Origin of the sequence: Bacillus capparidis, assembly GCF_017832095.1 — a bacterium.
GTDB lineage: Bacteria > Bacillota > Bacilli > Bacillales > Bacillaceae > Bacillus > Bacillus gobiensis.
This window is the reverse complement of record NZ_JAFDST010000006.1, coordinates 173,015-230,685: the sequence shown is the minus strand read 5'-3', so window position 1 is coordinate 230,685 and position 57,671 is coordinate 173,015. Positions and strand designations below refer to the sequence as shown.

Sequence of the window (57,671 nt, the reverse complement as noted above, 5' to 3'; positions counted from 1 at the left end):
AAAAAGAGAGCAGGTGAAGATTAGTGAATAAGTTGGATCAAGATTACTCTATTAAAGAGGCACTTTTATTTAGCCAAAAAATGGCCCAGCTTAGCAAAGCACTCTGGAAATCGATTGAAAAGGATTGGCAGCAATGGATTAAACCATTCGAGCTCAATATCAATGAACATCATATTCTCTGGATTGCTTATCAGCTAAAGGGTGCTTCCATTTCAGAAATCGCAAAATTCGGAGTAATGCATGTATCCACAGCGTTTAACTTTTCAAAAAAGCTGGAAGAAAGAGGATATCTGCAATTTTCTAAAAAAAATAATGACAAGCGGAATACGTATATCCAGCTGACAGAAAAAGGCGAAGAAGTTTTCTTAAAGCTGCTGGAAGAATACGACCCATCACATAACGCAGTTTTCAAAGGTGCACAGCCGCTGCAACAGCTTTATGGAAAGTTCCCCGAAATTATTGAAATGATGTGTATCATTCGTAATATTTACGGGGACGACTTTATGGAGATCTTTGAGACATCCTTCAGCAATATCGAAACAGAATTTACGACAGATTCAGGAAAATTGAAAAAGAAAAAAGTTGAAGAAACACCGGACTTTGAAGAAACTCTCGAGCCGATTAACTAATCAAATTTTTTTATGATGGAAATGAATTCATCCATGAGTGACACAAATAACCCTTGATCTCGCAGGGCATAGATTGTCTCATGAACATTTAACTTTTCATTTAACTGTCCTGCAAAAAGCGCAAGGAGCTTTTCAAAGCTCATATAGCCTTGCGTTTTTTGTATGTCCAAGTCCTGTTCCAGTTCCGAGCAGACTCTTTTAATCTCCAATACTTCTTCTTCTGAGAGCCCCGTCCTTATCACAAGTGCATGAAAAGGATGCTTGCTCATGTCAGCGTTTTCCATAAGCAATGTGATGTAATATTCTAATCGTGAAATCCTTTCCTCCATAAAACCATCCCATTTAACTAAGAGTATTAGTTCTATTTTAGCTTATCTTAGCCAAAGTGGAAAGCAGCCGCTTCACTAAGTGTCCAATTTCGTCTGAAAAATACAGCTTTATTTAGTCTATTTTCTATCTTTTTTAATAAATATTTGATAATGTAGTATGGAGAAGAAAAGAGAGGGGGATCTCCCATAATCATTTTCTATTTCATGGTTTTTTCTGTATTTATTCTATACTATATAAATAAGCTCACCAATGCGTTGTGCCTGGTCAGAGAGATTCCTGAAGACCGCCAGGACAAGGTATTTAGATGGATTAACGTGCTTATTTTAATATTGCTGATCTCTTCCTTTGTGGAGATTTCTCTTGCTTTAAATTAAACTAAAAACAACAGAAAATGAAAAAAGAGCAGCAGAACGAATCCAAACGTTCTCTGCTCTTTTTTTCGTTTTTATGCATATCCATGAAGCAAAAAAACGCCGCCCTATGAAAAGGGCGGCCGTTTTTTAGCACAAGTATGCTGCACCAACGATAATCAACAAAATAAAAAGCACCACGATTAATGCAAATCCGCTTGAATATCCTCCACTCATAATATAGCCTCCTTTTTTTGTTCAATATATTTGTATGATGGGTAAAAATAATTGACTAGACGGATATCACTATTACAAATCTTTTTCTCAAGTGTCACAATATGTTATGATACAATACGTAGGCAAATACGTATGATTAGGAGTGTTTGAATTAAATGAAAAAGATTACAGCTGCGGCAATTACCGCAACTAGCTTGCTAGTCCTTAGCGCATGCAACAGCGGCGATTCTGAAGTTATTGCACAGTCAGATGCCGGAAATGTGACAAAAGATGAATTTTACTCGAATCTAAAAAGTGCAGCAGGATCACAGATCCTCACTATGATGGTTCAAGAAAAAGTACTGGATGAAAAATATGATGTAACTGATGAAGAAATAGATGCGAAATTAGAAGAGTACCGCAAGGGACAAATGGGTGCCCAGATTGAACAAATGATCCAGCAGCAAGGGGAAGACTATGTCAAGCAGCAAGTCAAATTCGAGCTGCTGACAACAAAAGCTGCTGAAGATCAAGCAAAAGTAACGGATGACGAAGTAAAAAAATATTATGACAGCCTGGAAGGACAAATCCGCGCCAGCCATATTTTAGTTACGGATGAGAACAAAGCTAAAGAAGTTGAGAAAAAACTAAAAGACGGCGAAAAATTTGAAGATTTAGCGAAGGAATACTCAACAGACGGCACTGCTCAACAAGGCGGAGACTTGGGCTTTTTCGCAAAAGATGGACAAATGGTTAAAGAATTCAGCGACGCCGCTTATAAATTAAAAGTCGGTGAAGTAAGCGCGCCTGTTAAAACACAATACGGCTATCATATCATCAAAAAGACAGCAGAACGCGGCAAGTATGAGGATATGAAGAAAGAGCTTACGGAAGATGTTAAAAAGCAAAAGACAGCTGACCAGGCAACTGTTCAGGGAATCGTCGATAAAATGGTTCAAGATGCCAAGGTTGATGTAAAGGACAAGGATTTAAAAGAAACATTTAACAAAGATGCTGCTCCACAGGCACCGCAGGCACCACAGGGATCATAATAAATCAGTGAGTTAGTACAGAATAAAAAGCGTTGGCCTCTTTTGATAGGCCAACGCTTTTTATGTATATCTTTAATCTTTTTTCAATTCGATTCTGCGCTCTTTTTCTTTTTTGATTCGTTCCATAAAGATTTGCCCTTCTTTTTCAATAAAGGATTGATCAATCTGTTCCTCTTCCTTAGTTGTCGTAATGACCTTGTAAAGGCAGAAAATAATCCCAATAATGCATAAGTACACCCACCAAGGCAATAGTAGCAAGGTTCTCCCTCCCAGCTATATATCGTTTATTACAACGTTATGCTGGTAAAAGACAAGTTATGCTACTATTTATGAAACGCAGGCTTGTAGAACATCCTGTTATCAAGCGCAAATACCCGTTCGGTATATTCTCCCGGCTTTACTCTTTCTAATGCACGGTCCATCATATTCATTTTGGCATCCAAATTATCAATGTAATGCAGAATTTCAGCTTCTTTTATCATTGGCGGCTTAGGGCTTCCCCACTCGGCTTTTCCATGGTGGCTTAAGATGAGATGCTGAAGAATCAAGACCTCTTCAGCGTCTATTTCCAATTCCTCTGCCGCTTTGGAAATCTCTGTTACCATAATCGAGATGTGGCCTAAAAGATTCCCTTCTACTGTGTATGCAGTAGAGATTGGACCGGAAAGCTCCTTGACCTTCCCAAGATCATGAAGAATGACCCCTGCATAGAGCAAGTCCTTATCCAAGCTCGGATAAAGCTCCGCAACGGACTTTGCCAGCTTCAGCATAGAAACAACGTGGTACGCTAGCCCTGATACAAATTCGTGATGATTTTTCGTTGCGGCCGGATAGTCGAAAAATTCAGTGCCGTATTTTTTAAGCAGATACCTAGTGATCCGCTGTATATTTGGGTTATTCATTTCAAAAATATATTGGGTTACGATGTCAGACATTTCCTGTTTTGGAAGCGGCGCAGTTTCCAGAAAGTCTTCCGGCTTCATCGTTTCCGTAGGCTCAACCGGTCTGATGTTTCTTAGCTTCAGCTGGTTTCTTCCCCGATAATGATGAATATCTCCGGTTACCTTTACAATCGTCTGCGGACCGTATGTAGTTTCATCATTTGGCTTGGCATCCCAAAGCTTTGCTTCAATATCTCCGGATTGGTCCTGCAGCATCAGAGTTAAAAAAGGCTTGCCATTGCTTGCAATCCCTTTCGCTGACGATTTAATCAGCAGATATGAATCAAACTGCTCTCCTACGTCATGCAGTAATATTCCTTTTACCATGTTCCCAGCTCCCTCTAAATTATACATTTTAGTATATCATATTTGATTTTCCGGCAGGATTTTCCGCTTTACGAAAGCGACGTTACCTCCCCAGTTGAAAAGGTTTCTTTAATATGTCCATGACAGGTAAACAACAGGACTTGCTGATCCGTATCCACCCATTTTTCGATGACCGATGTCACTTTTAGCAGTCTTTGCTTGTCAAAATGAACAAAGCTGTCATCCATTAAAAACGGCATACGCAGTCCATTTACGTGAGAAAGAGCCAATGAAAAGCGGATTGCTGTATACAGCTGCTCACACGTGGCCTGCGACAGCTCGTGGGCATAAAAGATAAGCCCATCCTTTCTCCTCACCATAAGCGTTTGATCCACTTCGGAAAAATACAATTCTACATATCTTCCGTCCGTTAATGGATCGATTAGCTCTTCGGCTTTTCTCAAAAGCGAAGGAAGGCGCACCTTTTGATGATAATCAATCCTTCGGCGAATGACTTCTCTGGCAAGCTGGATAGCTCCCCATTTTTTCGCCAGCTCTTTGCTTTCATTCCTTTGTAACGTCACTTTATGCGCCAGCTCTGATTCCATACCGGATTTCTCGATTTCTTGCTGTTTCATTTGAAGATATGCAATACGTTCTTGGATCTTTTTCAGGTTAGCCCGTCCTTCTTTTAACTGTTGATTTATATCTGCAGCTTTAGCCTCAAGCTCATCGACGCTGTAATGTGCTGCGAGCTCTCGTACGCGATCATCAATGAATATCAGCTCCTGTGTCAAGCGGCTATGCTCTTGTTTGATTTTTTCTCGCCTGTCGTGAGCTTTGGCATATGATCTAAATTCCTGTTCATTCGTTACCTCGATGTTTTGAAAAAGATGCTCTATTTGGGTTTTAAAATAATTCATCTCTTTTTGCAAGCTTTCGGTTTGATCACGAGCATGCTGCAGTGAAAGTGCTGCTTCTTCTCTTTTTTTATTGGCTTGCTTTTGCTCTTGAAGACCTTTTTTCAGCCTGTAAATCTGTTCTGCAACATTCCCATATCCTTTTTCCTCCTGCAATTGAGCAAGCTGCTCTTCAAATGAACGAATAAGGCGCTCAAGATCTTTTTTATCCGTTTCTAATTTTTTAATTTGCTGCAATTGATCATTAAGCTGTTTCATCAAGGAGTAGGCATCAAGCAGATAAACAGGATCTATTGAAAGCTTGAGTGATTTTAAATAGCCGCGCACACCCTCTTCAACGGGGCGCATCCTGGTTTCCCATTCTTCAAATCCTGTGATGACTCTTTCATAAGCGGCTTCTCTTTGCACAAGCGCATGATTTTCGGCCATTAGCCTCTGTTTAGTATGGTCGTCGAGCCACAGCTCTTCTTTTAAGGTTTGGACCGCCTCCCAGTCTCTTTTAGAGGGCGGCTGTTCCTTTTTCATGTCAGCCAGCTGTTTTTCCATCATTGCCACAACCGCTGAAGCTCTGGGGGATTTCCATCCGAAATACAGCAAAACAATTGCTGCCGGGAGTAAGCAGATTGCGGCAAGACGCTGTTCCATAACATAGCAAACAACAGAAGCGGCGATACAAAATACAGCCAAAGCCGAAAATATGGCAATATGTCTTTTTTTTCGGCCTTTCTCCTCCAAGCGTAATGCAGCAAGCTGCTTTTCCGCTTCATCTCTTTTCGCAGCGGAGTTTACTTTTGAATTTTGTTTTTGTTCCAGGTCATAAAGCGCCTCTTCTTTTTGCTTGCGCAGCTCGTCGTTTAATATAGACTCCTTTGTAAAAGCATATGATTTTTCTGCTTCGTCTAAATCCGCTCTTGCCAGATTAAATTGCTCGTCCAGTTCTTTTTTCTTTTGCTGCAGCTGAAGATAGGCTTGAACCTCTTCTTTGAGCTTCCATTCATATTCATAGGTACAATCAACGATTGCTACATCTTCTTCAGTTGTTCCATTTAGCTTTTGGAGTCCGCTAAAAAATTCGCTTCGATAACGCTCGGTTTGCTGCTCAATCGCTGTTAGTCTCTCCAAATGAGATTCATAGATTGGATGAGATGACAAGAGCTGGGCAACCTCTTCTTCCTTCTTAAGAAGCTCGCTTTGACCTGATAATTCATCGATTTTTGCTTGCAGCTTTTTCTCCGAATCGCGTATTGCTGCAAGCTGGGCCGCTTTGGGATGAAGATGTGATTCATATTTTTCCAAAAGGTGCAGCCCGTCCTCAGGAAAAAATTCGTAACGCCTGCTTTTTTCGCTTTCAATCTCTCGACGAAGTTTGGCTTCATCTTCTAATTTAGGCTTCATTTGAATACTTCGGTTGATTTGGTCCATTTCCGTCTGCAGAGTTTGCAACTTTTCTTCACATTGCAGTAGCTCATTATTGCTTTTCTGCTGGTTTTCAATGATCGATTGGTATTCTTGTGACTGGCTTTTTGCTTTTTTATGTTCGAAAACCGTTTTTTTCAGTTCCTCGAGTGAACGGTTCAATTCAGGTTTACGCCCGTTTGGCTTAAACAAGGCATCCTGCTGTTTTTTCAAATGACTGTCTATATTCGCAATCGCGTCTGATCCGAATAAGCTTGAGAAAAATAAAAATTGGCCGATTTTTTCTCGATTCAGCTTATGCACCTCCTGCAAGCCAAACACGTCAAATGAGTAGATCGATTTAAACAGAGAGCGATCCATATGATGCAAAAGCTTGTCCAAAAAGTCCCCGTTTTCCACCCTTCCATCTTGGAGCAGGACCCGGACGTCTTCATTTTTAATACCGGTTCGTTCAATTTTGACTTCGCCCAGCTCCTCATGATCGATCACCAGCATTCCGCCATAAGTACCACCGCGTTTCGGCTTATACTGGCTCTGCTTCTTAAATCCGAATAACATATCCTCGATGAAATTCATCAGCGTTGTTTTTCCCGATTCATTGATTCCGTAAATAATTTGAATCCGCGAAGAAGAAAAACGAAACGTCTTGTTGATAAATTTTCCATATCCATATATGTGCAGCGACGCGATCTTCAAGCTCGTCCACCTCCGCTCCTTTCAAACGCGGCAAACTGATCGGCCAGTAACACCTTTGCCTCTGCTTTCATTTCCATCAAGTCCGCTTCATTCAATTGAGAAGCGTACCTACGATAGAAGGGATTGCTTTCCAGTGAAGAAAACATTCCATCTTCCAATTGAATGTGATCCATTTCCTCTGTAAGCTCCTTCAGCAAGCCTTCTTCAGTGTGTGCAGTTTGCCTGTTCATATGATCTTCGATACCGAGAAGCCAAACGAAGGATTCCTCTTCTTCCTCCTGCTCACGAAATACGTCAACGATTTCCTCAAACGTTCCTTCCCGGGCTTCCCGCATAAATTCAGGTACGGCACCAGTTAGAGAAAGCCTAACACATACTGCCCGGTCTTTATGTCTTATCGAGTCGAATTTTTCTTCGATCCTGCCGTGCAGCTCTGTGACACTGTTTGTATCCGAAACGTCAACATGGAGTTTCAGCCACAATACGTCTGCAACCGGGATGAATTCATAGGATGCCTCGTGCTCTGTCAGCCTAACAACATAACAGCCTTTTTCGCCTGTTTCTTTCTGGTGCCGTGCTTGTAAATTGCCGGCATAAATCGCGGCAGGATGCTCAGCTGAAATTACCTGCCTCTTATGTATATGCCCCAGTGCCCAGTAATCCATATCAGCTTGAATGAGGTCATTCAAAAGAAAAGGGCTGTAAGGATTGTGCTCTTTTTCCCCTGCATACGTACCGTGAAGCATGGCAATATGGTATTTTGCATCTGTACTCCGCTTAAAATCTGCCGCTTGATTGTCAAATTGCTCTCTCTTCTTATAGCTGCTGCCATAGATACTCGCGAGCCGGTTTGTTCCCCGGTAATATGATTTTTCTTCAACAGCTTCTGCTGAAAACACATGAACATTTTCCGGCCATTCGACCGGCGTCCATTCACCGCTTAAATGATCATGATTTCCGTAAATGACATAAACATGAATTCCCGCTGTTTCAAGCCGGATAAATTGATTTCTTAAGAAAAATTGCGCCTTTAAGCTCCGGTTCGCTTCGTCAAACAGATCCCCCGATAGCAAAAGAAAATCGATCTTTTTCGCAATGCAGATATCAATTAAGTTGATTACGCTCTTAAAGGTGCTTTCTTTCAAACGCTTAAAAATCGTTTCCGGAAGCTGGCTCACTCCAAGAAACGGACTGTCCAAATGCAAATCAGCAGCATGGATAAACGTTAGATCACTCAAAATTCATACTCCTCTGCTGTAATATACCTAATATTTTACCATTCTTGAAATACGAATGCACGTTCTGGAAATAACAAAAACAGCTGCGTTTTGCAGCTGTCGAACTATAACATTTTCAATCAATTGAAAAAGAATAGGTTTTAATAATTAATTAAGAAGGAAAGCCCCAAAAGAACATAGAATTTAGTAAAAAACATAAAATCTCAATACGGAGCTGAAAGCATGGTTAAGAGTAGTAGCATTAGAGTTCGCTAGGAGAGAGGTGACGACATGGAATTTATTATTTGGAACAATTCAACTTGTCATGTTTATTTTAATCGTATTATTGATTAGTGGCTATCTCCACTATTTTGTCCCAATATTTAATTTGAAGTTAGTTCTTATCATTAGTTTAATTGGAGTTGTTTACTGTCTTTTCACAAGAAATTATCCTGTCATATGGATGATTTTGTTTATAGCAGCTATTTCATCACTTGCAATCGTCTTTGCAAGGTATATTAGAAATACGAATAATAAAATGGATGATCAGATTTAAAGAAATGTTCAAATCTCAGAATATAACGTTTTTTATGGCGACTTAAATGTCGAGGTTCCTAAGTCATCTCACTCTCCAAATTCTGAAGGTAAAAGATCTATATCATCTGATACTTTGGTAATCTTCGGTTGCACCATAGAATTATCTACTCCATCTTCGAAACCATCATTTGCAACAACAGGATCTTCTACATCACTACGGCCATCTTCCCAACCAATTTTATCCCCTATTGGATCAAGATCCTGGTCTTCAGCCTCAACAATGTCACTACTAACTCCTGTTGCAAAAAATCCCGTGATAATTAATGCGCTTAAAATCAGCCATTTTTTCATCAGCTACTTCACCTCTCTTTCTTAAAATTCCCATTCTAAACTTTCAATAAAATGAACTGAATCATCACTACCTATTTTATTGCACAACATCACCTTCCATAATAATACATTATTGATTAATAAGAACGAATATTTGTCTCCTCCTGACTCATATTCCTGTCACACAGACTCATCACCATATACATATTTTATCCCTTCCCTTTGGCCGTTTTTACACCTTGCAAATTAGGCAATATTCCATCAGTCAAAAAAAACGAGTATTCATCCATCTTGCTTCATGAAGAATACTCACTCTTTTTAACACTTAATTTTTATTTGATTTACTCTTTAGACAAATGAAGCGCCCTTCTAATATCCTTTAACGGACTCGATTTTCCATAAATCAGTACTCCGCCTTTGTATACTCGCGCTCCAATTACAGCTAATGCGGCGATCGTGGCAAGCAGAATCCCGATGCATAAGGCAACTTCCCAAAAAGGAACATTAAGCATTCCGACTCTTAAAAACATGATCATCGGCGCAAAAAACGGGATGAATGAAGTAATCGTAATAAATGGTGCATCCGGTGTGCTCAGCCCGAAAATAGCGATCATAAAGCCTGCAATAACTAAAAAGGTCATCGGCGCTACCGTTTGCTGCACGTCCTCAATTCTGCTCACGATACTGCCGAGAAAAGCTGCCAGCGTCGCATATAGAAAATATCCGAGCAAGAAAAAGACGATGGCATAAATCACAGTAGAGATTTGAATATTTGAAAAATCAAAAAAGCCGCTGACAGGAGATAAGCTGTCATTTGCATTTCTCATAAACGAAGCATAGCCAATCAATCCAAAAATCAGAAATTGAGTGACGCCGACTAAAGCAACTCCGAAAAGCTTGGCAAACATTTGCTGCACTGGGGAGACACTCGAAATAAGAATTTCCATAACACGTGATGATTTTTCAGTAGCGACCTCCGTCGCAATCATGGAAGCATACATCAATACTGAAATATAAATAACGAAGAGAATGATATAAACCAGTCCTCTTGCCTGATTAAGCTCTTCTTCGGATTTTGCCGTTTCCTCCAAAGCGACTCTTTCAATAGAAGCAGGTTCAAACAAGGAATTCAGCTCTTCCTGGCTGAGGTTCAGCTGTGCGGTCTGCAGAGCCATATTCGTTTGCTGCAAGGCCTGCTCGAATTTTGATGCTAATTCTGAATCTGAAAAATCCATCGCTTTTAATGTCCCTGTTAATTTTTCACCTTCAGCTCCGGAAAGAATAAAAACCCCATCCGATTTTTCATCTTTCACTTCTTTTTCCGCTTGCGTCTCATCATCCACTTTCGTAACGGTAATGTCACGGTCTGCTTGCTTAAGCTGGGTAGAAAAAAGCTCGAAGTATTGGTCTGTCTCATCGACGACAGCGACCTCTTTTTCTTTGTCATCGGAGTTGAAAGCTGAAATGATTGAGTTCATATTCGTAAATCCTACTAAAAAAAGGACCGTAACCATGGTTGAGATTAAAAAAGATTTTGATAGAATTTTAGATTTATAAGTATGAAAAAGCATAATCATAAATCTATTCATAAGAAGCACCCGCCTTTTCGATAAAGATGTCATTCAAGGAAGGCTCTTCAAGCTCAAACTTTCGCAGAAATCCTCTTCCTGAAAGCTTGGAAAAAATATTTTGCGAAATTTCTTCATTTTCTACCTGCAGCTTAATGCCTTCCATCGTTTCCTTCCACTTGACGACGCCAGAATGATTTTTCAAAAAGTCCAAATCGTAGTCAGCATGAATCGTTACATTTTTCTTGCCAAAGGCTCGTTTGATTTGGCGAAGCTCCCCTTGCACAACGGGCTTCCCTCTTTGAAGAATGCAAAGGTGCTGGCAAAGCTCTTCAACATGCTCCATCCTGTGGCTTGAAAAAATGATCGATGTCCCCTCTTCTTTTAAGGAAGTGACTGCGTCCTTCAACAATTCAACATTTACAGGATCCAAGCCGCTGAAGGGTTCATCTAGAATCAGCAGCTTCGGCTTATGAAGGATGGAAGTGATAAATTGTATTTTTTGCTGGTTTCCTTTTGAGAGTTCTTCTACTTTTTTATCAGCGTATTCCACAATATTAAAGCGCTCAAGCCACCTGGAGAGTTCCATTTCTGCTTCTTTCTTGTTCATCCCTTTAAGTCTGCCCAGATAGACTAGCTGTTCCTTTACTTTCAGCTTTGGATACAGCCCCCGCTCCTCGGGCAAATAGCCGATGGAGTGGCTGACGCTATAATCGATCGGCTTATCTTTCCATGTAATCTTACCTTCAGTAGGCTGCAAGAGACCTAAAATCATTCGAAACGTTGTCGTTTTCCCCGCTCCGTTCGCACCCAGAAGCCCAAACATTTCTTGCTCAGGAATATCCAATTCTAAATGATCTACGGCTGTATGCTTACCAAACCGCTTCGTAACTTGACTTATTTTCAGCATGCAACTTCTCCTCTCCTTACTAGTTCATACGACAAAACAAATGAAAAGATTCGAAAAATAGAAGAAGCGCTAATGCCGGCCATTACAAAACGGTTCTGCTGCAGAGCTTGCCTCAGCAGCTGACATTGAATCGCCATTCGTTTTACCCTCCAAATTGTTTATGTGTTTATATCTATATACACAGTAATACATTCTTGTGCATTATTCAAGACTTTTTTTGAAATCAAATTTTTTTATCAGGATATAGAAATATATGTAGTCTTCCTAAAAATCAGGAATAAAGGATAGTTAATCAAGTTAGGATTCATAATTAATTAAAAGAGACGGAGCATTCTGAAAATTATCGCTCCGCCTTCATAACGAGTAAGTAAGTGTTTAAATAAAGTTGAAATCAATCTATGCCCTCCAGAAAAATCGTTCGTTTTTCTTCAGAGCTTTTTTGCATCTGTTCAATGAGCCAGATGGTTTTGTATGCTTGATCGGCTGTCACTATCGGTTTTTTATTCTCTTTGATTGCTTGGTAAATGTCATCATAATAAGAGGTGTAATTTCCATAAACGTTTTGAATCTTTCCTTTGATGGCCATACCGTTCCATTCGGTTTCAATCTGTCCCCACTGATCGCTTTCAATGGCTTTTTTGTACGCAGGAGAATCAGGAAATTCACCCGAATCAAGCAGCTCCTCTTGCGGATCAATGCCGTATTTTTTATAGCTTCCCTTTGTTCCATGAAGCACGAATCGCGGCCCAAGCGTCTTAACGATCATGCTCGATTTTAGTGTAGCGGTATGAGTTCTATAATGAAGGCGAATATCAAAGAAATCATCAACTTCAGCCTTCTCTCTCTGACTTTTTATCTCTGCTGTCAACGAATGCGGCAAGCCAAATAAATCTATCGTCTGGTCGATTAGATGGGCGCCCAAATCATATAAGACGCCAGAGCCCGGAAGGTTTTTTTCCCTCCACTGGTCTGCCTGTAATGGTTGAAACCGGTCAAAGTGGGATTCAAAATCGACTAAATCTCCCAACATTTTATTCTTCACGATGTGTTTAACAGTTAAAAAATCTCCATCCCATCTTCTGTTTTGATAAACAGAAAGAATTTTCCCTTTCTTGTCAGCCAATCTGCCGAGTTCTTTCGCTTCCTGAGACGTAACGGTAAACGGCTTTTCAATCACAACATGCTTGCCTGCTTCCAGGGCTTGTTTTGCAAATTCATAATGAGTGGTATTTGGAGAAGTAATAACCACCAGATCAAGCATTTCGTCTGTAAGCAGCTCATCAATTGAACGTACGATATCCACATAAGGATACCTTTTTACAGACTCTTCCTTGTTTCTTTCCACAACTTTTGTAAGATTAAATTTTGGATGAGTATGTAGAAACGGAGCGTGGAAAACTCTTCCTGATAATCCATAAGCAACAATGGCCGCATTAATCATCATTTCACCCTCTTTTTTATCGTTTTTACTTCTATATTCCCTATTTTATAGGTTATCACACATGATGAAATCTGTTCCGACCATTAAATTATAAGATCATATGATACTGAAAAAGTCTTTTTAATTGAAAGATTATCTATCTTTAGTATATAGTTGATATAGTTAGGAAAGGAGGGAAGAATGGAAAAAATGTTTTTGAGAGCGTTTTTATGTGTATTATTTGCTATTTCTCCTTATGCGCAGTATATAACTGCCTCAGAAGATTTAAGCATTGAGGAACAAATTTCTCCTCATATGGAAGGAAATGCTTCCCACACTGCAGCAAAGCCCCCAGCCATTAAAATAGCTGGTGTCTCTCTTCGTGATGGGCGTCCTCTCAATCTATCCGGCCCAGAACAGCCTCGGGAAGAAGTAATGGTACATTTGACAGAGCGTTGCTTCCTTGATCGAAAATGTGCCACCCCAATAAAATACCAATCAAATTACCTCGCTGCTTTCAATCCGTCATTTAAAGAAATTACCTGAAATAACGTATAGAGCAGCACTAATTAGCAGATATTTTTATCATAATGGAGTGATGAGGTTGAATATTAAAGAAAGCGATCTTCCAGGAATAGGAAAAAAGTTTGAATTTGTAACTAAAAACCAAGAAAAAATGACGGTTATCATTCATGATGACGGACGAAGAGAAATCTACCGGATGGATGAAAATGATCCAGATGAAATCATTTCAAGTATTTCATTAAATGACAATGAAGCCAGACAAATCGCAGCTATTCTCGGGGGGATGGTCTATAAGCCACAGGCTCTCGAGTCGATTGAAATGGCTTTTAATGACTTAATTATTGAGTGGTATAAGATCGAAAAATCGGCTAAGGCAATAGGACGTACACTGGGAGAGCTGGACGTCAGGCAAAATTATGACGTCACTGTCATTGCAATTATTAAAAAGAATCAAGACAAACTGCTGAACCCGGGAGCTGACAGCATTATTGAAGAAGGCGATACACTTGTCCTTTCCGGAGAAAGAAAATCGTTAAAGCTGATGACACATGATTTTCTTAGAGCGGGAGAGTGATAAATTATGGATCATCTAGTGTTCGAAATCGGTACCGCTTTAGTCTTAATAGCTATCGCTGCAGCTATCGCCAGCAGAATTAAATTTTCAATTATTCCTTTTTTAATTATTTTAGGAATGATTGTGGGTCCCCATGCTCCTAAGCTTGGGATCATTGATTTACGATTTATCGAAAGCGCAGAGATTATTGACTTTTTCGGCAGAATGGGAGTCCTGTTTCTTTTATTTTATCTCGGACTGGAGTTTTCTGTCAAAAAGCTGATCAAGTCAGGCAGATCGATTGCAGTCGGTGGATCAATATATATTTTGATCAACTTCAGCCTGGGGATCTTTTACGGGTTTATTATGAAGTTTGAGTTTTTAGAAATACTCATTGTAGCCGGAATTATTACAATCTCCTCAAGTGCGATTGTAGCAAAAGTGCTTGTCGACCTAAAGCGTACGGCAAATCCGGAAACCGAGCTTATTCTCGGTATCATCATGTTTGAAGATATCTTTTTAGCGGTTTATTTATCCGTCGTATCAGGATTGGTGCTGGGCGATGCCACCTCGGTCGGCAGTGCACTGATCTCGATTCTTACTGCATTAGGGTACATGCTGCTGTTCTTTATCATTGCCAGAAAGCTTCCTTGGCTCTTAAACAAAATTTTTGATATTCGTTCCAACGAAGTGTTTATTATTTCAATTTTTGCCGCGCTGTTTTTTATTGCCGGTTTTTCAGAAACAATCCACGTCGCAGAGGCAATCGGTGCATTATTATTAGGACTCGTTTTCTCTGAAACAGAGCATTCCGATCGAATCGAGCAACTCGTTGTTCCTTTCCGCGACTTTTTCGGAGCAATGTTCTTTTTCAGCTTTGGCTTAAGCATCGACCCGTTCACATTAGGAGATGCAATCTGGCTCGCTCTGGGTGCAGTTGTTTTAACTTTGCTCGGAAACTTTACAGCAGGTATGATTGCCGGAAGACGGGCAGGACTTTCTCATCGGGCATCGTCAAACATTGGCTTGACAATTGTGTCCCGAGGTGAATTTTCCATAATTGTAGCCGGTCTCGGCATAAGCGGCGGTTTATCAAGCATTTTAACCCCTTTTGCCGCCCTTTATGTTTTAATTCTGGCGATTTTAGGACCTTTACTGACAAAAGAGTCGAGAAAAATCTATACTCTGCTTAACAAAGTGTTTAAATGGAAAAAAGAGGGAGAAAAACAAAAAGCGTAGTAGATGTATGATCTGGGTTTGTGAAAAACCGCACGAGAGTCATGTGAGCTCTCTCGTGCGGCTTTTGTTATCTTTTTTTCACGATATATTTTTTCATGAAGTTATCGCTGTGCTGCTTGCGAAAATGCTCTTTGATCATATAGGCGACCCCTTGATCATCGTTTGTACGGGTCACCCAATCCGCCTTCTGCTTCACAGAGTTTGGCGAATTCCCCATCGCAACACCCAATCCGGCCAGTTCAATCATTGCAAGATCATCGACTCCATATCCGATCGCGACCACATCTTCTATACTCAAGTCTAAATCCGATATTAATAGGCTAAGGGCATTTTCCTTACTTACCCCTTTTTCGACTACGATCATCTTATCCTCTGATACTTCTCGAAGGATTACATTTGAAAATGATTTTTCGATGATAGATCGGATTTCATTCTTATTCTCAGGTGAAGGATAAATCTCGATCACAGGCGCACGTACTGGTTCATCAATTAGCATATCGCTCAACGATTCAACAAATTGAACAGGATAAAAAATAGGATCTGACGGGTGAATCAAAGTTTTCCCAATTAACGAACTGTTAATCGCCTTTTTGTTTCCAATTGAAAAATTTTCATGCAAAATTCGAATGTTTGCATTATAGCTTTCAACGATTTGGGTGATTGCAAAGGTATTTTCTTCTGATATTCTTTTTTCAAACCAAGGCTTATCGACTTTGTCTGCAATGAATGCGCCGCTATGAGCTATAATTCTTGAAGAGAGCTTAAGTGCTTTGGCTATTTTCTGTGCAGAACGAAAATGCCGATTCGTAACAAGTGTGACATACACGCCTTTATTCACTACATATTCTATCGCTTCTTTCGTTGCCGGATGGAGGCGTCCGTTGGAACGAAGCAGCGTACCGTCAATATTTAAAGCTAACATGCGAGTTGACACAGCTGAAATCCCCCTTCTAAAGATGACTGTTCTCCTATAGAGAATATGTCCTTATTACGAGGTTTAGAACAGCCTGTTTGCGCAAAATAAAAAGCCCAAAATTTTTGGACTTTTATCTTTCGGAATACAACCATATGGCATTTCTCCCATTTTCCCCCTGTGTGATCCCGAACACACTTATATGAAAGAATCTATTCAATATCCCCTTTATTTCACAGTAAAACTTAAACTACAAATATACCAAACTGATTGTATTCCGAAAAAAATTAAAATGTAAGCATTTTCATAAATATTATCTCAGCTTCATACGGAAAATACAAGCAGTTTTTTTAAATAAAATTATTTTTTATTAACAAGCTATTGTAGTGAGCTTGACTAAAGATCCGTAATTTAGACTGGGTTTTTAGTTTTTCCTGCAATTCCGTTATTTCTCACTTATTCCGATAAGTTATAATATTTTGTGTGAAAATGAGGAGGCCTTTGAAGAATGAGGATGAAAGTAATTGTCACAGGAATATTTGCTTTAATCACAATAAGTCTTTGTACTGGAATTGCTCAGGCACAATCTCTTGGAACGTATGGTGATTACTCCCGCATGTTCGAAAAGAGCGCGGGACAATTCTGGTCCGGCAATTGGCGTAATCAGTGGGCATGGGAGCCCCAAGGCGGTGGGGTATCTTATATTAAGTGGGGAGACCCTGATCAATGGCCGCCGGCAAACTATGAAAAATTTGAGAAAAGTGATGACGGAAAGTGGATTTTACTTGATGGATTTGGCAGTAATACAAGTTTTCTTAAACAGCGTGTGACGAAAGAACAGATCGGGGATGTCAGCTGCCGGAATATGAAGCCCCTTCAGAAGGTTGAAGGAGGAAAACAGCATTACGTGAAATGGGATATTCAGTCTGAACCCTTTTGTCTTGAAGCATGGGGGCAAATCATCAACCCGAACGCTCCCGATGTCGATTTTTATCACAAGCAGGTCTGGTTCGGACCGTCCGGCCCTTGGTGTGATAATATGTATCACCAGGACAAAACCTGTAATAAACAGTATGAGGTGTGGAAGGACAACAACGACAATGGGAAGATCGGGGGACCGATGGAGTTGAGGATCGAAAGAGACAACATTTTTGCCAAAGGCATGGGTCCCGCTTATATCATCCACAATTATTTTCCCAACAATGGCTGGCATGCCGATATGAGGTATTCCTGGACCTGGTAAAATAGAAGTCATAGGATTATTCGAAGTATTTACATTTCTTACTGTTGTCGCTCCGATTTTCCAAAAAAAGCCGACCCGAAAAATTTTCGGGTCAGCTATTTACGATCAATTACTGTTCAGTACTTCCGTATAATTCTTCCAGCGGCTTCATAATGATTTTGTTAAGCTCTTGGATCATCATGCTCATGCGCTGCTCTGATTCCATCAGCTTGGAAATTTTGTCATGCTGCTGTACAAGAGCAACTGATTTTTGCGCTTGTTCGACTTCCTCTTGGGTAATTTCCTCGCCTTGCATTTGTTTTTGCTGCAGCTTTAATTGAATGTCGCGAAAATTTTCAAACATGCTCTTCGAAGAAGGATCACCATTCACTTCATCATAAAGTTTTTTTAATTCCGCATATTCATTACTTTGGCGCAACGCTTTTTCAAGATCATAGGCCACGTCATAATAATTGTTTGTCATTTAGAAAAACTCCTTTCTTAGTAAAAAGACTCCCCTCACTATAACAGACTTCAGCCGATTTAAACATAGTATACGAATACCCAAACAGAAGGTGAATGCCAGACACGCCTCCATAGCCAGGATTAAAAAAGCATGACAAAGAGAGCTTGAATGGCTCCAATGATTCCTCCGAGAAATCCTCCTAAATAGGTTATCATCTTAAATTCTTTTTTTGAAATGGAAAGAACCATTTCCTCTAATCGTTCTACCGGGAAATCCTCCACTTGTTCTTTTACAATTTCTTCAAGCTTCATGCGCCTAAATAAATCGTCCATATGATTATTAAGTGCGTTAACACACCAATCAAAAGCAGCCGGAAGATAGGTTTGTGTAATGTCTTCTTTAAAAGGCTTAACAGCTTCTCCAATCCTTTTTTCCAATATAGGTTTAGTAGAAAATCTCTTCATTATCTTCTGCTTCGTCGTTTTAATCATCGTTTCTGCTTCCCACGTCTGATTTATTTCCTCGAACGTATACTCTCTTAGCTTCGCCCACTCGTTCCTCAGCAAATCCGTTAGCAGCTGCCTCGTTTCTGTATTGTTTAGAAATTTGATTAATTCAGGGCGAATTCGATCCACTAAGCTGCTGTTGCCAAGAAACATTTGAATCATGCTGCCGAGCTTGCCCCGCTCCTTGAAAAAATCATCGATCATCCTCTCCAGCCTGTCTCTTCCTTCTTCGCTTTCAAAGTAACCGATGCTCACTTTTAATATGTAGTCAGACACAACCGGGATTCCGCTTGTCAGCTTTTGATGCGTTTCTTCCGGCAGCATATTTTTGATGGGTTCATTTTGATGGTTTTGCAAAAATTCATCCAGTTTTTCGTCTGTCCAGTTGTTGAGCCAGGAATCAATTTTTTCATGAGTATTTTTTATTCCTATTTTCCCTAAAACCTCATTGATCTTCATAGAAGATTGGCTTGTCTCTTCTATAAACACTTCAATCCATTTGATGACATTGCTCTTAAAGAGCTCAGAATTTAATCTTTTCTTCAAACCCTCAGGGGTCAGCAAATGATTGACGACCGTTAATCCCATTTGCTTAGCCAAATCATCCCGTCTTTTCGGAATAAGTCCCGGGGTAAACGGCAGCCGTTTTCCGAATAAATAAATCGGCCTGTACGGGCGAAATAGCATTTTTATTGCTAAATGGTTGGTAACAGCGCCTATTGCGGCACCTATCACGATCATAAATATAAATGTTCCAAGTACACCCACTGTGTTCATTTGCCTCCTATTTTCACCTGTAATCTTCTTGCTACATAAGCTATGTTAGGAAAATGCCTATAGACCATTATAGCGTCTAACCAGAAGCCTTAGCAAATGAGGGAAATGCTGTGGATTATTCAAAACTGACACTTGAATCAAGTACCCTGTCCCCTGCCGAAACGATTGAAATCAGCCAGGATGCTGCCGAATATTTAAAGGCTGGCGACAGTCCGGACGATATAATAATTTCCTGTGGCAGGAATAAGGCCAAAGCCAGAGTCGTAATAATGAATGAAGAAGGTATGCATGCACGAATGTCTGCTGATCTTTTTTCTACCTTGTGTTTACCTGTGGATTTTCCGGTGGCTCTGCATATCAAAAAGAAGGCAGATGAATGGACTGTCGGGCCAGTCATTTGCCTGTTGACGGAAATCCAGGAAACCGAGCCCAAATTCGGCTCCGTTCAAGCCTTTTGCAGGCTGCTTGCCTTGGAATTTCAAAAAAAGCATGCAATATTCTATGTAAGTTCGATCAAAGACTTTTGTACTGAAACGGCTACAGGTTATTTTTACAGCTCAGGTGATTGGCATAAGCAACCCGCCCCGCTTCCTGACATGATCCACAACCGGATCCATATTAGAAAAAATGAACAATCAGAAGTTTTTCAATCCATAAAACGAGGGTTGAGAACCGAACAAATTCCAATCTTCAATGACCATTATCTCGATAAATGGTTAACTCACCAGCTGTTGCAATCCTTTCCTCATCTTCATCCCTATCTGCCAGAAACGATGCTGTTTGCAGAAAAAAATCAGTTGAAGGATTACCTGATAGCTAAAAATGAACTATTCTTAAAACCGGTTCACGGCAGCCAAGGCAAACGAATATTTAAATTAGACCGTCATGAAGGGACCGTGAAAGTCAATTACTCTTCCTCCAAATCCGGGAAGACAATCGAATATTCAGACTTTGAGGAAATGTACAATGAAATAAAAAAGCTGATAACCAAAGAGCCTTACCTTATACAACAGGCCATTCCACTGCTTTGTTATTATGGAAAGCCTATCGATTTTCGACTGCTCTGCTATCGTTCAGCGAAGGGAAAATGGCAGGTTTCCTCTTCGGTTGCAAGAATGACGGGTGAACATACTTTTGTTACAAATCTAGCTCAAGGAGGAAAATTGTTTCCGGTTTTCCTGGTGCTTGAGGACTTATTTGACAGAAGGGAAGCCTATCATTTAAAAAAGTTCATGTATGAGGCAGCGATTCACGTGTCGGATAGCCTGTCCGCAATGCTCGATGGAGTTTTTGCAGAGTTTGCGATTGATATGGCGCTTGACATAAACGGGCGCCCATGGGTCCTTGAAGTAAATACTAAGCCTTCAAAAAGGGATTTGGACGCAGATGCAGCCGTTCCCCCATCCGTTCTGTCTATCGCAAGGATATGCATGGACTACTGCGGTTTTTTCAACAAAAGTAAAGCTTAACTATTCGAGGAGGAGTGCATCAATGGTAACTCTTGGTTTTATGTCCCTTTCAACTTCTCATGAACAAGGATATGCTGCTGAGCTAGCCAGCCGGACAGAAGCACATCAGATTCAATTTGTCCGCTTTACTCCATTTGATCTATCCCCTGACTCAATGCTAATCAATGCATTGTCGTATCATACACCATCCGGCCAGTGGAATGATTCCACCATTGAAATTCCGGAGTTTATTTATGATCGTTGCTTTTACGGAAGAGACTCTCTCTCTAAAAAAGCAAAACCAATTGTCGACTGGTTAAAAAAATATCCTAAAACAACTTTTCTAGGATACGGATTAGCGGATAAATGGACGATTCAAAATTATCTTCAATCACATGCTGACTTAAAAGCTTATCTTCCTGACACCTCTTTAGTTTCCGGTTTTTCTCATATTGCTGACCTTCTGATGAAGGAAAAAGCCTGCGTTCTTAAACCTGTATCAGGGGGCGGTGGTCGTGGTGTCATCCTTTTGGAATTCAGAGACAAGACGACAAAAGCTACTTACCATTTCGGAAAAAATAAGCAAATCAAACGTTTTGCTTCATTAAACGCCTTAGAACTTTGGACAAAAAAAGTTCTGCTACATTCCTATATGATTCAGCCCTACCTTTCCATTCAGGACAAAAATGGCTATCCTTGTGATATAAGAATACTTCTGCAGAAAACGAAAAACGGGAAGTGGGCATCTGTGGGAAAAGCTGTAAGAAAAGGCTATCAATATGGATTTTTGTCCAATTTGAACGGCGGTGCAGAAATCCTCAAATTTGACGAGTGGTTTCGTTCGCTTCCCAAAATGCAGCAAGCCCTCCTGTTAGATGATATTGATACGATCTCAACACATGTTCCGCAGGTTCTTGAGGAGAAGCACGGCCCGCTTTTCGAGCTTGGTTTAGATATTTGTTTAGCAAATGACGGGAAAGTGTGGCTTTTTGATGTAAATAGCAAGCCGGGCAGGAAGTCCATCCTTTCTGCCGAGCCAAACACAAAGGATTTTTTATATGAAAGCCCTTTTAATTATTGCACCTATCTCATGACGCCTGAAGCTGGAGGAGTGATTCAACATGACTGACCGTTTATACCACATCGGTATACTCCGGGATGTAGATAATACAGTTCTTCTCCCTCCCAATCTAAAAAAAGACAATTTACTGTATGTTGCCTTTGGAACAAAAGTAGAGAGATGCCACATTTCCTTTAATAGTACCCATAAAGAAACCATCTTTTTATCAGAAAATATCTATAAGAATCTTCATATTCCCTACCGCGGTAAATCGCGGCTTCTTTTTCATGAAGAAACCGCCTTTATCGGGCCGTTAATCGGGATTTTTACAGCAGGCTTTACTAAATCGCTCCATCGGCCGATTGGGGAGCGTTCGATGTTTTTTTCAAAGCTGCTTACGACCAACTTTGGCATGGGGGGATTTTGCTACGTGTTTGGTTCCCATCAAATACAATGGGACGAAGGAACAGTTAAGGCACTGATATTCCAAGAAAATGGCTGGGAAGAAGCCGTTGTCCCTCTTCCGGATGTCGTGTACGACCGGCTTCCTAATCGGAAATCCGAGCATTATTCTATTTTAAAGGAAACGAAGGACCGATTAATAAAAGAATATCAAATCCCATGGTTTAATCCTTCCTTTTTTAACAAATGGGATATTCACGAATCGTTGCTGCATGACCTCCGAGTTTCTGATTTTTTGCCGGATACAGCTGTTCATCCGACAGAAGAAAAGCTGGAATGGTTTCTGAACAGCTACAAAAGCATCTATATTAAACCGGCAAACGGAAGTCTCGGCCACGGGATATTTCAGATTACAAGCTCTGGACAAGAGTTCATCGTTAAGCATTCTATTTACGAACAGGAGTCCCCGGTTGAAGCGATATATTCATCGGTGAAAGAGTTTTTAAACAACCATTTCCAAAATTCGGACTCAAGATCATTCATCATTCAGCAGAAAATTACTTTACTAGAAATTAATCATCACCCGGTCGATTTTCGAGTACACACCAATAAAAATGATAAGGGCGAATGGACAGTTACCGCCATCGCAGCAAAAATTGCAGGCGAAAACAGCATTACGACTCATATTAGCAAAGGCGGAGTGATCCGTACTCTTGCAGAGATATATGATGATCCAAAAGAAAGAATTATGGTCATTAGAAAACTGTCATCAGCTGCCTTGCTATTAAGCCAGGTCATTGATGAGCACATAGACGGCTTCGTCGGGGAAATCGGATTTGACTTAGGAATTGATACTGACGACAAGCTTTGGTTATTCGAAGCCAATTCCAGGCCCGGTAGAGGAATTTTCTCTCATCCGGGGCTCAGAACAGTCGAACAGCTGACGAAACGAAGAAATTTTGAATATGCCGCATATTTATCCGAACAGTCCATTCTTTCGCCTGACCGTCTTTGGACATGATAAACAAATGCCTAGGCGTGCTATCAGGCAAACCGAAAAAAGGGAATACCTTTAAAGGAGACAGTAAATTTTTTAAACATCTGCAAATGCACGCAAACAGCCGGGGAATTTTATGCTATGTATTTACTTTGAACGGGATTTTTGATTCATATCTGAAAGGTTTTTATTTCGATTTTCACGCTCATAAATGGCTGACAAAGGAAGTTTCTTTTCCTAACCTGGTTTATAATCGCCTGCCCCGCCGCGAAGAAGAGGTCTGTCCATCTTGGCGGCTATTTTTTGCGAAAAAGAACATCCCCATTTTCAATCGCCAATTTTTCAACAAAAGTGTTGTGCATAAGCTGCTTGAGGATCACCCTGTTCTCAGGGGCTTTTTGCCGAATACGAAAATCGGCTTTTCCTCAGACGGTTTGTTTTCTATGCTTGAAACACACTCCAGCATCTATATTAAGGATTCGAATGGCAGTAAAGGAAACGGGATTTTTTTTATTGTAAAAAAAGACGGAGGTTACCTGTTAAAAACTCCTCATGAAGAATTCAAACATCTTACTTTTGATAGGCTTCTTGATCAATTGTATTTTTTTTCCGTTGCGCGGGACTCCCTTATTCAGGAAGCAGTTGACTGTGATGAACGAAACGGCTATCGCTTTGATCTGCGTGTTCTTGCGAACTATGCTGGAAAACGCCATTCCATTACCGGAATTGGCGTGCGGGCAGCAAATTCCGGCCAAATTGTTACTCACGTTCCGAACGGCGGTTTTGTTATCCCTTATGACTCCATATCCTCTGACATTAACAATTCAGAGCTTGAAGCGATTGTTTCCCATACAGGGGATCTTTTATCACGTACCTACGGGTTTATTGGAGAGTTTTCCATGGATATTGGCTTTCGTCATTCGCGCCCGATTATCTTTGAAGCAAATAGCAAGCCTATGATCTTTGATGAGAATGAGATACAATTAAAGAGGGTAGAGAAGCTTATTAATTTGTTAGATGAAAATCAGGTAAGGAGTGATTACTGATGATTTCTCATTTTCAATGGAAGCCGCTATTCAAAAAAGAAAGACTGCCAGGTTGGAAAATTTCTTTTTATTATAAGGGAACTCACTATGAAGGGATTTACCATAAAACCGGCGATATTGAATGGGGAAGAACGTATCCTCCCCATGATGACGAGCCTGAACTTAAAAACGATATCCACGAGCTTATGCTATTTCATATTTACGAGTAAACCGTTTTTGGAGGAGCTTTGACATGCTGAAAAGGTTAAAGAAAACATATGGCAGCTCATTCATTACATCAATTCCTGCCGGATCATCAAAGGATTATATTTGGTTCCAAACCGATCAAAAGGAAACATTCGGCCTGTTGCGATCAGCAATAACCGATCAAGAAAAAAAACTATTATCGACCCTTTTTCACCGGATATTCCTGCCGGAACAAAAGGAGCTTTCATCAGCTGAAATGAATTGGTACGGGTATTTATTCCGTGATCAGCCTTTGCGAAATGCAAAGCATTCAATTTCTGTTCAACCTCATTTCCTCAGGCTGTCACATTCAATCGAAGAACAGGACGAATTAAAATCAGCAATTAAGGGCTTTTTTGAAGATGCAGTCATTTTATGGACAGATAACCAGCAAATTCTAATCCTGCAGCCAGATCCAATCGAACCTCTTTCGGGTGCTGATAGAAAAGAGCTTACAGATGCGATTACCGGCGATTTCCTTGTGAATTGTTTTTTATATTCCGGCCAGCTTCATAAATTAGACAACCATGTAAAAGTAAAAATCCAAGCTGAACAAATGATATTTAAATGGCTCGGAAATTTACCATTATTCAATAACAATCCAAGTTCCTTTTATCATTCTCTGCCGCTGCTCATTTCTGCTGCTCCACACACCGTTTCTGCTGAAGCTCTTTCAGAGTTAGTAGTTGAAGCGCTTGCGGATAAGGAAATTCTGCGAACGATCAGAACTTACTTCGAATGCGATTTAAACGCATCACTAGCCGCCAAAAAACTATTTATCCACCGCAATAGTCTTCAGTACCGGATTGATAAATTTATTGAAAAAACCGGAATCGATATTCGCCACTTTCAAGAGGCTGCAGCCGTCCAAATGATTCAAAGCATACTCCTTACAAGCCGGCTTTCTTAATCACATTGCCTTTTTTGGCAGGTATTTTTTGTGCAGGTTGCCCATTTACATAATCGAACTGCTTTACTACACTATGGATATGAAATAAAGCGCTTACAAAAAGGGGAGGAAAAACGAATGGCTGAGATCATGCTACAAGAAATCTACAAACAATATGATAACAAGGTGACAGCAGTTGAAAATTTCAATCTTCATATTGAGGATAAGGAATTCATTGTGTTTGTTGGTCCTTCCGGCTGCGGCAAATCGACCACTCTCAGAATGATTGCCGGGCTTGAGGAAATCACAAGCGGGGATTTTATTATTGACGGGAAACGGATGAATGATGTCGCTCCTAAGGATCGAGATATCGCCATGGTATTCCAGAATTATGCCCTCTACCCACATATGAACGTATATGACAATATGGCGTTCGGTTTAAAGCTGAGAAAATTTCCTAAAAGTGAAATAGAACAAAGAGTAAAAAATGCGGCAAAGATTCTCGGGCTTGAGGAATATTTGGATAGAAAGCCAAAAGCGTTGTCCGGGGGGCAAAGACAAAGGGTGGCTTTAGGACGTGCCATTGTTCGTGATGCGAAAGTGTTTTTAATGGATGAGCCGCTGTCCAATCTGGATGCGAAGCTCCGTGTGCAAATGAGGGCGGAAATCTCAAAGCTTCATCAACGCCTGCAAACGACGACCATCTATGTTACACACGACCAGACAGAAGCGATGACTATGGCAACTCGGCTAGTGGTCATGAAGAATGGTCTCATTCAGCAGGTTGGATCGCCAAAAGAAGTATATGAAAAACCGGAAAACGTTTTTGTAGGCGGTTTCATAGGTTCTCCCGCAATGAATTTCTTTTCTGGCACTTTGATTGGTAACAAGTTTAAATTTGCCGAAACGACAGTTGCCATTCCAGAAGGAAAACTGAAAACGCTTAGAACAAATGGATACGAAGGAAAAGAACTGATTCTTGGCATTCGTCCGGAAGACATTCACGATGAGCCTGTATTTTTAGATGCATCAAAAGACACACAAATTAATGCAAAAATTGAAGTTTCCGAGCTAATGGGAGCTGAAACGATGCTTTACTCTCAAGTGGATGGTCAGGAGTTTATCGCAAGGGTCGATTCGCGAACGGACGTAGAGGCAGGGCATATATTAACTTTAGCCTTGGATATGAACAAAGCACACTTTTTTGATAAAGATTCAGAAAGCAGAATTCGTTAAAGCATTCCAAAAAACCAAAGGGCTTCCCAAAGTCGATTTTTCGATTTTTGGAAGCCCTTTTTCAAATACGAGAATATTGATATATCAACATTCTTGAATTTTAAATTTTATCGGGTTTGTCCTTTTCGGACAGCCCTGTTTTCATTTTTCATTATTTACCAACATACTCTGTGCATGATTCTCAAAATGAACCCCATACTAATTCATACAATTTAATCATTGGGTGATGCCAAGAGGTACTGGGTATTGCTAACTCAGATGCTGGTTCAATTCCAGCTCACCCAGCAAAAAAACGAAAAAGGAGCTTTTACTATGCCAAACAATAGAAATAACCTTGTCGTTCCAGGTGCAGAAAAAGCAGTTGACCAAATGAAGTTTGAAATCGCTTCTGAATTTGGCGTAAACCTTGGAGCAGAAACGACTTCTCGTGCAAATGGTTCTGTAGGTGGAGAAATCACGAAGCGTTTAGTTGCTGCAGCCCAACAATCATTCGGTGGAAAAATTCAATAATAATGGCTTAAAGAAGGTGCTGCCATAGCGCCTTCTTTTTTCGTTCAAGAATAAAAAAGCCAGACGAATCCGAAAAGTGATTCGTCTGGCTCTATTTAGCCCGCAAGTGTTTCTTGTTTCCCTTTTTGCAATTCGTACATTTGATAATATTGTCCTTTTTCTTTCATTAGCTCGTCATGGTTCCCTTGTTCAATAATCTGCCCCTTATCTAAGACAAGAATTTGGTCGGCGTTCCTAATTGTTGAAAGCCGGTGAGCAATGACAAAAGTCGTCCTTCCTTTTTTCACAACATCGAGCGCGCGTTGAATAACAGCTTCTGTTTCTGTATCAATGTTTGCCGTCGCTTCATCCAAAATCAGGATCGCTGGATCGTAAGACAGAGCTCTCGCGAATGATATCAGCTGTCTTTGGCCGGAAGATAATGTGCTGCCTTTTTCAACAACTGGCTCGTCAAAGCCGTCAGGAAGATGATTGAACAGCTCATCCGCCCCCACCTGCTTTAAGGCATTCTCGACCTTTTCTCTTGAAATCTTTTCATTGTCAAGGCTGACATTGGAAGCGATCGTTCCAGTAAACAGGTATGGATCTTGCAGCACAATCCCCATATGCCTTCTGACCTCCTGCCTCGACATTTCATATATGCTTTTACCGTCGATGGTAACCTTCCCTTTTTGAATATCATAAAAGCGGAACAGCACATTCATGATGGAGCTTTTTCCGGAACCGGTGTGACCGACAAGTGCCACCGTTTCTCCTTTTTTGGCCTCAAATGAAATGTTCTTTAATACAAAATCTTTATCGTTATACGCAAAGGAGACATCATCAAAGACCACATTCCCTTCGTAACGTGCAGACTCCTTCTCATCTACTTCGGTTCCTTTTTCGTCCAACAGCCTGAAAACCCGTTCAGCCGAAACCCTGGCAAGCTCAAGCTGTGCAAATTGATTAACGATACCGGTAATCGGCTGGAACAAGCGGTTTAAGTAATCAACAAAAGCGTACAAGACACCTAAAGAAATCATGCCAGCCGCATTTAGAGAAGCTCCGCCAAAATACCATATAAGCCCGACAAAGACCAAGTTCCGCAGAAAATTGACAAGGTTATGGGACAGAAGCGAATTTAGATTCAGCATTTTGTTCTGATAACGAAAATGTGTATCATTCAACTCTTCAAATTCCTTTTTAGTTTCCTTCTGATTGCGGAACGCTTGAATGATTGTCATACCTTGAATGGATTCATTGATTTTCGCGTTGATATCACTGTTAATTGAACGAATTTTATGGTTAAAGCCTGATGCAAATTTTCGATATACGAACATCCAAATAATTAACACAGGAACAAGTGCCAGACATATCGCCGCAAGCCGCGGATCCAGCAAAAACATCGCCGTATAGATTCCAGCCAAATAGATAAAGCTCGTCACGAATTGAGAAAGCACCGTCACGTAAAGATCCCGGATCGCTTCTGTATCATTAGTTATTCTTGCGACCACCTTACCGGCGGGGAGATTATCAAAGTATTTTACTGGAAGTGTTTGAATATGGGAGAAAACGTCCTCTCTCATTCTTTGGATAACCCTGTTTGCACTGGCCTGCAGCAAATAATGCTGGCCGTAATGGAAGAATATCGAGACGATAAGCAAGCCGAGAAACATAAAGCTTAACGTGACGATTCCGCTAATTTCCGGCTCGTAAAACGCCAATATTTCATCCTTTGACAGCTGAACAGCGTCATAGGTTTCCGAGCGGCTTCCGTTTGTTATTGTCAACTTCCCGTTTGAAACGGACCTGTCTCCATCAAATGAAACAGCGCCATCTATAAAGTAATAGTCCATTCCAATTTGGAATATCCTGACTTCCTTTCCCCGCTCATCTGCAGGATCCAAATACGCCTCTCTGGCATATGTCTTTCCATTATTGTAGGAAACGGCGTGTTCTCCGCCGTCCACTTCATACCACGGCGTTTCAATTCCGAGGATATGCCCGTCGATCATCTTTTTCGCGATAAAAGGACCTGTCAATTCGGCTGCCACGGCGACTACCAGCATAAGAATCGCCAGCATCAGCGTTTTTCGATAAAGCATGGCATAAGCAAAAAGCCGTTTTCCTGTTTTCACGCTACAGTCCCCCCTTCTTCTGGAGAGGAAAGCTGCTGTCTTTGATACTGCTCATTGTACCAGCCATCTTTTTCTAGCAGTTCCCTATGTGTTCCGCGTTCCAGTATTTTCCCGTCTTCCATGACGATAATTAAATCGGCATGCTCAACCGCAGATAGCCTGTGTGCAGTGATAAACGTCGTTTTCCCTTTGCGATTTTTTTTAATATTATTAATAATCGCCGTTTCTGTTTTTGCATCAACCGCAGATAACGAATCATCCAAAATCAAAATTTCCGGATTCGCTAGCAGTGCCCGGGCAATCGAAATCCTCTGCTTCTGCCCTCCGGATAAGGCCACGCCTTTTTCTCCTACTAATGTAGACAGTCCTTCTGGCAAATTTTCCAGATCCTTTTCAAAATGGGCATTTTGAATAGCTTCCCGGATATCTTGATCAGTAGCTTCCATCTTGCCGATCAGCATATTTTCTTTCACCGTTCGTGAAAACAGCACGTGATCCTGCGGAACATAACCGATCCAGCTGTGGAGCTTGTCAAGAGATAATTTCTGAATAGGAATTCCCGAAATACTCACCTCACCCGCGCCTTCGGGGTATTGCCTCAACAGCTGCTTCACAATGGTTGATTTTCCGCTTCCCGTTTTGCCGACAATGCCGACTGTCTGCCCTTTACGAACCGTAAATGAGATTTTATCCAAATTGTTATGGGTAGAGCTTGGATATGAAAACGTTACTTGTTGAAAGGCAATATCACCTGAATACTCTGCTGCCAGGGGCTGCGCAGCTTCCTTTACATCAGGCTCATAACTAAGTGTTTCGTTTACCCGATCAAGCGATGCATTTCCTCTTTGCATAACATTAATTAGCTCTCCGATCGCAAACATTGGCCAAATGAGCATTCCAAGATACACGTTAAACGAAACGAGCTCACCTATCGTAATCTGATTTTGGAACACCATGTAGGCTCCGTAGCCAAGACCGATAAGATAACTTAAGCCTACGAGCAGCTTGACTGTTGGTTCAAAGAGAGAATCGATTAATGCTACCTTCATATTTTTTTCGTATACGTCTGCCGTCATCTTGTTAAACCTGCTGACATCATTTTTTTCCTGAACGTAGGCCCTGATGACACGCACTCCGGAAACGGATTCAAGCACTCGGTCGTTCAGGTCGCCAAACGCGTCCTGTGCTTCCGTAAATCGCTCGTGAATTTTTTTGCCGTACACACTGATTGCAACAGCCATAATCGGGAGCGGCAGTATCGCGGCTATTGTCAGCTTCCAGCTGATAATAAATCCCATCGTAACCAATATGGTCATCATAAACATCGTTGAATCGACCAGTGTAAGGATTCCAAAGCCTGCGGTCATGGATACGGATTTCAGGTCATTTGTTGCTCTTGCCATTAAGTCACCTGTTCGGTTCGTCTCATAAAATCTTGGCGTCATCTTTAACAAATGTCCCATCAGTTTTGACCTGAGTATTTTTTCGATCACAATCGCCCCGCCAAACAGCTGATACATCCAAACGTATGAAATCGTATAAACGATTACACCCAATGCGAGATATATCCCGATGTAGTAAACAATTCCGTTAAATGTAATGGCGCCGGATTGCATATCATCAATCGCATTTCCCAAAAGCTTTGGCGGAAACATTTCTAAAACGTTTACGACTAATAAAAGTACGATTGCAATCGTGTACCGAAGCCAATATTTTTTAAAAAACCATTTTAATTTGAATAACACTGAAAACATCTCTTGTCATCTCCTATTCTTTTGTTAGCCGCCTTCGAGTTTATCCCCGCAAATGATTTCGTCAATTTTTCTTTCCAACATATGAATTCCTCCTTAATATTCTTAGATTTTCGAAAATTCTACTTGGAGAATTTTCATTTATGGTTAAGCTTTTGATAAGCTAACACCCAAAAAGACACAAAAAGGGCGCAAATTCACGTTTTCGTGACATGCGCCCCTATATCGCTTATATTCAATTCACAAAAATGTCTATCGACAAAGCAGCGGAAACGTTTGTTTGAGTCACATGAATATTCAGCTGTATGTATGAAAGAACTGCTTGATTAATCATGACACAAACCTCCGTTCGCTTTTTCTCATTCTAATCATAAATCGCCCCAGATTCATTGTCAATTGATTTGTTGGAAAAAATTCCAAACTTTTGTTTAGAAAAAATCAAATAATCCATAGTTCTGATGGCTGGACAACGTACTCATTATTTTTCCGATAAGCAAATTCATGAATAATCAGCTCTCTTCGCAGCGTAGCATAGTCATTATGATATCTCTTTAAATAGTCGCTGATTTCCCGTTCGGAATACACTTTATTCGCTTCCAATCCTTCAGCCAGCTTCCCGAGAATAATAATTTTCTTTTTTTGCTGGGCAGGAATTTGCATCAGTTTTCCATCTGGAGAAAAGAAGTTTTTTTCAATCGTATGCCTTTCTTCTAATGTGACTTTCAATTTTTGTTTTTTTCCTATTTCTTTCGTCACATGTAAACTCTTTTCCAATTCACTTTCTATGAAATAAAAATAGACTGTGTTTTTTTCACGTCGCTCTTTTATTAGTCCAACTTCTTTTAATTTACCGATATGATGGGTGATGGTAGGGGGTTTTAAGCCCAGCTTCCCTGATAACGCCTGACCGTGAAGGGGACCGGATCTTAATAGGGCAATGATTTTCAGCCTTGTTTCATCTCCCAGCGTTTTATGAAATTGAATAACTCGATTCAGCTGCATATCCTTCCTCCTGTTAGATGTATATCTAATTAGATTATAATCTAATTAGATTAATAAAGCAATGTTTAATTCGCATCACCGCCGGGTAAAGTAAAAATAACCTTTAAGAAAGGAAGGATATAGAATGTTTTCAGCTGATCGAATCCTCGTCGCATTTGACGGCAGTGATGACAGCAAAAAAGCTCTTAAAAAAGCTATAGACCTTTCAAAAAAACTAGATTCGAATTTATCCATCGCCCATGCTCATGAAGACAGGAGAATTGATCCGGGCGAGCCTCCCCGTCCATACGGAGCAGCAGGTTATGTCTCGGGTGGTACGGCAAATATTCCGATCCCTAATGTAAACCATGAGCCGGATGAGCCATTGATATACGATGACGGGTCGGAGGAAGTGATGGCAAATGCCCGAATGATACTTGATGAAAATCATTATGAAGGAAACATCAAGGTTCTCGAAGGAGAGCCCGCAGATGCCATACTTGAGTATGCCGAAGAAATATCTGCAGATTTGATCGTTATGGGGAGCAGAGATCAAAACAGACTGAGCAAATTATTATTTGGAAGCGTCAGTGAGAAGCTTTCCTCCGAATCGGAAATCCCGGTTTTGATCGTGAAATAATTATGAATAGTAAAACTCGCTCCCTTAGTTGGAAAGAGCGAGTTTTTTAATGCCTGTTTTAGTATTCCTTCGATCTTGATTTCAGATAAATCAAAAATTAAAGCCTTTATAGATTACTGACACTAGAATGACTTTTTGCAATATAATACTTTATTTATTTTGTAGTTTTTTCTTTATAGTAGTGCTCCAAGGCAATAATAGCACTGCCCATTCGTTCTTCCTGCGGGATGACGATACGTTCGATTCCCTCATCTTTTAATGCAGCAGCTGTTACTTTACCTACTGCTACAGCAACAACATCTTTTGAAAAAGCATCCATCAGCTCTTGAAAGACGCCTTTTTCCTTCGCAAAGGAAAAAAGAAATCTGCCTTGCGGAGCACTCGTAAAATTTACAGCATCTACCTTGCCATTCAGAATTTCGTCGAGAAGCTGCTCCAAAACCTCAGGTTCCGGCGGAATATGCTGATAGGGAAGCACTTCTTTATATTCGGCCTGTTGCTCCTCCAAAAAATGAACAAGCTTCGGCGCCGGATCACCATGCAATTGGAGTGCCACTTTAGCGCCCTTTAGATCATGAGAGGATAAAGCTCTAACCAAGCCGGCCGTACTCCCATCATCATCTCTGACGTCAGGTGCAATCCCAAACCTTTTCAACATGTTAACCGTTTTATATCCGCGTGCAGCTACCTTTGCCCTCGAAATCGCTTGTATAAATTCATCGGCTAACCCCAGTTTTTCTGCTGTTTTATACAGTGTCTCCGTCCCAACCCCTGTCGTCAAAATAAACCAATCATAGCTTCCTTTTACGAGATGACGAACATCTTTTTCCAGGTTTGAATCGTCTAAAAACACTGTTCCTTGAGCCGGCCGAATAAGCGGTATTCCGCCAAGGTTTTTGACAAGCTTGCTCAAATCCTCCGATTTGCGCTTTCCAGCCAATGCAATTCTTATTCCCTCTAACCGTTTCACGTCTTTCCCCCCAAACATTACGTATAAGTTCTTGTTTTTAATATCTTTTAAGCTTACCACAAACTTGTCCTCCGATACATACCTCATTAATTCATGACATTTATCATATAAAAACAGTGACAATTTGGAATAACTTTCATTTCCAAAAAGTAATAGACTAGTGTGATGGGATCAGCAATTTTCACGCTGGGAATTCGTAACGTTCAAGAGCGAACGCAGGGCTGGGCGGAGTTTATGCGCGTTACTCCGCTTCCCGGCTCCTATTATTTCTTTGGCAAAATGGTTGCGCAATCGGTGATTCACGCTTTGTCGATCATCGTCATTTTTTTAGCTGGGATATTCATCACGGGATTTCTTTACCTATCTCAGTATGGATCATGAGCGGAAGCTGGATATTTGCAGCTTCATTCTCCTTCATGGCTTTAGGCACCTTGATTGGCACGTTGAAAAGAGTCGATACCGCTGCAGGCGTAAGCAATATTCTTTATCTTGGCCTGGCATTCACCGGCGGGATGTGGATGCCGCTGGAGATTCTTCCTGAAGTCATGCGAGCGATCGGAAAATGGCTGCCATCTTACAGCTTCGGGAATGGAGCCTGGCAGATCGTTGCCGGAAAAACGCCTGAAGTCAGAAATATCCTGATTCTTATCGGCTACATGGTCGTATTTATGATACTATCAAGCTATATAAGAAAAAAACAGGAAGCGGTGTAGAACAAGTTACATGGCAGCGATTAAAAAATTTCGATTATTCCCAAAAAAATATGGAATTATGCCCTATGTTTTTCTCATTTATTTATTGATGCCGATAGTTTATATGTCGTATGCGGAAGGTGCCAAAAAGGTCGTTGGTTATATCTTGCTTTTCCTTTTTGTAGTCACCTACCGCCAATTATATGTCACTGTGGAAAAAGGCTTTTCGTTTTGGTTAGTTCTGCAATTACTGATTGTTTTTAGCCTGATTATCTTTTATCATCCATATAATTTGTTCATCGGTTTTTTCACGGCCCATTTTATCGGCTGGTATTCTGAGAACAAGCATTTTTTTATTGCATGGGCTGGGTTTATTGTCTCCAATGCGTTGGCGATCGCAAGTATCTCACACCAGCTTGAGACAATTGATTTTCTAACCTTAATCCCTTTTCTAATTATTATGTTTGCCATCCCTTTTGGATTCAGATCAATCGATAAACGGAATAAAATAGAACAGCAGCTTGCCCAAGCAAACGAGCGAATCGAAGAGCTGGTCAAGCAGGAGGAACGAATGCGGATTTCACGAGATTTGCATGATACGCTGGGCCATACGCTATCACTCATTACTATAAAAAGCCAATTGGTCGGAAAGTTGATTGCCAAAAATCCTGAAAAAGCCGAAAAAGAAGCAAAGGAAATTGAAATTACTTCCCGCACAGCATTGCAGCAGGTTAGAGAGCTGGTTTCCGGTATGCGAACGCTAACGCTGGAAGAAGAGCTTGTCCATATGAAAGCGTTTTTACAATCAACCGGCATCTCTTTTCGTTATGAAGGCGATAAGAAGTTTTCTGACATATCACACTTGACCCAAAACACAATGTGCCTGTGCCTGCGTGAAGCAACGACAAATGTAGTCAAGCACAGCCGGGCAACACAGTGTCTCGTTCGGATCAAGAAGGGAAAAGCCGGGATTAAACTGGAGGTTTCAGATAATGGAATTGGGGTCGATTTCATGAAAGATCGTGCTTTTGGAAATGGATTGAAAGGGATTGATGAGCGGCTTTCCCTTGTCGACGGGAGTCTTACGTTAACTTCAGACAAGGGAACCAGCTTGATGATCGAAGTACCTTTTATTGTGAAGCAAAGACAGGATGCGGCTGATTTATGATAAGAATTATTATTGCTGAAGATCAACGAATGCTTCGCGGCGCACTTGGCTCGCTTCTTGATCTTGAAGATGACATAGAAGTCGTCGGGCAGGCAGCAAACGGTGAAGAAGCCCTCTCGCTTATCGATCAGCTGCTGCCTGATATTTGTTTAATCGATATTGAAATGCCGATAAAAAGCGGCCTTGAGGTAGCTTAGAAATTACATACACTCAAGTCTGCTTGCCGGGTTGTTATTCTAACTACCTTTGCAAGGCCCGGCTATTTCGAACGGGCGGTTAAGGCGGGAGTTCACGGATATTTATTAAAGGACGGACCTTGCAGAAGCCATTTGCAATGTGATGAAGGGGAAATGTGAGATTGCTCCTGCTCTCATATTTGAAACCATTCAAGAGACAAACCCATTAAAGCCGCGCGAGCGAGAAATTATTAAGCTGGTTGCCGAGGGAAAAAGCATCAGGAAAATAAGCAAATCACTGTTTTTATCTCCCGGTACTGTTCGAAACTATCTCTCTGAAATATTTGGCAAGTTGCACGCAAAAAACCGTATGGAAGCAATCAAAATCGCAGAGGAAAAAGGCTGGATATAAATAAGCTGCCCTAAAATCGGCAGCTTTTCTTTATCCCGCATTTACGGGCAGTAAGACCCCTACCTCGAAGACTTTAGGTCTCCTAGAGAAGTTAGATGGGGACGGGCTGCCCGTAAAAGCTAGGGGTAGCTTCACCTGAAAATCGGTAGGGGTGAATGTAGAAAACTAATTGCTCAGGCGTTCTGTGCGGGCGCGTTCACTATCATATCCTATGCCTCGCCCCCCACAGATTGAAGGTTCACTTTATTGCTTTACTATATTAGCAGGCACGATTCTTTTTTGAAACGCTTCCTGCACTTTTCTCGTTACATTTCCGGGTTTTCCGCTTCCAACGTCTTTTCCGTCAAGGGTTATGATCGGAATAACCTCTGCCGTCGTTGAAGCCATGAACAGCTCATCAACAGATCCCAGCTCTTCCTCGGTGATTGCTTTTTCTTCAAATGGAATATGTTCGTTTTCAAATATGTTCAAAAGCTCTCTGCGGGTAATGCCATTTAATATGAGATGATTGACTGGATGAGTATAAACCTCTCCATCCTTTACAGCAAAAATATTGGAAGATGTTCCTTCAGTCACATAGCCGTCTCTGATCAATACAGCCTCAAAAGCACCTTGCTCGCTTGCTTTCTGCTTTGTCATAACGTTATAAAGCAGGTTGAGGCTCTTAATATCGCATCTAAGCCAGCGCATATCTTGTGCTGTAATTGCCGCAACACCATTCGTTTGCTCCTCTTCGGGCTTTTTCAATGAAAAAGTATACCCGACTGTTTGCGGCTGAATATCTTTTTTATATTGATGCTTCCTAGGGGCAACACCTCGGGAAATTTGAAAATAAATTCCGCCCTCGCTTACTTGATTTTCCTGAATAAGCTCGTTAAACTGCTGTTCCAGATCTTTTTTTTCAAATGCAAGCTCAATACCAATCTCATTTGCGCTATTAAACAGACGATCTATATGCTCTTTTTGCGCAAACATCTCTCCATTGTAGATGCGAATGACTTCATATACTCCGTCTCCAAACTGGTATCCCCTGTCCTCAATATCAACCTTGCTTTCTGAACGATCCATAATACTGCCATTCCAAAGTACCTTCATATTTTACCAACCTCTCTCCTCTTTGTACTTCAGCATGATGCAATCTTATCCGATAATTATGATAGAATCAATGCCGGCAATTGCTAGTTTGCTAATCTATCTTTGTGGAAAAAGATTAATAGCCATTTCAAAAAAACATATTTTTATTTCTTGAAAATTGCAGGACGCTCCTTTATTATAAAAGTAGATAAACACTACATATAGATATAACAACGAAAATAGAACACAATATATTGAAATTCTCCGGTTCCATTGGGTAATTTAAAAGGGAGGCTATTCGATGACTACAAATATGATCACGACAGAAATTACTGACGAAAACGGAAGAAAAGAAACATTTTCATTTGAAAAACTGCAGCATTATGTAGAACAATCAGCAAAGGATTTCCCCCATCTTGACACTGACCAATACCTCACTCGACTGCAAACTACAATCGAAGCAAGAGATCATTTTTCAACAAAACAGCTGACTAATCTTCTCATTCTCGAAGGATTGGCAAACATTAGCGATCTCGAACCTGATTGGACTTTTTTCTGTGCACGTATCTATTTAGACCAGCTTTATAGGGAGAGCTCCCGAAACCGTTCCACAAATAAACCCTACAAGTCGTTTTACGGGCTGCTGACGCATTTATATGAAGAAGGAATTTACAGCAGACAGCTCCTTGACTCCTATTCTAAAGAAGAAATTCATAAATTAGAAGGATTATTAAATCCAGAAAAAGATAAACTGTTTACTTATATTGGACTTAGAACTCTCTCAGATCGCTATTTGGCAAGAGATTACGAGAAAAAGACATTCGAGCTTCCGCAGGAACGCTTTTTAATAATTGCGATGACCCTGATGATTCATGAAAAGAAAGAACGCCGTTTTTCTCTTATTAAGGAAGCCTACTGGGCATTAAGCAATTTGTATATGACAGTCGCCACGCCAACCTTGGCGAATAGCGGAAAATCGTACGGACAGCTTTCCAGCTGTTTTATTGATACGATTGATGACAGCCTGCAAGGAATTTATGACAGCAATACTGATATTGCCAACCTCTCAAAGTCAGGAGGCGGAATCGGAGCTTATCTCGGAAAAATCAGAAGCCGCGGCAGTGATATTAAAGGCTTTAAAGGGGTTTCTTCCGGGGTCATTCCTTGGATGAAGCAGTTGAATAATACAGCAGTCAGCGTCGATCAGCTGGGCCAGCGCAAAGGTGCGATTGCAGTTTACCTCGATGTTTGGCACAGAGATATTTATTCCTTTCTTGATGCGAAATTAAACAACGGCGACGAACGGCTGCGGACGCACGATTTATTTACCGGCGTCTGTATTCCCGATATCTTTATGGAACAAGTAGAAGCACGGGGAGACTGGTATTTGTTTGACCCTCACGAGGTACGGACGATTATGGGCTACAGCCTTGAAGACTATTTTGATGAAGAAAAAGGAAAAGGAAGTTTCAGAGAAAAGTACCAAGAGTGCGTCGACCATCCTGCATTGAGAAAAGAAAAAGTCTCAGCTATTGATATTATGAAGCGGATCATGATCAGCCAGCTAGAAGCCGGAACGCCGTTTATGTTTTACCGGGATGAAGTAAACAGGCAAAATCCAAATTCCCATAACGGCATGATTTATTGCAGCAATCTTTGCACAGAAATTACCCAAAACCAAAGCCCAACGACAGTGGACGAACAGTATACAGAGGATGGAAAAATCATAACAGTAAAAACACCCGGAGATTTCGTCGTCTGTAACCTTTCTTCTATTAACTTGGCCCGTGCCGTATCTGAAGATGTGCTGTCCCGCCTGATTCCAATCCAGGTACGGATGCTGGACAATGTCATTGATTTGAATGATATTCCTGTCCTGCAGGCAAAACTGACAAACCAAAAATACCGGGCAATCGGGCTTGGCACCTTCGGCTGGCATCATCTGCTCGCTCTCAAGCAAATTGGGTGGGAAACGGAGGAAGCCGTTCAATTTGCCGATGAGTTATATGAATCAATAGCTTATTATACAATTCAAGCGAGCAATGAGCTTGCCAAGGAAAAAGGAAGCTATCAGCTGTTTAATGGCTCCGATTGGGAAAACGGCCGTTATTTTTCCAAACGGGGATATACCGGGGAAAACGGCCGTCTAGACTGGAATTCCTTACAGGAGGAGGTACGCGAACACGGAATGAGAAACGGCTACTTAATGGCTGTTGCTCCTAATGCCAGCACATCCATTATTGCCGGAAGCACCGCAAGCATCGACCCAGTGTTTCAAAAGGTGTATTCCGAAGAGAAAAAAGATTACAAAATTCCGGTTACCGTTCCAGACTTAAATGCAGAAACGACCTGGTATTATAAATCGGCTTATTTTGTTGACCAGCATGCAAGCATTGCGCAAAATGCCGCGAGACAACGCCATATTGACCAAGCTGTCTCTTTTAATATTTACGTTTTGAATACAGTTAAGGCAAAGGACTTGTTGGATATCCATCTTTCCGCCTGGAATTCAAAGATGAAAACAACCTATTATGTCCGGTCCACCTCAAGTGAAATTGTGGATTGTGACTCATGTGCAAGCTAGAGTTTAAAAAAGGAGAGAAGTAAATGTCTGGCTACGAATTAAAAGCACGGGTACTCATGGACGCAGATGCCCCAAACCGATCAACCTCGATTGTGAACGGCAGCAGTTCAAATGTTCTAAATTGGGACGATGTCAGATACAGCTGGGCTTATCCAAAATATAAAAAGATGCTGGCTAATTTTTGGACGCCATTTGAAATCAATATGTCTCAGGATATTAAACAATTCCCTGCCCTAGCAGAAGAGGAGAAGGATGCCTTTTTAAAAATCATCGGACTCCTCGCTCTTCTCGACAGCATTCAAACGGATTATGCCGGGAAGGTCGCCGATTATCTTACTGACTCAAGCGTGAATGCTCTGATGATTATCCTTGCCCAGCAGGAGGTTATCCACAATCACTCTTATTCTTATGTGCTATCAAGCATTGTACCAAAGCATGTTCAAGAAGAAGTGTTTGAATATTGGAGAAGCGAACCGATTCTTCGAAAACGAAATGACTTTGTCACCGAAGGCTATAAGGATTTTGCCGAATCTCCAAGTGTAGAAAATTTATTGAAATCGATCGTTTACGATGTGATTTTAGAGGGGTTGTTCTTTTACTCCGGATTTGCCTTTTTTTACAACTTGGCGAGAAATCAAAAAATGGTATCCTCAAGTACGATGATTAATTACATTAATCGAGATGAACAAATTCATGTTGACCTATTCGTGAAAATTTTCAAAGAGGTTTTATCCGAGTATCCCGATCTGCGGACAAAAGAGCTTGAAGAATTTGTCCAGGCGACTTTTAAGCAAGCAGCTGAGCTTGAAATCGAGTGGGCACGTTTTATTATAGGGAACAAAGTGGACGGGCTTAATCTCTCCGATCTTGAAGCGTATATTAAATTTTATGCAAATGTGCGGTGCAATCAGCTGGGATTTGATCGTCCGTTTGAGGGCTACCGCCAGAACCCGCTTAAATGGATCAAGGCTTATGAAGAAGTGGATCTTGGAAAATCTGATTTCTTCGAGCAAAAATCAAGACAATATACAAAAGTAAATCATGCAGATAACGGCTTTGACGAATTGTAATCTAAATAACCTGCCAAACTGGCAGGTTATTTTTCTCTGTCGAAAAAGTGTTCAAAAAGTTACAAAAAAATCGGAAATTTAATTGATAAATTTCCCTTCTTTTTTCCTATTTTTCCTGTATACTTTTAAACTGTGATACCTAATTGATACGGGTATGAAAAAAATCATTACGGCAAATGGAGAGATTGGGATGCTTCAAAAGCGAAAAAAACTGCAACCATCTGCTGGTTATTTATTAGTAAAAACGGCTTTTCTTTTGGGACTATGTCTTGTATTACTTGGAACGTGGAGCAGCAGTTCCGCAAAAAACGGGCAGCAAGAAAAGGCTGTCATTCCAACGGATAATGGTTCCATCCGCGAGACTCAAAAAAATGATTTACTCAAAAAAATTCAGCATAAGCAGCTCGCTTTACATATGCAAACGAAAGAAGAAATACAACAAAAAGAAGATGCCATCCGAAAGAAACATAATGAACTAAACAAAAAAACGGTATATTTAACCTTTGACGACGGACCTTCTCCATATACTCAGAAGCTGAATGATGTACTTAACGCAAACGATGTCAATGCCACTTTTTTCATGCTGGAGCCTAACATGAAAGAGTATAAAAAATCGCTCCTAGCCTTGAAGGAAAACGGCAATGCGTTAGGCTTGCACGGCGTTACCCACAGCCAGAAAAAATTTTATAAAACAAGCGATTCACCGCTTCTTGAGATGAAGCAAGCGCAAAATACCTTAAAATCAATAACTGGTGTAAACACCACTTTCGTTCGAACGCCATTTGGCAGCAAGCCCTCGTTAACCGAAACACAAAGAGATAACCTTGAAGAAGCAGGATTTTCCATTTGGGATTGGTGTATTGATAGCTACGATTGGAAATTCAGAGACTCACGTTATGTAAATGAAGTGATAATGCAGCTGGAAACGAAGGAAGCCGAGCATCTCAACCTTCCTAATATTATTTTACTGCACGACCGCCCTGAAACAGTCAACTCCCTTCAATCGCTAATCAATCGATTAAAGGAAAAAGGCTACTCTTTTGATACCCTTGATGAAAAGAAAGTGGATGTTTTTTCTTTTCGTTAAATGAAGAAGGCACCTGACTCATCAAATCAGGTGCCTTCTTTCCTTTTCATGTCGCTAACGAGCTCCCCGATTTTTTCGTGAATGACAAGATCAAACAGATCATCGTAAGCGGTAGGTTCCAGATTAACCAATGCCTTATTCAATCCCTGAATGTAATGCGCTTCCTGGGGAACAAGGTTTACGGGAGCGACCTCAAGAGAAGTACCTATCACAAGGAGAAGATCGGTTTTTTCGATCGTTTGGAAAAGCGTATCCAAATGATGAACCATGTCTCCAAAGAGAACAACGTCTGTCTTTACAATAAATCCGCACTCTGTCCCCTTCTCATTTATCCTTGTACATCTCGGGACATCCTCTTTAAGCAGATGGGAAAGATCATATTTGGTTTGGCACTTTGGGCAAGTACCGGTTTGGATTGATCCATGCAGTTCGTACACATACCGGCTACCTGCCTTTTTGTGCAGGCCATCGATGTTTTGGGTAAAAATCTCAATGCTTTTCCCCTGTTTCTCAAGCTCTGCCAAGTACAGATGCCCCTTGTTCGGCTCATGATTTCCGCTTGCTTTCATCTGAAAAAGACCTTTAAATTTAGGCCAAAATCGTTTCGGATATTGTTCAAAATAGCTCCTGCTCATCGCTTCCATTCTCGACATATCTTCAGCCCAGATGCCGCCTGCAGACCTAAAATCAGGAATCCCGGATTCGGTGCTCATGCCTGCGCCTGTTAAGACAGTAATATGATCTGCCTGATGAACGAAAGACTGAAAGACACTTCTCAGATCTTTCATCCGTATTCCCTCCTATTTTTCGATCTAGCTGTATTCTTTTTGCCGGCCTTGAATCTCAAAGGGCTCGCCTTCTTCTTGCTTAATAAATAATGTCTGGCTCGGATAAGCAAGCTCCACCTGTTCTTCCGCCAAAATCTCAATGATTTTATAATTCACATCCTGCCTGATATTCAAATGCTCCACCCAGGCAGTTGTCTTCGTATAAAAGTTGAAAAACAAATTTAAATTTCCGTCCTGAAATTGATTAAAATGAACCATAATCAGTTCATCGTGTATGCCATCATGAGCATCAAGCATTTCCTTTATCCTCTTAATTGCACTTGTCATATTTTCTTTAGGAGTTTCAAAGTCGATAAGTAACGAAAATGTAATCTGCCGTTTGCCCATTTTCGAAATGTTTGTAATCGGTTCATTCGCTAACGTTTTATTAGGAACGGTTACGAGTGACATTGCACCGGTACGAATCCTTGTACTTCGGAACGAAATGTCTTCCACTGACCCTTCAACACTCGGAGTGGAAATATAATCGCCAATATTGAACGGCTTTTCCGTAATAATAATGACGCCGCCAAAAAAGTTGGCAATCGAATCCTGAGCGGCGAGCGCAAAAGCAAGACCACCAATACCAAGCCCGGCTACAAACCCATTTACATCATAATCAAACTCCTGTGCAATGATACTTAAGCTTAATGCCACAAGAATAAAACGAGTGATTCTTGATAAAAAGGGTGTCAATATATCTTCCATTTCAGAATCAGATCGCCTATTAAATTTTGAAAAAATAAAAGAAGATGTCGATACGAAATTAAATAAGCCCCAAGTCAGCAATACAATGATCGAGGAGCGGAACAATCGAGAAATTAAAGTCGTTTGCCCGTCAATAAATGGGGCATATTGCACTGCCAAATAAATACCTAGGATGACAAAAAACCACCGGACCGGCTTCTCAAAAGCAAGGACAACATGATTAACAAATATGGTTCTTTTCGATTTGCCTGTCAGCTTTACGATAAAACTAAACAAATATTTCGTAAACAATTTACGTAATAGTAAAAATACCAGCAAGATTAGTAGACTGATGCCTACCTGCACTGTATTATCCCACGTCAAAATGTTATCAAACATTTGAAACTCTCCTTTATATTGTTTCAGGTTTTCATTATACTAAATTTTACGATTGAATGCTTCTTTTAATAGTCTATTGAAACTTATACGGAGGTTTCTTTGACATAAGGGCTCAGAGGATATTTGATGAAGCGTTGCAGCGACTGAGGGTTTATTGATTGTTTGTTGTCCCGCCTGGACTTCTTCTATGGCATTTTAAGGTATTCTGGAAGCAATTCGGAAAAAATCATTGAAATAAGCGGGGATGATCCATATTAACTACCTTGGGGATCACCGACAAAAAAAGAAAACTCCGGGGGGCTCCAGAGTTTTCGTTCACGTTTTACGGGTGAGACATCATACGGGAAACACTAATCCTTTTTCTTGGTCTGTGTTTGTTCTAGGAGAGTCGCTTTAAACATTTCAGCGTCAGTTTCAGCCTTAATCCTTTCCTCCACTTTAATTCTCCCTTTTCCCATTATCTCGCCTCCTTTTCTGACATTATAAAATATCAGAATATTTTGTAAATGATGCAAAAGGACTATTTTTCTGTCCTTACAGCGACTGCATTTTTGATGTAATTCATATTACGTGTATTAAGCACGGACTATTCTTTCAAGAAAAAATCAAAATCGCATCCTCCCCGGCTAATCTGTTATGATTAAAAAGATCCTATAGCAAGGGAGAAAATTAAGAATGAAGATTATTGCCCATCGGGGGGCATCGGGGTACGCTCCTGAGAATACATTTGCTGCGTTTGATCTTGCTGTAGAAATGGGTGCTGATTTTATCGAATTTGATATTCGAATGACAAAGGATTTTCAGCTTGCTGTTATCCATGATGATACAGTAGATCGAATAACTAACGGTTCTGGATTTGTGAAAGATTTTACAATGAGTGAGCTTTCGCAGCTCGATGCCGGGAGCTGGTTCGGAAGCGCCTTTTCCGGAGAAACAATTCATCAGCTTGAAGCTGTGCTCACACGATATTCGGGTAAGATCGGGATGCTCATAGAAATCAAGGACTCAGCTCTTCCGCATGATTTGCTTGTGTCTATCGGAAAGGCTATAGAATTGTTTCCGTTCAACTCACATACAGTAGTGCAATCTTTTCATCGATCTGTCATTCACTTGTTCAACAGCATGTTCCCTTCGATACCTACAGCTTTATTAGTGAGACCTAGGTTTGGAATGATTTCGAAAAAAAGACTTCGAAGCTACAAGTCATTTGTCGGCTATGTAAACCCAAAATACACCCTTGTAAATCCGAATTTGATTAGAGCGATTCATCAGGCCGGACTGAAATCATTCGTCTGGACGTTACGAAGCAAAAAAGCAATCGAGCGAATCAGTAAACTTCCCATTGATGGAGTGATTACGGATTACCCCGATTATTTTATAGGAAGAGATGGGCGAAGATGAAACAATTTGCTGCGGTTTTTTTCGGAGGTGCGCTAGGCACATTATTCCGATTTTTACTCAATGAACAAGCAATTCCATTTCCGATTCCTTATTGGAGCTGGCTGGAGAATACAGCAGGCAGCCTTATTTTAGGTATAGTAACAGGTTTTTATCTTTTTCACTCTAAAAAAACAGCCCTTTATGCGTTTTTGGGAGCAGGATTTTGCGGAGGATTTACGACGATGTCAGCCTTTGCGAAGGAGACTCTCCATTTAATGTATTCAGGTTCTCCAATGCTTGCCGCCGGATATATGGCCGCCACTGTCACTTTTGGGCTGCTTGCGGCATTGCTTGGCATTTTGATTGGAAGAAACTTTGCAAGCAAGCGAAAGGAGCGGATTACTCCATGATGATTTTGGCTGTGATGGCAGCTGGCGGCTTGGGTTCAGCTTTAAGATTTTGGCTGGGTCAGCTCATTTCTTCAAAAAAATACTATACACAAATTCCGATTGCGATTTTACTTATTAATGTACTCGGATCCTTTGGCCTCGGCATTTTTACATATTTACAAATGACGCATCCCGCTCTTATAACCATTATTTCAACCGGTTTTTTTGGTGCGTTCACTACATTCTCAACCTTCAGTGTGGAAGCAATCCAGCTCTTCATGGATCATAAGGTAAAGGAAGCGTTCGTTTATATTCTCCTATCTGTTTTCGGCTGTTTGCTTGCTTATGCAGCTGGTTTTTCTATTTACCTAATCTTACCTCTAAGCGGAGCGTAGTTGAAAATGTCTATACCCGAAGTTTCAGCTTGGTGAAGCGAGTTCACGGAAAAAAGCCCGGGCTTATTTTTTGTTCCGGGACGAGTATGGTCTTTAAGGGTCAATTTATGCTTACTGCTCGTTCATACGGGATAGATTCACCCGGCTTCTTGAATTTCGCTGATTTAACATCAAACCTCCAATTGCATTATGCTCTTCTTCTATAAAATTCGGCTGAGACTCAATTGTGCCATCTAAGATGAAAGAATCATCTGTTTGTTTCTTAGTTAACAATTCTTCGTTCTTATTAAATTCATTACTGCTATCGCCAACAATTTCTTCGAGTATATCCTCGATCGTAACAAGTCCCGCCGTTCCTCCGTATTCATCAATTAAGATGGCCATTGGAATACGTTCCCGCTGCATCCTTTTTAATAATTCACGAAGAGGTATGTGTTCGTTAGCTTCGATGACAGGACGTGTATAATCTTTTACAGAAAGCCTGCTGACTTCATCATCGCTCATAAACATTAAATCGATAAAAAGCTGCTTCGTATTCAGCATTCCGATAATATGATCCTTATCACCATTTTCAACAGGATATCTTGTGAACTTCTGATGCGAAACAGTTTTCAAAACATCAATTATGGACATATCATTTTTAACGGCAATCAATTTCGTTCTAGGTATCATGATATCTTTTGCAATTTGCTTATCGAACTCAAATATTTTATTTACGAATTTATATTCAGATGGATTAATTTCCCCGCTTTTTAAGCTCTCGGATAGAATTAATTTTAATTCTTCCTCGCTATGGGCTTCATGCTCAGAAACCATCTTCAAACCGAATATTCCTGTTAAGAGCCTGGCAGACCCGTTTAACACCAAAATGACAGGGTACATCATGATATAAAAAAAATGAAGCGGACGAGAAAACCATAAAGTAAGCTTCTCTGATTTTTGAATCGCAAGCGTTTTTGGTGCCAGCTCACCAATCACGACATGTAAAAATGTAATCGCGCCAAAAGCTGTTCCAAAGGTAATAATGCTGACAAGCGAATCCGGAAGGTTCATGTAACCAAATAAAGGACGAAGCAATCTTTCAAAGGTAGGCTCACCCAGCCAGCCAAGGCCTAATGCTGTGATGGTAATTCCAAGCTGGCAGACTGACAAATATTGATCCGAATCCTTCGTTATTTTCTTTGCAAGTACTGCCTGCTTATTGCCTTTTGTAACGAGCTGATCGATCTTGGAACCTCTTACTCTAACAATTGCAAATTCTGATGCGACAAAGAAAGCTGTTAAAGCAATTAGAATGCCAATATAAATCAGATTATCTATATCGTCCATTTCGTCTTATCCGGATGGATAAATCGCCACCTCCTAAAGGAATTCCATTCTCCCAAAAAGCAGATGTCCCGTTTCTGGTAATATTGTTATCCAGAGGGCCCCATCGTACCACCTCCAAGACAAAATATGTACATAAAAGCTCCAATCAATATCTAAAGCTATTCCTTATATTTTAGCACAAAATTTCAGAATATTAAGTTTTTAATTTAACTTTATGTACGGCTGGCGGATATAGACATTATGGATATTTAACTTTTTTATGATCTTTTTTTAAAACTGTTCTCTTGTATAATCTCATTACAATATATTAAACTATTCTCATAACTATCACGTTGTTCGGATAAGGAGGGATTCAGGTGGGGCTGAGAAATATCGTTTCGGCAGGCTGACAAAAGAAAGCAAAATACAGCAATTGTCTAATCTTGTATTCTTAGTAACTGGCAGCATGTTTACTAAGCTGCTACTACGGGAAAAATTTGCTTTAAACAGCTTCAATTTGTTGTTTGCCGCAAGCAGCAGTGAATGGCCCCGTCCGAATTCAAATTGAGGGTGAGGTGCCAAATCTTCTCAACTCAATTAAGATGAAATTGATCGCAATTCAACTAATAGCTTTTTTAGATCTATTCATATTCGATTTCAACGGAAGAAAGACAAATGAAGCTTTCTTCTATATACATCGGCCATTCAATTTTTATACCGCTGTTTAAGGCAAATGATTTTTAATCTTTCATTAAACAGGAGGTGTTTCCTTCATTCTGACTAAAGAATGAAGGCACTAATTGGAAATAGTTAATTTGATAATAGTCGCTATACTTATAGCTTTTACTGCGTTTTTCGTATCTTCTGAATTCGCGATTGTTAAATTGAGAAGCTCCAGAATCGATCAGCTGATAGCAGAAGGTAACAAACAGGCAATTGCAGCCAAGCACGTAACGACTCATCTTGACGAGTATTTATCTGCATGCCAATTAGGCATTACGGTTACTGCTATGGGTCTAGGATGGCTCGGGGAACCGACAATTGAACGAATGCTTTTGCCGTTATTTGAGCATTGGCATTTACCAGAATCTGTTTCGCATATTATTTCGTTCGCTATCGCTTTTGGCAGCATGACATTTTTGCATGTTGTCGTCGGTGAACTGGCGCCTAAAACGCTTGCCATCCAAAAAGCGGAACAGCTGACTCTTGTGTTTGCAAAACCATTGATTTGGTTTTACAGAATCGCCTTTCCTTTTATTTGGATATTGAATGGTTCAGCTCGTTTGTTATCGAGGGCTTTCGGATTAAAGCCTGTTTCAGAAAACGACATCGCACACTCAGAAGAGGAACTTCGCATCATATTGTCTGAAAGCTATAAAAGCGGCGAGATCAACCAATCTGAATTTAAATATGTAAACAAAATATTTGAATTTGATGACAGGCTTGCCAAAGAAATTATGATTCCGAGAACGGAAATCAGCAGTCTTTCAAAGGAAATATCAATAGAAGAAATGATGTCTCTAATTAAGGAAGAAGGATATACCCGCTATCCGATCGAGGATGGCGATAAGGATAACATTATTGGCATCATTAATATAAAAGAGGTATTAACGGCATGTATCAACGGCGATGCATCGAAAGAAGACTCTATCTCGAGTTTTATCAATCCGATTATTCATGTCATTGAAACGGTGCCAATTCATGAGCTGCTTCTCCGCATGCAAAAAGAACATCTTCATATGGCAATATTGACGGATGAATACGGAGGAACAGCAGGCCTTGTGACCGTGGAAGATATCATCGAAGAAATTGTTGGTGAAATCCGGGACGAATTTGATATTGATGAGATCAATGAAATTCGCAAGATTGAAGACGGACATTATATCCTTGATGGAAAAGTTTTAATTAATCAAGTCAACGAATTATTAGGAATTGAGCTTGAAAATGAAGAAGTAGACACGATAGGCGGCTGGTTCTTAACCCAAAAATATGATGTGACTAAAGGTGACTCCATTAGTGAGCAAGGATTTGAATTCATTATAGCCGAGATTGACGGACATCATGTCGCTTATGTAGAGGTAAAAAAGCATTCTGAAGATGATGAAATCGAAACAAAGAAAGAAGAATATATAAAAGCGCGTGAACAAGAAGCTTAATGTAGAAAAAGACACCGTTACAGGTGTCTTTTTCTACATTTGTTGAAGCTTTTTCTCAAGCTCCTTTATTCTCTCATTTAAAACATCCGTCATCATTGATAGCTTTTCTTTTTGCTTATATTCCGCAAAATCTTCCGGATAAATTGGTTCTCCAATAATCAGTTGCATTTTCCCTTTTTTGAATAAGTCTTTTTCATTCGAAGGGCCGCTGTAAGCTGCCGGAACGAGCGGACTTTTGCCAAGCTGGGCAATCGTAACGGCTCCTCTTTTTAACGGAACGTCCTCTGATGTTCTCGTTCCACTGGGAAAAATGCCTACTACCTCTCCCTTTTTTAAAAGCTGAATCGGGGTTTTAATGCTGCTCGGTCCGGGATTTTCCCGATCCACCGGGAACGCATGTATACTCTTAAGAAAATTTCCGATTAGACTTTTAGCAAAAAGCTCTTTTTTTGCCATATAGTGAATTTCATAGGGTATAATGCCAACCCCCAGTGCTATGACATCTACCCAGCCGGAATGTGTACATGAGATGACAAAGCCTGAATCTGTGGGTAAATTTTCTTTTTGATATACTTTAATGCCTCCGCGTAATCCTAGGATTAGCTTTAAAGCATAGACACAGAATTTATACATAATGCACGTCCTTTTTATAAGATTCATCGTTTGATAAATTCCCATTCATATTATAACAAATATTTAATACCTGGTACTAAAAAAATTAAAAATTTAAATGGACTTCATTTTTCTTTCATGCCATTTGATATTATAATAAAATTCGGCTTAAAAATCTTTATTCAGGTGCAACTTCGTGCCTTCCTTAAGCGTGTATTAAGAGAGGGGAGACAAGGCAGTGACGATCGATGAGATTTATCAACTTTATATGAACGATGTTTACCGTTTCCTGCTCTCCATGACCAAAGATAAACATTTAGCAGAAGACTTATTACAGGAAACCTTTATAAGAGCTTATATACATATTCACTCTTATGACCACAGCAAGGTAAAGCCTTGGCTTTTTCAGGTTGCAAGAAATGCCTTTATCGATTATGTAAGAAAACATAAAAAAGAGGTTACCCTTTCTGATGACATTATTTCCAGCCTGTTTCAAACCGCCGTTAAGAGCCCGGCACATGAAATTGAACTAAAGGAAGTTTTGACAATGTATATGGCCGAATTGCCTCAGAATTATAGGAAAGCCTTGGACTTGTATTATTTAAAAGAATTAAATTATAAAGAGGCATCAAATGTTATGAACATAACAGAAGCCAACTTTAAAAGTATATTATTCCGGGCAAGACAAAGGCTGAAAGCATTATACAACAGAGGTGTTCATGATGAATGAAGAGTTAAAAGCACGATTTGACAAATACAAAAATGGCGAAATGACAGAAGAAGAAATGGTTGAATTTGAAGGCGAGCTTGAAAAGCTGGAAACCTATCAAATGCTTCTGGACGAAGAAATGTTTGATGATCCAAACGAAGCTTCCATCAGTCCAGAGAAACAAAGAGCAATTCTTCAATATGGAAAAAACAAATCATATTTACGTATTTCCGTACTTGCCATTATTACAACATTAATGATTCTTCCTGTATGCACGTTGGGCAGCTATCTGTACTATGGTCTTGGAGGCAATTCCAGCAAAGGCAGTGAATTTATTCATACTGCAGCGATTACCCTTTCACTTACCGAGCCAAATCTCCAAATTGATACTGCAAATATTAAGAGCAGAGTAGAGCTGTTTGGTATGAAGGCAGATTTCCCTTTGCAAAGGCAAGTCGGGAATGAGCAGAAAGCAGCAGGCCATGAAGAAATAGCACTGCTGTTAAATCGAATCAAGAAGCCGAATAAAAGCTTTTATTATCAAGAAATTAATGATAATGACCGGATTTTCATTCACCCATCGAAAAAAGAAAAAAATGCTGTAAGAAACGCAGAATCCATTTTAAAACAACTGCCAGATGGAACGGTATCAGAGGCTTTCCTATCATTTGACCAAGCATACTCGACAAAAGAAATATATGAGAAGCTAAAAAAGTATGACATCCGGGTGATCTGGAAAGCAATCGAAACAGAAGCCAATTCGCAGGACCGACCTTATTCAAGGCCCATTGGTTTTCCTGGAAAAGATTCTGCCGCTATAACAACAATGACCAATCAGGTATCACAATCAGAGGATCAGCAATTCGAAAGTGCTCTTGCTTATATAACAGAACACCATAAATGGGCGGAATCAATAGCTGACCGCAAAGACTTAAACTTGAGTGAACGGCTTTCTTACATTAAACAAAACGGAGTTAATGTCTACGGAGTGGTTGTTACAGGCCCAACTAGAGAAATCGAGCATTTAATCCAGTCAGAGCCTATAAATGCAGCGAAATTGGGTGAGGTGGAATTATGGAATTAGTAAAAATATTTAAAGAACATAATGTATTTGGCTGGATATCCTGCGGTACAGCAGTCATTTCCCTGCTGCTATTGAATTTGGCCATTTTAAGTGACGTCACCTACTATACATTTCAAGCGATGCCATTCTCCATGGCAGCCATTCCATTAGGCATAATCGAACTAATTATAAAAAAAGGAAGAACTGGCCCCGGTATCTTAGGCATAATTCTGAACGTATTTGTTATTGCTTGCATATATACGATCGCTTCGATAAACATTAATTTAAATCTAACTTTTTAGCAAAAAGAGAGGGATTTCGCATCTCTCTCTTTTTTCATTCCTAAATTTCGTATTGCTAATACAAATTTAGCATTTCACATAAACGATAGAAATGAAACAGTCCATATAATTGTTCCTGATTACGCTTATTCAATTGCTTTTGAATATCAGAAACAATTATTTTCGCTTTATTAAAATCCCCTCCATCCAAGTTTTTCATTGCTTTTTTTAACTGCATAATCTCTTGGGAATAAACAGCGTTTTTCGTCGTTTTCATTAATAAAATTTTGATCATTTGAAACCTGTCAAATAACCGATAGTTATTATTTTTGTCCCGTATTGAAGTGATCAAGCCCTCTTTTTCCCAATACCTCAGAGCGGAAGCAGGAATTTGTGTTTTGGTGGATATGCTGCCAATTGTCATATACTTTTCCATTCTGAACTGTTCTTTAATCATATTTTCCAACATAGTTATTGCTTTTTCTGTTGTTTTTTTGTCCTCGTAAATAGCTGCTTGGGCTTTATTAATGATCCAGAGAGCAGAGTCCAGATCTTTCAGTTGTATGCTTTTAAGCACAATAGATGTAATCTCCATTCCAAATCCAGGAGACATAGCCACAATACATTCAAAATATGCAACGTGTTCCTCAGTATAAACGCGATAACCAGTGGATAATCTTTTGGGAGGAGGAACCATTCCCCGTGCTTCGTAATTTCGTAAAGAACTTGTGCTTATTTTCAGCCTTTTTGCTATATCAGCCGGCCTTAATTTATTTGACATTCACTGCCCTCCCCTCGATTATGAATACCTTTATATAAAGTTTTCTATATACATGACTATTATTTCAATGGATATTTTTCAAAACTTTAGCATTTGCTTTAATGTTGTACGATTGGTATGTAATGTAAAAAAATGACGGAGGGATACATATGACAATAGTAAATATTAAGCCTGAGATGTCAATTGAAGAGCTGGGACGAGAGCTATCTGGTTATATAGAAGAACACTGGAAAAAAGTCCTGGAGGAAAATATCGATGAGTTCAAATCACTATTTCCTGAATATGAAGACGCAACGTATGGCATGTATTTAGATAAGCTTATCCCGCCAGTTTGGAATGAGCTGGCGAAAAACGGCTTTCATTCTGCAGAAGAAGTTAAAGAAAATGATTTTGTAATTGCTGGCTGCTTAAACTTTAGGAATTCAATTGAAAAAGCCAAGTGGGGAACACCAGATCATGAAATGCGTGTATTTTGGATTGTCATTCAGAACAAACAGAAAAATAAGATCGGCACTATTATTTTTGAGATCTCTCACTCGCACGTACAGTTTGATCTCCCTGCACCGCCAACGATTACTGCATTTGCAGGTATTGAAAGAAAAGAAATCACTGCGAAAATTCACCAGCTAAAAGAAAGGACTAATTAAGTGAAATTCACGATGATTAGAAATGCTCCGGAGGATACCGGTCCAGTCCGGAGCATGAAAATAACTTAAGATGTCTTTCTTCTTATTAGTAAAATAGATCCGCCACCTGCTAATAGAAGTCCTAGTAAGATAAAGTGATAGGTTTCAGTTGCTGTATCAGGTAACTCATTCTGATTATTTCCTGAATTCGCCCCCACTGGTTCCGGGTCTGGCTGCGGATTCGGGCCTGGCTTCGGATCCGGGCCTGGCTTCGGATCCGGGCCTGGCTGCGGATCCGGGCCTGGCTGTGAATCCGGGCCTGGCTGTGGATCCGGGCCTGGCTGCGGATCTGGATCTGGCTTCGGATCTGGATCACAGCCACAGGTTGTCAATTTAACGATTCTGCCTTCAGCCTTATAATTAATCGGTCCTGTAAAGCTTTTTGCAAAATTCACTGTAGCCTCTATATCTTCAGGACCAGTTACAGGATTTTTTCCGAGCTGGCCGATTGGAAGATACTTAGAGCCTGTTGCTGTTTGCATAAAGTTATTTACTGTTACAGTATATGTCTTTTCAGGATCAATCGGGTCTCCATTCGGCATAGTGATTTCCGTTACTTTTCCAGTAACCGTGCTCCATTTGTATTTAAATCCGCTAATGCTGTAGTCAGGGCCATACTGTGGCGAGATTTGCGCATTCATAATCTCAGTAAGGTCCTTACCTTTTATCTCCAGCTTAACGAGCACGTTGTTAAATGGCTGAACATTAAAGAGTTCTCCCCATGTAATGTCACCTTTGTCAATGTTTTGACGGATTCCTCCACCATTCATCAGCGCAAAGTCAGAATTCATTTGCCAGCGCATTCCGTCGGCAATAAAGTTCCCTAAAGCATTATCACCGTCATTGGAATAACCGCCTGACATCCCAATGTCTGTCGTACCTACCACCTCATTAATGATTGGCTCAACCTGTTTTCCATAGTTTTCAAGAATACTTGCAACTGCTGGATCCGGTTCGATTTTTGACTGGTTGACAAATTCAATTTCTGCTTGCTTCTTCACGATATCTTTTGTTGCAGGATCCAATTCTAAATCAGTAATTCCGATTGCTTTCCCATACTCATTCGCTTGCACGATGAGTTTGCCATCGACGAGGCCATTCGCCACCATATGGTCATGTCCGCCAAAAATGACATCTACCTCATCGTTAACGCTTCTCGCCAAATCAGCAGACTCACCCACGATCTCATTCCCATTTTGCTTAGCAGTCATATGGGCTAAAACGGCAATCGCTTCAACTCCCTGTCCTTTTAATTCATTGACAGATTCATTGATTGCTGCAGCTTCGTCAGTGAATTGAAAATTTTTTATTTCCTCTGGCATCACCATTCCGGCAGCGGACTGTGTAACGACCCCGATAAAGGCGACTGGAATCCCATCAACTTGAATAATTTTATAAGGCGGCAGATAATCCTCTCCTGTGTCCTTATACTTACAGTTGGCACAAACAAGCGGGAAATTTTGCCCGTCATATCCTTTAGTCCCCTTGCCTTCAGGATGCTCTCCTCCATTAAGCATCCGCAAAAGCTCATTTGTGCCTTCGTCAAATTCATGGTTTCCTACTGTCCCTACGTCAAATCCGATTTCTTCCATAATTTCAACGGTCGGTTCATCCTGAAACAATGATGAAACGGGTGAGCTTCCGCCAATCATATCTCCTGTATGAACGATCAGCGTATTCTTTTGCTCTGCTTCCCTTTTCTTAAGATATGCCGCTGTATAATCCATCCGCCCAAAGGTTCCAGGAAGAGGATTTCCGTTGATCACCGGATCCTTAAACACCTGATCAATTTTTCCATGAAGATCGTTCATACTTAAGAGTCTTAAAGGGACATTATCATCTTCAGGCTGGTCTTGTTTTGCCTTGTAGCCTGCACCTTCAGCCTCCTGTGACGAAGCAAAAAACACGCGGGTTTCGACTGCTACTTCTTTAAATTGTTCCGGCTTAACATATGTCTTTGTGGAAGAATCGCCCACATATCGTAAGAGGCCTTTCCCTTGTTCCCTCGCTCTGAATTCAAACGGCAGCTCCTGCAAAGGATCTTCAGAATTCCAGATTCCAAGCTTATTTTCTTTTGCTTCTTTCACTGCATCTTGATAGAGCTTGTAATCCTCTTCGTTATCTACCGGCCATATAAAGTAAGAAACAGCTTTCCCTTTTTTGACTAGGTCTAAGTTCGTGTTTAATCCGTCGCTTTTCCGGATAACCTGGGCGAGCAGCCTGCCGTAGTCATCCTTTGTTTCTTTCCCTACTTTAAGGGAAACTTCATCACCAGGTTTGAGAATGGAATTCAAATAATCCTTTGCCTGATTTCCGTGGCGCAGCTGATTCTCATCCATTTCATTTTTAGGAGTGTGATAGGTTTCAGGTGTATCAACATTTACATATCTGACTGTATCCGCTCCTAAAACAGGAGTTTGCAGCTTGATCGTATCTCCGTCAACAACACGTTCTACCACTGCTTGATAATTATCATCAGGTCCCGGAGGTTCGGGTTGTTCAGCCAAAAGCTCAATGTCCCCGGCCTTTCTCGGCAATACTTGATACGAATTGTATTGTCCTAAAATACCGGTGAAATCATACCACTTGCCTTCCTCGATTGAATCAATGGCTCCGGTACCTTGCATAATTCTCAAGGTAATACCCTCTAATTGATCATTGATAATTGCAACGCTGTATCCTCCACCTGCTGCAGAAGATGGTTTTTTATCGACATAGCCCCTGACTTTAATAAGCTTGCCTTCATATGGCTCGGCAGTTTCACTTGCCAAAAGATCATGAATGGGTAGTGAAACTGGTGCCGGAAGTGCGTTTCCGCTTGAAATAACCTCTACTGATTCCGGAACGATTTCAGTCAGTTTATTATACTCGGTGATCTTTCCGGAAACGTTAACCTTCATCCCTTCTTTTAATTCAGGAAAAGTCCCTTGGGATAAATTGAACACGTTTATTCCGCCGGTTTTGTCCTGTATGTAAGAGGTATATTGACCCGTATTTCCGATGGCTTTTGAATCAGTCGTTACAATCCCCTGCACTTGAACCGTTTGGTTTTGCTTTGTTTTAGCCTCGTCAATATTAGTGATACCGGTTTCAGGAGGCGGCGCTTCTCCCCCGTCATCTACAAATTCTATCGCAGACGGACTTTTCAAACCGGGAATTGTAAAATACGGCTCTAACTTCCCGGTAATTTTCACTTTTTTCCCAATATTACCCGGATTTGCTGCTAGCCCGAATTGATCTCTATATCCTGCAGTAAGCTGAACCGGAAGAATCCTTGCAGTGTCCGTTTCGTCTTTGCTATCTGCAATGGCAAGATTATAATTGTCTTTAAATGGCGGATCCTTTTGAATCGTTGTTTTACTTACCGTATACCCAACAATATAGCCTTCAACAGTTCCTTCCCCTTGATTATTGCCTATTGCATCGGCAACTGATAAGGATGTTTCCGATTGTACCTCTGCATTTGCCGCAGGTACAACATAAGAAAGAGTCCCCGGTACAATTAATGCCAGAACCAATAGCAGCCTTACAACAGGCAATTTCGTCAGCCTCTTCATGTTTTTCCTCCCTTTTTTTCATACAAATAAAAAATATCATCGAATTGTGTAGAAATAGTATTTTAATTGTAAAAATAAAGTTATTTTGAAAAAAAGAGACTAATGACACTTATTTTTGGCAAAAAAAGCGGATTACATTTATGGCAATGCAACCCGAACGAGGCGGTCATCTGTTTCACCCTTTGTTCCTCTTCCATCTCCATTGTTTGTAATAAAATAAAGATGATCATCTATGATTTTTACATCTCTGATCCTTCCATAGCCATCCAGCCATTTGGAAACTTCAGCTGTTTTCGGATCAATGGTATAGATCCCTTCTCCTCTAAGAGCGGACATATATATGGTATTAGCATCTGCCTCGATTCCTGATGGAGCCCAAGTCGTTTCACCCGATTGGACAAGCGGAGCCTGCATTCCTTCTTGTGTTTCGTCTCCTTCTATTAACGGCCAGCCGTAATTTTTACCAGGTTCGATTTTGTTGATTTCGTCGTGAGCAGATTGACCATGCTCCGAACTGTAAAGATCATTACCGATCCATGCCAACCCTTGAGGATTGCGATGGCCATAGCTGTATACCGGGTTTCCGGAAAATGGATTATCCGCCGGGATGTCTCCGTTTAACTCAACACGAAGAATCTTTCCTGCCACATTGCCGGGGGCTTGTGCTGAATCCGGAACACCTGCATCCCCGGTTGTAATATAGAGCTTTTCATCAGGTCCAATTGCAAGCCTGCCTCCATTGTGAAATGTAGCTCCCGGAATATCAGCCATAATGGTTTCCGTTTCCGTCCAAGTTCGATCCTCAAGCTTTACTTTAACCACTCTGTTCTTCATTTCATTGTTATCCAAGTAGCTATGATAAATAAA

At 40.5% G+C, this 57,671-nt stretch carries 54 protein-coding genes and 2 pseudogenes (1 of these 56 cut by a window edge); 29 read left to right on the top strand and 27 right to left on the bottom strand.

Annotated elements, in window-relative coordinates:
• The first annotated feature begins 23 nt into the window (after positions 1 to 23).
• Positions 24 to 629 (top strand): HTH-type transcriptional regulator Hpr, encoded by a 606-nt coding sequence (locus JOC74_RS20455; protein WP_053602354.1) that lies wholly within the window; start codon positions 24 to 26, stop codon positions 627 to 629.
• On the opposite strand, the gene JOC74_RS20450 is transcribed toward JOC74_RS20455, so the two are convergent.
• Positions 626 to 958: a DUF1878 family protein gene (locus JOC74_RS20450; protein ID WP_053602353.1), complete on the bottom strand. Its 333-nt coding sequence runs from the start codon at positions 956 to 958 to the stop codon at positions 626 to 628. The genes JOC74_RS20455 and JOC74_RS20450 overlap by 4 nt on opposite strands.
• Before the next feature lie 501 nt (positions 959 to 1,459).
• Positions 1,460 to 1,546, bottom strand: coding sequence for a YjcZ family sporulation protein (locus JOC74_RS20445; protein WP_082363666.1), 87 nt, complete (start codon positions 1,544 to 1,546; stop codon positions 1,460 to 1,462).
• A gap of 155 nt (positions 1,547 to 1,701) precedes the next feature.
• Between JOC74_RS20445 and JOC74_RS20440 the strand changes: the two genes are divergently transcribed.
• The gene (locus JOC74_RS20440; protein WP_053602351.1) at positions 1,702 to 2,577 is read left to right on the top strand and encodes a peptidylprolyl isomerase; all 876 of its coding nucleotides are present in this window, start codon (positions 1,702 to 1,704) and stop codon (positions 2,575 to 2,577) included.
• A 72-nt stretch (positions 2,578 to 2,649) separates the two neighbouring features.
• Here JOC74_RS20440 and JOC74_RS20435 read toward each other — a convergent pair whose 3' ends face one another.
• The 9 genes from JOC74_RS20435 to JOC74_RS20395 all read right to left on the bottom strand — a co-directional run bounded on the left by JOC74_RS20435 (position 2,650) and on the right by JOC74_RS20395 (position 12,859).
• The gene (locus JOC74_RS20435; protein ID WP_053602350.1) at positions 2,650 to 2,835 is read right to left on the bottom strand and encodes a sporulation YhaL family protein; all 186 of its coding nucleotides are present in this window, start codon (positions 2,833 to 2,835) and stop codon (positions 2,650 to 2,652) included.
• A 65-nt stretch (positions 2,836 to 2,900) separates the two neighbouring features.
• Entirely contained in the window at positions 2,901 to 3,845 is a 945-nt protein-coding gene (gene yhaM, locus JOC74_RS20430; RefSeq protein ID WP_053602349.1) for a 3'-5' exoribonuclease YhaM, read from the bottom strand.
• A gap of 68 nt (positions 3,846 to 3,913) precedes the next feature.
• Positions 3,914 to 6,856, bottom strand: coding sequence for an ATP-binding protein (locus JOC74_RS20425; protein WP_053602348.1), 2,943 nt, complete (start codon positions 6,854 to 6,856; stop codon positions 3,914 to 3,916).
• Positions 6,853 to 8,097 (bottom strand): metallophosphoesterase family protein, encoded by a 1,245-nt coding sequence (locus tag JOC74_RS20420; RefSeq protein WP_053602347.1) that lies wholly within the window; start codon positions 8,095 to 8,097, stop codon positions 6,853 to 6,855. Before JOC74_RS20420 ends, JOC74_RS20425 begins: the two co-directional genes overlap by 4 nt.
• A gap of 600 nt (positions 8,098 to 8,697) precedes the next feature.
• Positions 8,698 to 8,961, bottom strand: coding sequence for a hypothetical protein (locus JOC74_RS20415; protein ID WP_053602345.1), 264 nt, complete (start codon positions 8,959 to 8,961; stop codon positions 8,698 to 8,700).
• Positions 8,962 to 9,281: 320 nt separating this feature from the next.
• Positions 9,282 to 10,529: an ABC transporter permease gene (locus tag JOC74_RS20410; protein ID WP_211086301.1), complete on the bottom strand. Its 1,248-nt coding sequence runs from the start codon at positions 10,527 to 10,529 to the stop codon at positions 9,282 to 9,284.
• Positions 10,522 to 11,418, bottom strand: a complete 897-nt coding sequence (locus tag JOC74_RS20405; RefSeq protein ID WP_053602343.1) for an ABC transporter ATP-binding protein — start codon at positions 11,416 to 11,418, stop codon at positions 10,522 to 10,524. Before JOC74_RS20405 ends, JOC74_RS20410 begins: the two co-directional genes overlap by 8 nt.
• Positions 11,412 to 11,555: a hypothetical protein gene (locus JOC74_RS20400; protein ID WP_158320284.1), complete on the bottom strand. Its 144-nt coding sequence runs from the start codon at positions 11,553 to 11,555 to the stop codon at positions 11,412 to 11,414. The genes JOC74_RS20405 and JOC74_RS20400 overlap by 7 nt, the downstream gene beginning before the upstream one ends.
• A 254-nt stretch (positions 11,556 to 11,809) precedes the next feature.
• Positions 11,810 to 12,859, bottom strand: a complete 1,050-nt coding sequence (locus JOC74_RS20395) for an oxidoreductase (protein ID WP_053602342.1) — start codon at positions 12,857 to 12,859, stop codon at positions 11,810 to 11,812.
• A 180-nt stretch (positions 12,860 to 13,039) separates the two neighbouring features.
• Here JOC74_RS20395 and JOC74_RS20390 point away from each other — a divergent pair, with 180 nt between their 5' ends.
• From JOC74_RS20390 to JOC74_RS20380, 3 genes are read left to right on the top strand one after another with little or no spacing between them, the layout of a single operon-like run.
• Positions 13,040 to 13,384, top strand: a complete 345-nt coding sequence (locus JOC74_RS20390) for a hypothetical protein (RefSeq protein WP_053602341.1) — start codon at positions 13,040 to 13,042, stop codon at positions 13,382 to 13,384.
• A gap of 58 nt (positions 13,385 to 13,442) precedes the next feature.
• Positions 13,443 to 13,937 carry a cation:proton antiporter regulatory subunit gene (locus JOC74_RS20385; protein WP_053602340.1) on the top strand — a complete coding sequence of 165 codons (495 nt, stop codon included), beginning with the start codon at positions 13,443 to 13,445 and terminating at the stop codon, positions 13,935 to 13,937.
• Between the two features lie 6 nt (positions 13,938 to 13,943).
• Positions 13,944 to 15,155, top strand: coding sequence for a cation:proton antiporter (locus JOC74_RS20380; RefSeq protein WP_053602339.1), 1,212 nt, complete (start codon positions 13,944 to 13,946; stop codon positions 15,153 to 15,155).
• A gap of 67 nt (positions 15,156 to 15,222) precedes the next feature.
• Here the strand turns inward: JOC74_RS20380 and JOC74_RS20375 are convergent, their stop codons facing one another.
• Complete coding sequence (locus JOC74_RS20375) at positions 15,223 to 16,089, bottom strand: Cof-type HAD-IIB family hydrolase (protein WP_053602338.1); 867 nt, start codon at positions 16,087 to 16,089, stop codon at positions 15,223 to 15,225.
• A 487-nt stretch (positions 16,090 to 16,576) separates the two neighbouring features.
• Between JOC74_RS20375 and JOC74_RS20370 the strand changes: the two genes are divergently transcribed.
• Positions 16,577 to 17,311, top strand: a complete 735-nt coding sequence (locus tag JOC74_RS20370) for a hypothetical protein (protein ID WP_053602337.1) — start codon at positions 16,577 to 16,579, stop codon at positions 17,309 to 17,311.
• Between the two features lie 109 nt (positions 17,312 to 17,420).
• On the opposite strand, the gene JOC74_RS20365 is transcribed toward JOC74_RS20370, so the two are convergent.
• Positions 17,421 to 17,774 (bottom strand): YlbF/YmcA family competence regulator, encoded by a 354-nt coding sequence (locus tag JOC74_RS20365; RefSeq protein ID WP_053602336.1) that lies wholly within the window; start codon positions 17,772 to 17,774, stop codon positions 17,421 to 17,423.
• Positions 17,775 to 17,896: 122 nt separating this feature from the next.
• Positions 17,897 to 19,030: a DUF445 domain-containing protein gene (locus tag JOC74_RS20360; protein WP_053602335.1), complete on the bottom strand. Its 1,134-nt coding sequence runs from the start codon at positions 19,028 to 19,030 to the stop codon at positions 17,897 to 17,899.
• Positions 19,031 to 19,149: 119 nt separating this feature from the next.
• Here JOC74_RS20360 and JOC74_RS24215 point away from each other — a divergent pair, with 119 nt between their 5' ends.
• The 8 genes from JOC74_RS24215 (at position 19,150) to JOC74_RS20320 (ending at position 26,852) form a co-directional block, all read left to right on the top strand.
• Positions 19,150 to 20,508: a YheC/YheD family endospore coat-associated protein gene (locus JOC74_RS24215; RefSeq protein WP_053602334.1), complete on the top strand. Its 1,359-nt coding sequence runs from the start codon at positions 19,150 to 19,152 to the stop codon at positions 20,506 to 20,508.
• Positions 20,509 to 20,530: 22 nt separating this feature from the next.
• Positions 20,531 to 21,616, top strand: coding sequence for a YheC/YheD family endospore coat-associated protein (locus tag JOC74_RS20350; protein ID WP_053602333.1), 1,086 nt, complete (start codon positions 20,531 to 20,533; stop codon positions 21,614 to 21,616).
• Positions 21,609 to 22,970 carry a YheC/YheD family endospore coat-associated protein gene (locus tag JOC74_RS20345; protein ID WP_053602332.1) on the top strand — a complete coding sequence of 454 codons (1,362 nt, stop codon included), beginning with the start codon at positions 21,609 to 21,611 and terminating at the stop codon, positions 22,968 to 22,970. Before JOC74_RS20350 ends, JOC74_RS20345 begins: the two co-directional genes overlap by 8 nt.
• Positions 22,967 to 23,992 carry a YheC/YheD family protein gene (locus JOC74_RS20340; RefSeq protein WP_082363661.1) on the top strand — a complete coding sequence of 342 codons (1,026 nt, stop codon included), beginning with the start codon at positions 22,967 to 22,969 and terminating at the stop codon, positions 23,990 to 23,992. The genes JOC74_RS20345 and JOC74_RS20340 overlap by 4 nt, the downstream gene beginning before the upstream one ends.
• Entirely contained in the window at positions 23,992 to 24,201 is a 210-nt protein-coding gene (locus JOC74_RS20335) for a YheE family protein (RefSeq protein ID WP_053602330.1), read from the top strand. The genes JOC74_RS20340 and JOC74_RS20335 overlap by 1 nt, the downstream gene beginning before the upstream one ends.
• A gap of 23 nt (positions 24,202 to 24,224) precedes the next feature.
• The gene (locus tag JOC74_RS20330; RefSeq protein ID WP_053602329.1) at positions 24,225 to 25,127 is read left to right on the top strand and encodes a PucR family transcriptional regulator; all 903 of its coding nucleotides are present in this window, start codon (positions 24,225 to 24,227) and stop codon (positions 25,125 to 25,127) included.
• A 117-nt stretch (positions 25,128 to 25,244) separates the two neighbouring features.
• The gene (locus tag JOC74_RS20325) at positions 25,245 to 26,342 is read left to right on the top strand and encodes an oligosaccharide ABC transporter ATP-binding protein MsmX (protein ID WP_053602328.1); all 1,098 of its coding nucleotides are present in this window, start codon (positions 25,245 to 25,247) and stop codon (positions 26,340 to 26,342) included.
• Between the two features lie 312 nt (positions 26,343 to 26,654).
• Positions 26,655 to 26,852: an alpha/beta-type small acid-soluble spore protein gene (locus tag JOC74_RS20320; RefSeq protein ID WP_053605957.1), complete on the top strand. Its 198-nt coding sequence runs from the start codon at positions 26,655 to 26,657 to the stop codon at positions 26,850 to 26,852.
• Between the two features lie 95 nt (positions 26,853 to 26,947).
• Here the strand turns inward: JOC74_RS20320 and bmrD are convergent, their stop codons facing one another.
• The 3 genes from bmrD to JOC74_RS20305 all read right to left on the bottom strand — a co-directional run bounded on the left by bmrD (position 26,948) and on the right by JOC74_RS20305 (position 31,722).
• Complete coding sequence (gene bmrD, locus JOC74_RS20315; RefSeq protein ID WP_053602327.1) at positions 26,948 to 28,969, bottom strand: multidrug resistance ABC transporter ATP-binding protein/permease BmrD; 2,022 nt, start codon at positions 28,967 to 28,969, stop codon at positions 26,948 to 26,950.
• Complete coding sequence (gene bmrC / locus JOC74_RS20310) at positions 28,966 to 30,723, bottom strand: multidrug ABC transporter ATP-binding protein BmrC (protein WP_053602326.1); 1,758 nt, start codon at positions 30,721 to 30,723, stop codon at positions 28,966 to 28,968. The genes bmrD and bmrC overlap by 4 nt, the downstream gene beginning before the upstream one ends.
• A 435-nt stretch (positions 30,724 to 31,158) precedes the next feature.
• Positions 31,159 to 31,722 carry a DUF2087 domain-containing protein gene (locus JOC74_RS20305; protein WP_053602325.1) on the bottom strand — a complete coding sequence of 188 codons (564 nt, stop codon included), beginning with the start codon at positions 31,720 to 31,722 and terminating at the stop codon, positions 31,159 to 31,161.
• Between the two features lie 124 nt (positions 31,723 to 31,846).
• Between JOC74_RS20305 and JOC74_RS20300 the strand changes: the two genes are divergently transcribed.
• Complete coding sequence (locus JOC74_RS20300) at positions 31,847 to 32,341, top strand: universal stress protein (RefSeq protein ID WP_053602324.1); 495 nt, start codon at positions 31,847 to 31,849, stop codon at positions 32,339 to 32,341.
• A 154-nt stretch (positions 32,342 to 32,495) separates the two neighbouring features.
• On the opposite strand, the gene JOC74_RS20295 is transcribed toward JOC74_RS20300, so the two are convergent.
• Positions 32,496 to 33,311 (bottom strand): uroporphyrinogen-III synthase, encoded by an 816-nt coding sequence (locus JOC74_RS20295; protein ID WP_053605956.1) that lies wholly within the window; start codon positions 33,309 to 33,311, stop codon positions 32,496 to 32,498.
• Between the two features lie 159 nt (positions 33,312 to 33,470).
• On the opposite strand from JOC74_RS20295, the pseudogene JOC74_RS20290 reads away from it, so the two are divergent.
• From JOC74_RS20290 to JOC74_RS20280, 3 genes and pseudogenes are all read left to right on the top strand, one after another.
• Positions 33,471 to 34,024: pseudogene (locus JOC74_RS20290) on the top strand (ABC transporter permease); the annotation flags it as partial.
• A gap of 10 nt (positions 34,025 to 34,034) precedes the next feature.
• Complete coding sequence (locus JOC74_RS20285; RefSeq protein ID WP_053602323.1) at positions 34,035 to 35,171, top strand: sensor histidine kinase; 1,137 nt, start codon at positions 34,035 to 34,037, stop codon at positions 35,169 to 35,171.
• Positions 35,168 to 35,759: pseudogene (locus tag JOC74_RS20280) on the top strand (response regulator transcription factor). Before JOC74_RS20285 ends, JOC74_RS20280 begins: the two are co-directional and overlap by 4 nt.
• Positions 35,760 to 36,002: 243 nt before the next feature.
• On the opposite strand, the gene dat reads toward JOC74_RS20280, so the two are convergent.
• Positions 36,003 to 36,854, bottom strand: coding sequence for a D-amino-acid transaminase (dat, locus tag JOC74_RS20275; RefSeq protein WP_053602322.1), 852 nt, complete (start codon positions 36,852 to 36,854; stop codon positions 36,003 to 36,005).
• A 280-nt stretch (positions 36,855 to 37,134) separates the two neighbouring features.
• On the opposite strand from dat, the gene JOC74_RS20270 reads away from it, so the two are divergent.
• From JOC74_RS20270 to JOC74_RS20260, 3 genes are all read left to right on the top strand, one after another.
• Entirely contained in the window at positions 37,135 to 39,417 is a 2,283-nt protein-coding gene (locus tag JOC74_RS20270; protein WP_053602321.1) for a ribonucleoside-diphosphate reductase subunit alpha, read from the top strand.
• A gap of 23 nt (positions 39,418 to 39,440) precedes the next feature.
• Positions 39,441 to 40,487 (top strand): ribonucleotide-diphosphate reductase subunit beta, encoded by a 1,047-nt coding sequence (locus tag JOC74_RS20265; RefSeq protein WP_053602320.1) that lies wholly within the window; start codon positions 39,441 to 39,443, stop codon positions 40,485 to 40,487.
• A gap of 190 nt (positions 40,488 to 40,677) precedes the next feature.
• The gene (locus JOC74_RS20260; protein WP_053602319.1) at positions 40,678 to 41,574 is read left to right on the top strand and encodes a polysaccharide deacetylase family protein; all 897 of its coding nucleotides are present in this window, start codon (positions 40,678 to 40,680) and stop codon (positions 41,572 to 41,574) included.
• Positions 41,575 to 41,600: 26 nt separating this feature from the next.
• Here the strand turns inward: JOC74_RS20260 and JOC74_RS20255 are convergent, their stop codons facing one another.
• The 3 genes from JOC74_RS20255 to JOC74_RS20245 form a co-directional block, all read right to left on the bottom strand.
• Complete coding sequence (locus tag JOC74_RS20255) at positions 41,601 to 42,362, bottom strand: NAD-dependent protein deacylase (RefSeq protein WP_053602318.1); 762 nt, start codon at positions 42,360 to 42,362, stop codon at positions 41,601 to 41,603.
• Between the two features lie 24 nt (positions 42,363 to 42,386).
• Positions 42,387 to 43,487 (bottom strand): mechanosensitive ion channel family protein, encoded by a 1,101-nt coding sequence (locus JOC74_RS20250; protein ID WP_053602317.1) that lies wholly within the window; start codon positions 43,485 to 43,487, stop codon positions 42,387 to 42,389.
• A gap of 350 nt (positions 43,488 to 43,837) precedes the next feature.
• Entirely contained in the window at positions 43,838 to 43,945 is a 108-nt protein-coding gene (locus JOC74_RS20245) for a YhdX family protein (RefSeq protein ID WP_098945179.1), read from the bottom strand.
• Between the two features lie 217 nt (positions 43,946 to 44,162).
• Between JOC74_RS20245 and JOC74_RS20240 the strand changes: the two genes are divergently transcribed.
• Genes JOC74_RS20240 through crcB form a run of 3 tightly spaced genes read left to right on the top strand, consistent with a single transcriptional unit; the run spans position 44,163 to position 45,651 of the window.
• A complete protein-coding gene (locus JOC74_RS20240) occupies positions 44,163 to 44,888 on the top strand; it encodes a glycerophosphodiester phosphodiesterase (RefSeq protein ID WP_053602316.1) in 726 nt (241 codons plus the stop codon).
• Complete coding sequence (locus JOC74_RS20235) at positions 44,885 to 45,277, top strand: fluoride efflux transporter FluC (RefSeq protein ID WP_053602315.1); 393 nt, start codon at positions 44,885 to 44,887, stop codon at positions 45,275 to 45,277. The genes JOC74_RS20240 and JOC74_RS20235 overlap by 4 nt, the downstream gene beginning before the upstream one ends.
• Positions 45,274 to 45,651: a fluoride efflux transporter CrcB gene (gene crcB, locus JOC74_RS20230; RefSeq protein WP_053602314.1), complete on the top strand. Its 378-nt coding sequence runs from the start codon at positions 45,274 to 45,276 to the stop codon at positions 45,649 to 45,651. Before JOC74_RS20235 ends, crcB begins: the two co-directional genes overlap by 4 nt.
• A 111-nt stretch (positions 45,652 to 45,762) precedes the next feature.
• On the opposite strand, the gene JOC74_RS20225 is transcribed toward crcB, so the two are convergent.
• Positions 45,763 to 46,980 carry a hemolysin family protein gene (locus tag JOC74_RS20225; RefSeq protein WP_053602313.1) on the bottom strand — a complete coding sequence of 406 codons (1,218 nt, stop codon included), beginning with the start codon at positions 46,978 to 46,980 and terminating at the stop codon, positions 45,763 to 45,765.
• A 779-nt stretch (positions 46,981 to 47,759) separates the two neighbouring features.
• Here JOC74_RS20225 and JOC74_RS20220 point away from each other — a divergent pair.
• Complete coding sequence (locus JOC74_RS20220) at positions 47,760 to 49,115, top strand: hemolysin family protein (protein WP_053602312.1); 1,356 nt, start codon at positions 47,760 to 47,762, stop codon at positions 49,113 to 49,115.
• A 33-nt stretch (positions 49,116 to 49,148) separates the two neighbouring features.
• Here the strand turns inward: JOC74_RS20220 and JOC74_RS20215 are convergent, their stop codons facing one another.
• Positions 49,149 to 49,748: a lysophospholipid acyltransferase family protein gene (locus JOC74_RS20215; RefSeq protein ID WP_053602311.1), complete on the bottom strand. Its 600-nt coding sequence runs from the start codon at positions 49,746 to 49,748 to the stop codon at positions 49,149 to 49,151.
• A 217-nt stretch (positions 49,749 to 49,965) separates the two neighbouring features.
• Between JOC74_RS20215 and sigM the strand changes: the two genes are divergently transcribed.
• Genes sigM through JOC74_RS20200 form a run of 3 tightly spaced genes read left to right on the top strand, consistent with a single transcriptional unit; the run spans position 49,966 to position 51,801 of the window.
• Positions 49,966 to 50,457 (top strand): RNA polymerase sigma factor SigM, encoded by a 492-nt coding sequence (gene sigM, locus JOC74_RS20210; RefSeq protein ID WP_053602310.1) that lies wholly within the window; start codon positions 49,966 to 49,968, stop codon positions 50,455 to 50,457.
• A complete protein-coding gene (locus tag JOC74_RS20205) occupies positions 50,450 to 51,520 on the top strand; it encodes an anti-sigma factor (protein ID WP_211086300.1) in 1,071 nt (356 codons plus the stop codon). Before sigM ends, JOC74_RS20205 begins: the two co-directional genes overlap by 8 nt.
• The gene (locus JOC74_RS20200) at positions 51,511 to 51,801 is read left to right on the top strand and encodes a hypothetical protein (RefSeq protein ID WP_053602308.1); all 291 of its coding nucleotides are present in this window, start codon (positions 51,511 to 51,513) and stop codon (positions 51,799 to 51,801) included. The genes JOC74_RS20205 and JOC74_RS20200 overlap by 10 nt, the downstream gene beginning before the upstream one ends.
• 55 nt (positions 51,802 to 51,856) lie before the next feature.
• Here the strand turns inward: JOC74_RS20200 and JOC74_RS20195 are convergent, their stop codons facing one another.
• A complete protein-coding gene (locus JOC74_RS20195) occupies positions 51,857 to 52,561 on the bottom strand; it encodes a MerR family DNA-binding transcriptional regulator (protein ID WP_211086299.1) in 705 nt (234 codons plus the stop codon).
• 149 nt (positions 52,562 to 52,710) lie between these two features.
• On the opposite strand from JOC74_RS20195, the gene JOC74_RS20190 reads away from it, so the two are divergent.
• Positions 52,711 to 53,208, top strand: coding sequence for a DUF6022 family protein (locus tag JOC74_RS20190; RefSeq protein ID WP_053602306.1), 498 nt, complete (start codon positions 52,711 to 52,713; stop codon positions 53,206 to 53,208).
• 65 nt (positions 53,209 to 53,273) lie between these two features.
• Here JOC74_RS20190 and JOC74_RS20185 read toward each other — a convergent pair whose 3' ends face one another.
• Together JOC74_RS20185 and JOC74_RS20180 are read right to left on the bottom strand one after the other, a co-directional pair.
• Positions 53,274 to 56,804 (bottom strand): 5'-nucleotidase C-terminal domain-containing protein, encoded by a 3,531-nt coding sequence (locus tag JOC74_RS20185; RefSeq protein WP_211086298.1) that lies wholly within the window; start codon positions 56,802 to 56,804, stop codon positions 53,274 to 53,276.
• A 138-nt stretch (positions 56,805 to 56,942) separates the two neighbouring features.
• Positions 56,943 to 57,671, bottom strand: partial view of a PQQ-dependent sugar dehydrogenase gene (locus JOC74_RS20180; protein ID WP_225970321.1) — the 3' portion only. The gene runs 330 nt beyond the window's last position; 729 of the gene's 1,059 nt are visible here — the last part of the coding sequence; its start codon lies off the right edge, out of view — the gene reads right to left on this strand; its stop codon occupies positions 56,943 to 56,945.

What these genes read in the sequence shown, in the direction of transcription:
- JOC74_RS20345 (WP_053602332.1), top strand. Translation starts at nt 21,609, where the DNA reads ATGACTGACCGTTTATACCACATCGGTATACTCCGGGATGTAGATAAT.
- JOC74_RS20190 (WP_053602306.1), top strand. Translation starts at nt 52,711, where the DNA reads ATGACAATAGTAAATATTAAGCCTGAGATGTCAATTGAAGAGCTGGGA.
- JOC74_RS20350 (WP_053602333.1), top strand. Translation starts at nt 20,531, where the DNA reads ATGGTAACTCTTGGTTTTATGTCCCTTTCAACTTCTCATGAACAAGGA.
- JOC74_RS20440 (WP_053602351.1), top strand. Translation starts at nt 1,702, where the DNA reads ATGAAAAAGATTACAGCTGCGGCAATTACCGCAACTAGCTTGCTAGTC.
- JOC74_RS20285 (WP_053602323.1), top strand. Translation starts at nt 34,035, where the DNA reads ATGGCAGCGATTAAAAAATTTCGATTATTCCCAAAAAAATATGGAATT.
- JOC74_RS20405 (WP_053602343.1), bottom strand. Translation starts at nt 11,418, where the DNA reads ATGCTGAAAATAAGTCAAGTTACGAAGCGGTTTGGTAAGCATACAGCC.
- JOC74_RS20370 (WP_053602337.1), top strand. Translation starts at nt 16,577, where the DNA reads ATGAGGATGAAAGTAATTGTCACAGGAATATTTGCTTTAATCACAATA.
- JOC74_RS20300 (WP_053602324.1), top strand. Translation starts at nt 31,847, where the DNA reads ATGTTTTCAGCTGATCGAATCCTCGTCGCATTTGACGGCAGTGATGAC.
- JOC74_RS20305 (WP_053602325.1), bottom strand. Translation starts at nt 31,722, where the DNA reads ATGCAGCTGAATCGAGTTATTCAATTTCATAAAACGCTGGGAGATGAA.
- JOC74_RS20265 (WP_053602320.1), top strand. Translation starts at nt 39,441, where the DNA reads ATGTCTGGCTACGAATTAAAAGCACGGGTACTCATGGACGCAGATGCC.
- JOC74_RS20400 (WP_158320284.1), bottom strand. Translation starts at nt 11,555, where the DNA reads ATGGCGATTCAATGTCAGCTGCTGAGGCAAGCTCTGCAGCAGAACCGT.
- JOC74_RS20335 (WP_053602330.1), top strand. Translation starts at nt 23,992, where the DNA reads ATGATTTCTCATTTTCAATGGAAGCCGCTATTCAAAAAAGAAAGACTG.
- JOC74_RS20195 (WP_211086299.1), bottom strand. Translation starts at nt 52,561, where the DNA reads ATGTCAAATAAATTAAGGCCGGCTGATATAGCAAAAAGGCTGAAAATA.
- JOC74_RS20320 (WP_053605957.1), top strand. Translation starts at nt 26,655, where the DNA reads ATGCCAAACAATAGAAATAACCTTGTCGTTCCAGGTGCAGAAAAAGCA.
- JOC74_RS20215 (WP_053602311.1), bottom strand. Translation starts at nt 49,748, where the DNA reads ATGTATAAATTCTGTGTCTATGCTTTAAAGCTAATCCTAGGATTACGC.
- JOC74_RS20270 (WP_053602321.1), top strand. Translation starts at nt 37,135, where the DNA reads ATGACTACAAATATGATCACGACAGAAATTACTGACGAAAACGGAAGA.
- JOC74_RS20245 (WP_098945179.1), bottom strand. Translation starts at nt 43,945, where the DNA reads ATGGGAAAAGGGAGAATTAAAGTGGAGGAAAGGATTAAGGCTGAAACT.
- JOC74_RS20255 (WP_053602318.1), bottom strand. Translation starts at nt 42,362, where the DNA reads ATGAAAGATCTGAGAAGTGTCTTTCAGTCTTTCGTTCATCAGGCAGAT.
- JOC74_RS20445 (WP_082363666.1), bottom strand. Translation starts at nt 1,546, where the DNA reads ATGAGTGGAGGATATTCAAGCGGATTTGCATTAATCGTGGTGCTTTTT.
- bmrC (WP_053602326.1), bottom strand. Translation starts at nt 30,723, where the DNA reads ATGTTTTCAGTGTTATTCAAATTAAAATGGTTTTTTAAAAAATATTGG.
- JOC74_RS20380 (WP_053602339.1), top strand. Translation starts at nt 13,944, where the DNA reads ATGGATCATCTAGTGTTCGAAATCGGTACCGCTTTAGTCTTAATAGCT.
- JOC74_RS20185 (WP_211086298.1), bottom strand. Translation starts at nt 56,804, where the DNA reads ATGAAGAGGCTGACGAAATTGCCTGTTGTAAGGCTGCTATTGGTTCTG.
- JOC74_RS20330 (WP_053602329.1), top strand. Translation starts at nt 24,225, where the DNA reads ATGCTGAAAAGGTTAAAGAAAACATATGGCAGCTCATTCATTACATCA.
- JOC74_RS20415 (WP_053602345.1), bottom strand. Translation starts at nt 8,961, where the DNA reads ATGAAAAAATGGCTGATTTTAAGCGCATTAATTATCACGGGATTTTTT.
- JOC74_RS20390 (WP_053602341.1), top strand. Translation starts at nt 13,040, where the DNA reads ATGGAAAAAATGTTTTTGAGAGCGTTTTTATGTGTATTATTTGCTATT.
- JOC74_RS20235 (WP_053602315.1), top strand. Translation starts at nt 44,885, where the DNA reads ATGAAACAATTTGCTGCGGTTTTTTTCGGAGGTGCGCTAGGCACATTA.
- JOC74_RS20365 (WP_053602336.1), bottom strand. Translation starts at nt 17,774, where the DNA reads ATGACAAACAATTATTATGACGTGGCCTATGATCTTGAAAAAGCGTTG.
- JOC74_RS20240 (WP_053602316.1), top strand. Translation starts at nt 44,163, where the DNA reads ATGAAGATTATTGCCCATCGGGGGGCATCGGGGTACGCTCCTGAGAAT.
- JOC74_RS20260 (WP_053602319.1), top strand. Translation starts at nt 40,678, where the DNA reads ATGCTTCAAAAGCGAAAAAAACTGCAACCATCTGCTGGTTATTTATTA.
- JOC74_RS20250 (WP_053602317.1), bottom strand. Translation starts at nt 43,487, where the DNA reads ATGTTTGATAACATTTTGACGTGGGATAATACAGTGCAGGTAGGCATC.
- JOC74_RS20325 (WP_053602328.1), top strand. Translation starts at nt 25,245, where the DNA reads ATGGCTGAGATCATGCTACAAGAAATCTACAAACAATATGATAACAAG.
- JOC74_RS20395 (WP_053602342.1), bottom strand. Translation starts at nt 12,859, where the DNA reads ATGATTAATGCGGCCATTGTTGCTTATGGATTATCAGGAAGAGTTTTC.
- yhaM (WP_053602349.1), bottom strand. Translation starts at nt 3,845, where the DNA reads ATGGTAAAAGGAATATTACTGCATGACGTAGGAGAGCAGTTTGATTCA.
- JOC74_RS20205 (WP_211086300.1), top strand. Translation starts at nt 50,450, where the DNA reads ATGAATGAAGAGTTAAAAGCACGATTTGACAAATACAAAAATGGCGAA.
- dat (WP_053602322.1), bottom strand. Translation starts at nt 36,854, where the DNA reads ATGAAGGTACTTTGGAATGGCAGTATTATGGATCGTTCAGAAAGCAAG.
- JOC74_RS20340 (WP_082363661.1), top strand. Translation starts at nt 22,967, where the DNA reads ATGATAAACAAATGCCTAGGCGTGCTATCAGGCAAACCGAAAAAAGGG.
- JOC74_RS20225 (WP_053602313.1), bottom strand. Translation starts at nt 46,980, where the DNA reads ATGGACGATATAGATAATCTGATTTATATTGGCATTCTAATTGCTTTA.
- crcB (WP_053602314.1), top strand. Translation starts at nt 45,274, where the DNA reads ATGATGATTTTGGCTGTGATGGCAGCTGGCGGCTTGGGTTCAGCTTTA.
- JOC74_RS20410 (WP_211086301.1), bottom strand. Translation starts at nt 10,529, where the DNA reads ATGAATAGATTTATGATTATGCTTTTTCATACTTATAAATCTAAAATT.
- JOC74_RS20450 (WP_053602353.1), bottom strand. Translation starts at nt 958, where the DNA reads ATGGAGGAAAGGATTTCACGATTAGAATATTACATCACATTGCTTATG.
- JOC74_RS20200 (WP_053602308.1), top strand. Translation starts at nt 51,511, where the DNA reads ATGGAATTAGTAAAAATATTTAAAGAACATAATGTATTTGGCTGGATA.